This window comes from Rhodococcus sp. HNM0569, assembly GCF_012726205.1.
In the GTDB taxonomy this organism is placed as follows: Bacteria; Actinomycetota; Actinomycetes; order Mycobacteriales; family Mycobacteriaceae; genus Rhodococcus_F.
On record NZ_JAASAE010000018.1, the window covers coordinates 1 to 57,671 of the forward strand.

General features: G+C 69.3%; 32 protein-coding genes and 1 pseudogene (1 of these 33 running past the window's edge). 10 read left to right on the forward strand and 23 right to left on the reverse strand.

Annotated features, from left to right (window positions below; translation table 11 throughout):
* The 3 genes from HCA44_RS21300 to panD all read right to left on the reverse strand — a co-directional run.
* On the reverse strand, positions 1-2,367 hold a 2,367-nt coding region (locus HCA44_RS21300; protein ID WP_169650806.1), incomplete at its 3' end, for an AMP-binding protein.
* Positions 2,364-12,173, reverse strand: coding sequence for a non-ribosomal peptide synthetase (locus HCA44_RS21305; protein ID WP_169650807.1), 9,810 nt, complete (start codon positions 12,171-12,173; stop codon positions 2,364-2,366). The genes HCA44_RS21300 and HCA44_RS21305, both read right to left, overlap by 4 nt.
* A gap of 73 nt (positions 12,174-12,246) precedes the next feature.
* Positions 12,247-12,654, reverse strand: a complete 408-nt coding sequence (gene panD / locus HCA44_RS18545; protein ID WP_169650808.1) for an aspartate 1-decarboxylase — start codon at positions 12,652-12,654, stop codon at positions 12,247-12,249.
* Between the two features lie 478 nt (positions 12,655-13,132).
* On the opposite strand from panD, the gene HCA44_RS18550 reads away from it, so the two are divergent.
* Positions 13,133-14,344, forward strand: a complete 1,212-nt coding sequence (locus HCA44_RS18550; protein ID WP_346764790.1) for an isochorismate synthase — start codon at positions 13,133-13,135, stop codon at positions 14,342-14,344.
* A 28-nt stretch (positions 14,345-14,372) separates the two neighbouring features.
* Here HCA44_RS18550 and HCA44_RS18555 read toward each other — a convergent pair.
* The 3 genes and pseudogenes from HCA44_RS18555 to HCA44_RS21115 all read right to left on the reverse strand — a co-directional run.
* A pseudogene (locus HCA44_RS18555) lies at positions 14,373-14,636 on the reverse strand (oxygenase MpaB family protein); the annotation flags it as partial.
* Between the two features lie 150 nt (positions 14,637-14,786).
* Entirely contained in the window at positions 14,787-15,503 is a 717-nt protein-coding gene (locus HCA44_RS18560) for a polysaccharide deacetylase family protein (protein ID WP_169650809.1), read from the reverse strand.
* Position 15,504: 1 nt separating this feature from the next.
* Entirely contained in the window at positions 15,505-15,924 is a 420-nt protein-coding gene (locus tag HCA44_RS21115) for a GtrA family protein (RefSeq protein ID WP_346764793.1), read from the reverse strand.
* A 233-nt stretch (positions 15,925-16,157) separates the two neighbouring features.
* On the opposite strand from HCA44_RS21115, the gene HCA44_RS18570 reads away from it, so the two are divergent.
* The 7 genes from HCA44_RS18570 to HCA44_RS18600 all read left to right on the forward strand — a co-directional run bounded on the left by HCA44_RS18570 (position 16,158) and on the right by HCA44_RS18600 (position 29,319).
* The gene (locus HCA44_RS18570; RefSeq protein ID WP_169650810.1) at positions 16,158-17,594 is read left to right on the forward strand and encodes an FAD-binding oxidoreductase; all 1,437 of its coding nucleotides are present in this window, start codon (positions 16,158-16,160) and stop codon (positions 17,592-17,594) included.
* The gene (locus HCA44_RS18575; protein WP_169650811.1) at positions 17,591-18,352 is read left to right on the forward strand and encodes a decaprenylphospho-beta-D-erythro-pentofuranosid-2-ulose 2-reductase; all 762 of its coding nucleotides are present in this window, start codon (positions 17,591-17,593) and stop codon (positions 18,350-18,352) included. The genes HCA44_RS18570 and HCA44_RS18575 overlap by 4 nt, the downstream gene beginning before the upstream one ends.
* A 109-nt stretch (positions 18,353-18,461) precedes the next feature.
* Entirely contained in the window at positions 18,462-20,309 is a 1,848-nt protein-coding gene (locus HCA44_RS18580; RefSeq protein ID WP_346764794.1) for a galactan 5-O-arabinofuranosyltransferase, read from the forward strand.
* A gap of 240 nt (positions 20,310-20,549) precedes the next feature.
* Positions 20,550-20,852 carry a hypothetical protein gene (locus HCA44_RS18585; RefSeq protein WP_169650812.1) on the forward strand — a complete coding sequence of 101 codons (303 nt, stop codon included), beginning with the start codon at positions 20,550-20,552 and terminating at the stop codon, positions 20,850-20,852.
* 63 nt (positions 20,853-20,915) lie between these two features.
* Positions 20,916-22,760, forward strand: coding sequence for a glycosyl transferase (locus HCA44_RS18590; protein WP_206038352.1), 1,845 nt, complete (start codon positions 20,916-20,918; stop codon positions 22,758-22,760).
* A 50-nt stretch (positions 22,761-22,810) separates the two neighbouring features.
* A complete protein-coding gene (locus tag HCA44_RS18595; RefSeq protein ID WP_346764791.1) occupies positions 22,811-25,972 on the forward strand; it encodes an arabinosyltransferase domain-containing protein in 3,162 nt (1,053 codons plus the stop codon).
* Between the two features lie 44 nt (positions 25,973-26,016).
* The gene (locus tag HCA44_RS18600) at positions 26,017-29,319 is read left to right on the forward strand and encodes an arabinosyltransferase domain-containing protein (RefSeq protein WP_169650814.1); all 3,303 of its coding nucleotides are present in this window, start codon (positions 26,017-26,019) and stop codon (positions 29,317-29,319) included.
* A gap of 42 nt (positions 29,320-29,361) precedes the next feature.
* Here the strand turns inward: HCA44_RS18600 and HCA44_RS21120 are convergent, their stop codons facing one another.
* From HCA44_RS21120 to HCA44_RS18680, 16 genes are all read right to left on the reverse strand, one after another.
* Positions 29,362-29,958: a hypothetical protein gene (locus tag HCA44_RS21120; RefSeq protein WP_240945638.1), complete on the reverse strand. Its 597-nt coding sequence runs from the start codon at positions 29,956-29,958 to the stop codon at positions 29,362-29,364.
* Between the two features lie 562 nt (positions 29,959-30,520).
* Complete coding sequence (locus HCA44_RS18610; protein ID WP_169650816.1) at positions 30,521-32,068, reverse strand: acyl-CoA carboxylase subunit beta; 1,548 nt, start codon at positions 32,066-32,068, stop codon at positions 30,521-30,523.
* Positions 32,065-37,020, reverse strand: a complete 4,956-nt coding sequence (gene pks13, locus HCA44_RS18615) for a polyketide synthase Pks13 (protein WP_169650845.1) — start codon at positions 37,018-37,020, stop codon at positions 32,065-32,067. The genes HCA44_RS18610 and pks13 overlap by 4 nt, the downstream gene beginning before the upstream one ends.
* Positions 37,021-37,120: 100 nt before the next feature.
* Positions 37,121-39,016 carry a long-chain-fatty-acid--AMP ligase FadD32 gene (fadD32, locus tag HCA44_RS18620; RefSeq protein WP_169650817.1) on the reverse strand — a complete coding sequence of 632 codons (1,896 nt, stop codon included), beginning with the start codon at positions 39,014-39,016 and terminating at the stop codon, positions 37,121-37,123.
* A gap of 227 nt (positions 39,017-39,243) precedes the next feature.
* On the reverse strand, positions 39,244-40,236 hold the full coding sequence (locus HCA44_RS18625) for an LLM class F420-dependent oxidoreductase (protein WP_169650818.1): 993 nt from the start codon (positions 40,234-40,236) through the stop codon (positions 39,244-39,246).
* A 203-nt stretch (positions 40,237-40,439) separates the two neighbouring features.
* Entirely contained in the window at positions 40,440-41,423 is a 984-nt protein-coding gene (locus HCA44_RS18630; protein WP_169650819.1) for a cutinase family protein, read from the reverse strand.
* Between the two features lie 9 nt (positions 41,424-41,432).
* Positions 41,433-41,972, reverse strand: a complete 540-nt coding sequence (locus HCA44_RS18635) for a DUF732 domain-containing protein (RefSeq protein WP_169650820.1) — start codon at positions 41,970-41,972, stop codon at positions 41,433-41,435.
* Between the two features lie 121 nt (positions 41,973-42,093).
* Positions 42,094-43,977, reverse strand: coding sequence for an alpha/beta hydrolase-fold protein (locus HCA44_RS18640; RefSeq protein WP_169650821.1), 1,884 nt, complete (start codon positions 43,975-43,977; stop codon positions 42,094-42,096).
* Positions 43,978-44,138: 161 nt separating this feature from the next.
* Positions 44,139-45,134 carry an alpha/beta hydrolase family protein gene (locus tag HCA44_RS18645; RefSeq protein ID WP_169650822.1) on the reverse strand — a complete coding sequence of 332 codons (996 nt, stop codon included), beginning with the start codon at positions 45,132-45,134 and terminating at the stop codon, positions 44,139-44,141.
* Between the two features lie 248 nt (positions 45,135-45,382).
* Entirely contained in the window at positions 45,383-46,399 is a 1,017-nt protein-coding gene (locus tag HCA44_RS18650; RefSeq protein WP_169650823.1) for an alpha/beta hydrolase family protein, read from the reverse strand.
* Between the two features lie 187 nt (positions 46,400-46,586).
* The gene (zomB, locus tag HCA44_RS18655) at positions 46,587-48,443 is read right to left on the reverse strand and encodes a flagellar motor control protein ZomB (RefSeq protein WP_346764795.1); all 1,857 of its coding nucleotides are present in this window, start codon (positions 48,441-48,443) and stop codon (positions 46,587-46,589) included.
* A 73-nt stretch (positions 48,444-48,516) separates the two neighbouring features.
* Positions 48,517-49,422: a decaprenyl-phosphate phosphoribosyltransferase gene (locus HCA44_RS18660; RefSeq protein ID WP_169650824.1), complete on the reverse strand. Its 906-nt coding sequence runs from the start codon at positions 49,420-49,422 to the stop codon at positions 48,517-48,519.
* Positions 49,419-49,937, reverse strand: coding sequence for a phosphatase PAP2 family protein (locus HCA44_RS18665; RefSeq protein ID WP_169650847.1), 519 nt, complete (start codon positions 49,935-49,937; stop codon positions 49,419-49,421). Before HCA44_RS18665 ends, HCA44_RS18660 begins: the two co-directional genes overlap by 4 nt.
* A gap of 37 nt (positions 49,938-49,974) precedes the next feature.
* On the reverse strand, positions 49,975-51,888 hold the full coding sequence (locus HCA44_RS18670; protein WP_169650825.1) for a glycosyltransferase: 1,914 nt from the start codon (positions 51,886-51,888) through the stop codon (positions 49,975-49,977).
* Positions 51,885-53,102, reverse strand: coding sequence for a UDP-galactopyranose mutase (glf, locus tag HCA44_RS18675; RefSeq protein ID WP_169650848.1), 1,218 nt, complete (start codon positions 53,100-53,102; stop codon positions 51,885-51,887). The genes HCA44_RS18670 and glf overlap by 4 nt, the downstream gene beginning before the upstream one ends.
* Positions 53,103-53,178: 76 nt before the next feature.
* Positions 53,179-53,940: a TipAS antibiotic-recognition domain-containing protein gene (locus tag HCA44_RS18680; protein WP_169650826.1), complete on the reverse strand. Its 762-nt coding sequence runs from the start codon at positions 53,938-53,940 to the stop codon at positions 53,179-53,181.
* Positions 53,941-54,115: 175 nt separating this feature from the next.
* On the opposite strand from HCA44_RS18680, the gene HCA44_RS18685 reads away from it, so the two are divergent.
* A complete protein-coding gene (locus tag HCA44_RS18685; RefSeq protein WP_169650827.1) occupies positions 54,116-55,066 on the forward strand; it encodes a metal-dependent hydrolase in 951 nt (316 codons plus the stop codon).
* A complete protein-coding gene (locus HCA44_RS18690; protein WP_169650828.1) occupies positions 55,066-56,238 on the forward strand; it encodes a hypothetical protein in 1,173 nt (390 codons plus the stop codon). The genes HCA44_RS18685 and HCA44_RS18690 overlap by 1 nt, the downstream gene beginning before the upstream one ends.
* On the opposite strand, the gene HCA44_RS18695 is transcribed toward HCA44_RS18690, so the two are convergent.
* Positions 56,196-57,671, reverse strand: the 3' portion of a protein-coding gene (locus HCA44_RS18695; protein ID WP_169650829.1) for a SpoIID/LytB domain-containing protein. 174 nt of this gene lie beyond the right edge of the window; only the last 1,476 of its 1,650 coding nucleotides appear in the window; its start codon lies beyond the right edge, outside the window; its stop codon occupies positions 56,196-56,198. The genes HCA44_RS18690 and HCA44_RS18695 overlap by 43 nt on opposite strands.

Here is a 57,671-nt window from a genome sequence, read left to right on the forward strand (position 1 = left end):
ACCCGACACATACAACTCACCCACCACACCCGGCACCACCGGACGCAACCACGCATCCAGGACGTGAACGCGTGTTCCCGGAACCACGTATGTCATCCCGGTGGTGAGTGCGGCACCGTCGGCGCCCAGCACGTCGCCGGCGATTTCCGACGACCCGTACGAATCCACCAACTCCACACCCGGCACCGCAGCCCGGATCACCTCGGCCACCGCGGGATCGAGCCGCTCCCCACTCGACACCACCCGGAACAACCGCAACGCACCCAGCTCGCCGGCATCCCCGTCGAACACCGCCGACAACATCGACGGCACACCCGTCACCTGCGTCACCGACTCCCGCACCATCAACCCACGCAACGCAACCGGATCGACAGCCACGTCGTCCGACGCCAACACCACCCGCGCCCCCGAACACAACCCCGCCAACAACTCCGTCACACCATCGACGAACGTCACCGCACTCTTCGACACCCGCACATCCGCCACACCCGCAGGCACCGACCACCGATCCACCGCCCACGACACACGATTCGCCAACCCCGCCTGCGAACCCACCACACCCTTCGGCACACCCGTCGACCCCGACGTGAACAACACACACCCCACCGAGCCACCCCACACCCCACGCACCCGATCGGAGTCGGTGACCGGGCCGTGCGGAAGTCGTGCGAGTTCGGGAGCGGCGTCGTCGATCGACTCCGTCGTCAGAACCAGTGCAGGCGCGGAATCGGCCAGCATCCGCTCGCGGCGCTCCCGCGGGTGGGACGGATCCATCGGCACCACACCCGCACCCGACGCCAGCACACCCAGCAACGACACCACCGCATCGACGCCTCGAGGCATCGACACCGCAACCCGATCCTCGGTGCCGACACCACGACCGGCGAGCCACCGGGCCACGCGCGCTACGCGGGCACCCAGTTCCGTGTACGTGAGCTGTTCCGGGCCGGACGTGACCGCGACGTCGGTTCCGCGACGGGCAACGACGTCGAAGAACATGTCCGACACCGTTTCCCAGTGCGTTTCGGGCGCACCGTGTCGAACAGCGCCCTCCGCGGGACTCGCCGCAGGCAGATGTGCGGCACCCGTGTCCGGGTGCGCGAGCGAGGCCGACACATGCGCGCACAGGTCGGCGGCGCACTGCCCGAGCGCGGAGTCGTCGAACGACGCGGCGTCGCCGTCGACGCACAGTTCGAGCTCCCCGTGTACGCCGTCGTCGCTGCCCACGATCTGCGCGGTGACCGACAGGCCCGGTACCGGGCCGCGGGAGATCGACCGGATCGTGGCGGTCGCGTCGCCCAGTCTCAGTGTGTCGGAGAATGGTTTGATGTTGGCCCATACGCGGGGCCGGACGCCCCCGGTGCCGCGGGAGAGTTCCTCACCGCGCATGCGGGTGTGCGAACGGATCCGGGAGACGGCAGCGCCCGTCTCGGCGAGGGCGGTGCGGGCGGTGGCGTGCGGGCCGACACGCAACCGTAGCGGCGCGACGTTGACCGCCATGGCCGGCACCGTCGCGGCGACGGATCCGAAGCGATTCATCATCGGAAAGCCCAGCACTACTTCGCTTTCCGCCGTTCGTGACGACACGAACGTGCCGAGCAGCGCGGTGAACGCCTCGCCCCACGAGCGGCCGTCCGCAGCCGCGAAGTCGTGCAGAGCGGTGGTGGTGGCTCGGTCGAGCCGCACGACTGTGGTGCGTACCTCCCGTGCGACGTGGTGGCCTTCGGGCACGGTGGGCCACTCCGGCGCCGCGACCCCACGGAGTTCGTCCGCCCAGAAGTCGATGTCCTCGCTCCGTGCGTCCGATGCCCGGTATGCGGTTTCCTCGTCCACGAGGGCGGCAGCGGACACCGGCCGGCGCGAGCTCTGGTCGGTGCCTCCGGCTCGGTAGAGAGCGGCCACGCGGCGCGCCAGCAGTCCGAAGCCGAAGACGTCGAGGACGATGTGGTGCGCCCACAGCGCGATCGACGTCCGGTCCGGGCCGAGCACGAGAATCTCGGCGCCGAAGCACGGTTCGGACGCGGGGTCGATCGGTGTACGTGCGTGCCCACGGATCCGCGAGTCGGCTGCCGCCTCGGGATCTGCTTCGTGCGACAGGTCGACGACGCGGACGTCGGCGACGTCCCACGCGGCCGGCTCGGCGGTGACCCCGTCCTCGTCGTCGGGCGCGAAGCGCGTGCCGAGTCCGTCGGCGTCGCGGATCGCGCCGGTGAGCGCCTGACGGAGCACCGTGAGGTCGACGTGTCCGCGCACGTCCCACGCGTGCGCGATCACGAAGGCGGACGAGCCGGGCACCATCCGCTGCGCGAACCACATGCCCGCCTGGGCTGCTGTCGCCGGAATCCGCGTCGAGTCGCCCACGTTCACCGGTTGCTCTCCTCCACTCGTCGTGCACTCTCACCGTAGGATTCGTCGACGAACCGCATCACCGGCCCGGCCCATCCGTCGACGGCGTCGCGATCGAGCAGCCGGTAATGGTGGACGTCGGTCTCGACGACCTCGCGAAGGTCGGGGCAGTGCACGCGCCACCGATCGGCGAGACCGTCGCCGACGCGTGCGGGGGACGTCACGAGCGCCGTCGGCGCCGACACCGTGCCTGCGGTCGGCTCGAGCATCATCCGGTTGCAGCGCATGCACGCGTCGAGGGTCGCGGCGACACCGTCGCGGCCGAGTGCAGCGAGCGCACTCCCGGACTGCGTGATCGTCTCGGCAAGTTCCTCGGGAGTTCCAGGGGTATCCGCAGCGCTGTCGATACCCGCATACCGCAGCACCTGCCGGTAGGCGTCGGCCTCGAGTTGGTCCAGTGTCCAGTGCGCCGCTTCGCCTGCGGGGATCGGCAGCGCGTCGACGATCGTGAGCGACGCGACCTGCCGACCGGCACGCTCGAGATCGGCCGCGACCGCATACGCGAGGTGACCGCCGTACGACCAGCCGAGCAGCTCGATCGGGCCGTCGCCGCTCGCCGCGACGACCGCCGCCGTGTAGCGCTCGACGACCTCGCGGTAGCCGGCGGGATCGTGACTGTCGCCCGCGTGCACCGGATCCTGCACCCCGACGACGCCGGTGCCGTCCGCGACGAACGGTACGAGCGATGCGTAGACCGTGCCGAACCCGGAGCTGGCGTGGAAGCAGAACAGGGTGCGCTCGCGTGACGGCGCAAGTTCGATCAGTACCGGGTCGGCGGCGTTTCCGGACTGTCCGTCGTCGCCTGCACGGGCCGCGATGTCCCGCACGGTGGGGCCGGCGAACACGTCGCGCACCCGCAGATCGGGCACGATGCCGTCCTCGGCGACACGTGCGGCGAGACGCATCGCCATCAGCGAGTTCGCCCCCGCGTCGAACAGGTTCGCGGTCACGGAGATCTCGTCGAGGCCGAGCAGAGCGCACGCGACAGCCGCGACGGCGTGTTCGGCCTCTCCCACGGGGGCCACCGATTCCGTGTCGGCGGTGGCGATGTCGGGAAGTGCACGCGCGTCGGTCTTGCCGTTGACGGTCAGCGGAATGTCCTCGACGACCGCGATTCCCGACGGCACCATGTAGTCGGGCAGTGCGTCGGCGGCGCGCCGCGCGAGTGCCACGACGTCGGGTGCCGCTCCGTCTGCCGCGACGACATAGGACAGCAGACGGGCTTTCGCGCCGTCGCCGCGCACGATCGTGACCGCCCGTCCGACCGACGGGTCGCCCGCCAGGCAGTCCGAGATCTCGCCCGGCTCGACGCGGAAGCCGCGGATCTTGACCTGATCGTCGCTGCGGCCGAGATAGTCGAGGCTGCCATCGGCACTGTGCCGCACGAGATCACCTGTGCGATACATACGCTCGCCGACGCCCCACGGACACGCGACGAAGCGGTCGCACGTGAGCGCCGCGCGCCCGACATATCCGCGCGCGATGCCTGCGCCCGCGAGGTACAGCTCGCCCGGCACACCGGGCGGAACCGGCGTCATCGCATCGTCGAGAACGTACGCGCGTGTGTTGAAGATCGGGCGACCGACATTCGACGTCGCACGATCGGCGAGGTCGGCACCCAGCGCGTTGATCGTGTACTCGGTGGGGCCGTACAGGTTGTAGCCGAGCACACCGGGCGCGTCACGCAGCCCGGTCCACAGTTGCTCGGGCACGGCTTCGCCGCCGAGCGAGACGAACACGACCCCGGCGGCGTCGGACGACGTCGAACGGCCGCGTGGGCGGTCGCGTTCGAGCAGACCGTGTTCGACGAGGATCTGTCCGTACGACGGCGTGACGTCGAAACCGTCGATGCGTTCGGTGTCGTACCGTGCCAGCAGTTCGGTCGGTTCCTTGCGCAGAGTCTCGTCGACGACGTGCACCTCGTGCCCCGCGAGGAGCCAGAACAGCTGTTCCCACGACGCGTCGAACGAGAACGACGTCGTGTGCGCGATACGCATGCGCCTGCCGCCCTGATGCGCCACCACGGGGTCGAAGATCTCGGCGACGTGGTTGTAGTACATGTTGGTGAGTCCGCGATAGCCCACCGCGACGCCCTTCGGCTTACCCGTCGATCCGGACGTGAAGATGATGTAGGCGAGGTTGTCGAGGTGAGGCCGCGCCCGCGACGTGAACACCGCGCCGTCCGCCCGACGCGAACCCTGCTGTCGTGCACCGTTGCCCAGGTCCAGGTCCAGCACCTGCGCGCCGCGGCCGCCGGTGCGCACCGCGTCGTCGACCACGTCTCGATACGGCGCCGCCGTGAGCACCACCGTCGCGTCGGACGTCTCCAGCATGTACGCGACCCGCTCGGTCGGGTGCTCGCCGTCGATCGGCACGTAGGCCGCGCCACGTGCGAACACCGCGAACATCGCGACCACCATACGTTCGTCACGCGGAAGCATCAGGGCGACGCGACTTTCCGGACCGACGTCCATATCCGCGAGCGTGCCGGCGAGCGCGTCGACGTCGGCACCGAGCTCGGCGAACGTCATGCGCCGGTGTGCCGACACGAGAGCGATCTCGTCGGGCACCCGGGCGATGCGCGCTTCGAGAAGGTCGGCGACGGTCTCGCACGGGATGTCGTGCGCCGTCGCGTTCCACTCGCCGAGCACGAGCTCGCGTTCGTGCGTGGTCGTGATCGAGTGCCTGCCCGCCAGTGCCTCGGGCTGCTCGGCGAGGGCCCGCAGGGTCGCCACGAATCTGTCGGTGAGGGCCACGATGTCGTCCTCGCCGAACAGATCGCCGCGGTACGCGCACCGCACGTGCATGTCGCCGACCGGGTCGACCGCGAAGGACACCGGGTAGTGCGTCGAGTCGTCGAGCCGTCCGCGGCGCGCAGTGACCTCGCCGTCCGCGCCGTACGTCGCATCGGGCACCGAGACGGGATGGTTCTGGACGATGAACAGTGTGTCGAACAGCGCGGGGATCGCAATCCGGTTCTGAATCGCGCTCAGGCTCACGAACGGCGCGTCGAGCACGTCGATCTGGCGCTGCTGATGCGCGCGCAGGCCGTCGGCGAAGGTGTCCCGTGGCGAGACGGTGACCCGCACCGGCACCGTGTTGAACAGCAGACCCACGATCGCGTCGGACGTCTCGATCTCGGGCGGCCTGCCCGAGACCGTGGTGCCGAACACGACGTCTCCCCTGCCGGTGAGCTTCGCGAGCGTCGCACCCCATGCGTAGTGCAGCACCGTGCCGATCGTGACTCCCGCGGTGCGTGCGGTGGTACGTACGGCGTCGCTGAGTACGCTGTCCAGGTCGCGGCGATGGTCGCGCGCGAACTCGGGTCGCGGGCCGGCACCGGATGCATCGGGACGCAGGAAGGTCGGTTCGTCGATACCCGACAGATAGCGCACCCACGCGCCCTCGGCTGCGTCGCGGTCGCGCTCGAGCAACCATGCGCAGTAGTCGCGGAAGGTCGCGCGGCCCGACGGCGCGGCGGCGTCCGGGTCGGTGTAGAGCTCGAGCAACTCGCCGATCATGAGACTGTGCGACCAGCCGTCGACGAGGATGTGCTCGAATGTGACGGCGAGAGTCCACTCGTCGCGGGCACTTTCGACGAGCGCGAAGCGTACGAGCGGAGGCGACGCGGCCGAGAACGGCTGAGCACGCTGCTCGCGCAGCACCTCCGCGACAGCCACGTCCTCCTCGGCACGCACGACGGTGAGCGGAATGGGGCATCGTGCCGGCACGATCTGCAGCGACCGGTCGCCGACCGTCACGAATCCGGCGGTCAGGTTCGGGTGCCGCTCGAACAGCGCACCGATCGCACGCGAGAACCGGCGCGGGTCGACGGGTCCGCGCAGAGTGACGTGCGACTGCGACGCGTACAGGTCGGCGACACCCTGGTCCTCGGCGAGCTGGAGGTGGAACAGCAGACCTTCCTGAAGCGGTGTCGTCGGAAGGACGTCCCGTACGGCACCGAACCGCTGCTCGACGCGTCGCCGTTCGTGTGGCGCGAGCGGCACCAGCTCGTCGGCGTGGGCCGGTCGAAGCGCGGCCAGGTCGTATCCAGCTCCGTCGGCAACACGAATTCCGCTGTCGCGCAGCACCTCTGCAATGCGTCGCGCGGACGTACCGGCATCGACCACACCCGGTGCGCACGCGATCTGCACCGATATCCGGGCGTGCGCGGCGTCGAGAAGGGCGGTGACCACGATGTCGTACTCGCCGACCGGCACCGGCGACGCGAGTTGCGTCGTCGTGAGCGGCAGTGTGGTCGAGGACGGCAGGGCGGACGTGGCGAACCACCGCACGAGCACTCGCGCGTCGGGCACCTCGTCGAAGACGTCGCGGGTGTCGTCGCACTCGTAGCGCAGCCACGCGTATTCGTCGAGTGCGGCGTCGTCGGCTGCGCAGTACTCGGCCAGAGTTCCTGCAGTGCACGCATCCGGGTCGAGCACGTCGGCGGGCAAGAGGACCGGGAACCGCCGGAGCCGGCCGTGCCACATCGAATCCGGCTGCACAGCAGTCGCTGCCGGACTCTGTGCTTCTTCTACGTCGAGCAGTAGCGCGTCGCCACCGTCGGGATCGGCGACCCCGGCCTCGACCAACGTGCGCGCTACCGCCGCCACCACGCCCACGCGGGGAGCCGCGATGCCCGCGGCCCAGGCGACCGTCGCGAACGTCTCGGCCGAGTCACCTGCCCCGCGGCTGCCGGACTCGACCGGGCCGGCGGCGATCAGGGCGGTGTCGATCAGGGCGGTGTCGAGAAGGTTTTCGGCGAACTCCATCCATTCGGAGTCGTCGGGGTCGATGTCGTGGCTCGGCGCGGCAGGCCCCGCCTCGAGCGCCCCACCCCCCGTCTCGAATGCCACCGGACCGGGCGTGGCCTCCACGGTCGTCGCGGTGTGCGCGATTGCGGCCGCGAGCAGGTCGAGCGATGTGGGATCGGTGACGTCGGCACCGAGCATCGCCGAGGCGATACACCCGTCCGCGTCCTCGGTGTACTCGATCGCGAATCCCGATCCCTCGGTGAGGAGCAGCGTCGCCAACTCGACCGCGCGGACCGCGGCAGGGGCGGGGGCGGCTGTTGCGATCCCGCTCCCCGACAGCCCGAATGCGGCGCCCGCCGCGAGCGCCGCGGAGCGCGCCCACGACGCGGGCAGGCCCTCGAGTTCCGGAGCCTCACGGCGCATGCGCTGCGGATCTCGTACCGGACCCCTGCTCTCCGCGGCAGGCACCGCTGCAGACGCGGCCTGGGCACGCGCACCCGCGGCAGGCGTGACACACAGGGACACTTCGTGCGTCAGCTCGCCGACAGTCGCCGTCGCGCGTTGCGCGGCGAGGGTCATCGTGGCGGCGACATGCGCGAGGAGCAGATCGGCGGTGCCCGCGTCGAACACGTCGGTCGCGAAATCGACACCGACGGTCCACGATCCGTCGACGTGCTCGTGCAGGCCGAACACCAGATCGAACTTGGCCCACAGGGTGTGCTCGTCGAGAGCGTGCAGGTACTCGCGTTCCACCGACAACCGGTCGAGGACGGTGACGTCGCCGTCGCCGCCGAAATCGGCCACGGCGTCCCCGCGCTCGTGCCGATACGAGATCATCACCTGGAACAGCGGGCTGGTGCCGGGCACACGTTCGGGCGCGATCCGTTCGACCACGTGCTCGAATGGTGCGTAGCGGTGCGCCATCGCGTCGAGATCGGCGTCCCGGATACGCGCGAGGGTGTCCGCCACCGTCATGGCGCCGTCGAGTTCGGCGTCGAGCACGACGGTGTTGACGAAGAACCCGATCGTGTCCGACAGTTCGTCGTCGTCGCGAAGGCTGGCCGGGCTGCCGAGCGGGCTGCGATCCCCCGCACCCGCGGCACGCAATGCTGTCGCCACACCGAAATGCAGCATCATGAGCGGCGTGACGCGGTGGGCACTCGCCGCCGCGCGGACATCGGCGGCCACGGCTGCAGGCAGTTCGACCGTGCGGAAGTCGACCGGACTCGGTTCGGCCGACACGCGTGGCCGGTCGTACGGCAATGCGAGCGTGCGCGGGGCGTCGCGGAGCCGGTCGTGCCAGAAGTCGAGGGAGGCGTCGCCGTGTTCGGCCAGCATCGTGCGATACCACGCCGCGAACTGTGCGTACTGGATCGGCCGCGGACGCTCGGCCTGCGCCGTCCCGGCACTGCGGGCGCGGTACGCGTCGGCGAGATCGCGGACGAGGGTCGGGAAGGACGCCTCGTCCGTCGCGATGTGGTGGCCCGCGATCACGAGGAAGGATGCGGTGTCGGCGCGGACGAGCGTGAGCCGAATGGGCGGCTCTGCGTCGAGATCGAACACGTGACCGAGCGCGTGATCGAGCTCGGCAACCGATTCGGCATCGCCGCAGTCGATTTCGTGCACGGTGCCGCCGGTATTCGCGCCGTGGACGTCCTGCAGCAGCCGCTCGCCGTCCCAGCGGTAGGTCGTGCGCAATACGTCGTGCCTACCCAGGACGTCGCCGAACGCTCCGCGCAGCGCCGGCAGATCGGGCGCCGCGCCACCGAATCGGACGACGCCGCCGACGTTGTAGGCCGAGACGTCGGGGCTCATCCGGTCGATCAGCCACAGTGCCTGCTGGCCCGGGCTCGCGAGGACGTCTCCGGCGATGTCGACATCGCCCACTGCTGCGGTGTGCGCCGACGTACCGTCGTGGTTCTCACCCGTCTCGACGAGGGCGGCAAGCTCGCCGACGGTCGGGTGATCGAACACGTCCCGCACCGACACACCCGGAAGCCGCGCCACCAACCGCGTCGCCACGATCGAATGACCACCGAGCGCGAAGAAATCCGACTCCACCCCCAGACTCTCCACACCCCCGACCCCGAGCACCTCCGCGAACAACGCCGCCACCCGACACTCCGCCACCGACTCCGGCAACCGCGACGAACCCGACACCACCGGATCCGGCAACGCCGCCCGATCCACCTTCCCCGACGACGTCCGCGCAAAACCGTCCACCGGCACCACCACCGCAGGCACCACCGCCGACGGCAACCACCGCGCAGCCTCCCGACGCACCCCCACCACATCCACACTCGCCGGCGTCACATACCCGACCACATCCACCGAACCCTCAGCCGACCTACGCACCCGCGCCACCGCCGACTCCACACCCACACACCGAGCCAACACCGACTCGATCTCCCCCAACTCGACCCGCACACCACGCACCTTGATCTGGTCGTCGACGCGGCCGCGGAAGTACACGAGCCCGTCGTCCCCGAGACACGCGAGATCGCCGGTGCGGTACATACGTTCGCCCGTGCCGAACGGGCACGGCACGAAGCGGCCCGCCGACAGCAACGGGGACGTGTACCCGCGGGCGAGTTGCACTCCCGACACGTACAACTCGCCGACTGCGCCCGCAGGAACGGGCCGCAACCACGGGTCGAGGACGTGCAGATCGGTATTCCATACGGGCGAACCGATCGAGATGTCGCCGGCCGACCCGGCAGGCACCTCGGTCGCGGTGACGTCGACCGCGGCCTCGGTGGGCCCGTACAGGTTGTGCAATCTCGCGTCGATGCGGGAGTGGAAGGCGTCACGTACCGGCGCCGTGAGCGCCTCGCCACTGCACAGCACGCGACGCAACGGCAGCGGCTGCTCGTCGACCTCGCGGACGAACTCGCGCAACATCGTCGGGACGAAATGCATCGTCGTGACACCGAACTGCCGAACGGCGCCGACGAGGGCCCGCGGATCACGGTGGGCTCCGGGCGGCGCGACCGCGAGAGTCGCACCCTCGAGCAACGGCCAGAAGAACTCCCACACCGACACGTCGAAACCGAACGCGGTCTTCTGCAGCACCACGTCGTCGGGCGCGAGACCGTACTCGGCCTGCATCCAGCGCAACCGGTTGACGATTGCGCGATGGCTCACGACGACGCCCTTGGGCCGCCCCGTCGACCCGGACGTGTAGAGCACGTATGCGGACGAGTCCGGCGCGACCGCCACGGGTTCGGACAGTGCGCCTTCGGCGACCGCTTCGATCGTCGTTCCCCTGTCGTCCACCAGGATTCGGGCGACACCGGCAGGACACCAGTCGCCGTGCCCGGGGCCGACGATCGCGCACCGCATCGCGCTGTCGGAGGTCGTGTAGGCGATACGTTCGGCCGGATGGTCGGGATCGAGCGGCACGTAGGCGCCGCCGGCGCGATGCACCGCGAACAGCGCGACGACCATCGCTGTCGAGCGGTCGGCCAGCACACCGATGCGATCGTCGGGCCGCACGCCGCGTGCGACGAGCTCGGCAGCGAGTGCGCCGACGGCGTCGTCGAGTTCGCGGTACGTGAGCGCGGTGTCGCCGAAGCGGAGGGCACGGCTGCCCGCGTGACGGTGCGCGGATTCCGTGAACAGCGACGCCAAGGTGTCCGCAGGCGCAAGCGCGACCCGCTCGCCGTACACGGAGCTGTCGCGCGCGTCGACCGCGACATCGAGCACGCCACGCTCGGGCTCGGTGAGGGCCGTCTCGACGAATACGCGGACGCCGTCCGCGATGCCCGCGAGCCGCTCCGCGGAGTAGCGCTCGGCGTCCGCGTCGAACTGCAGCTCGAGCGCGTCTCCGGCGCGGCGGATCGTGAGTGTGAGGTCGCGCACCGGACCGCGGTCGAGCGACTCGACCGTCACGGTGGCTGAACCCAACTCGAATACGTCGTCGAAGGGTTTGACGTTGAGCGACAGGCCGGACGGGTCGTATCCGACACCCGTGCGGAGCTGATGCGTGACGTCTTCGCCCCGGTAACGGGTGTGCCGGCGCGTGCGCGCCCGCTCGTCCACCATCCGCGACGCGAGCTCGCCGAAGGAGGCCCCGGGATCGACGGCCATGCGCAGCGGCAACACGTTGACCGCGGTCGTCGGAATCGATGCACCGACCGATCCGATCCGGTTCATCATCGGAAAGCGCAGTGCGGCATCCGGTTCACCGGTCTCGCTGGACACGTAGCCGAAGACCGCCGCACCCACGAGGTCGATCCACGACGCGCCGAGCGGCGACGTCGCCGACAACGTGCCGGGAGCGAACGCTGCCGTCGTGACGCGGTGGTGCCGAACGTGCGGGGCCACGGCGCCGGCCGCTCCGGCCGTCCGTGCCAGTGACGACGGTGCGCGGCATCCGGTCAGGTACTCGCGCCAGAACGCACCGTCCTCGGCGAAGGCCTGCGACTCGCGGTATCGCTGCTCCTCGTGCACGAGGTCGGCGATCCGGCCGAACCAGGGCGCGCGGGGCTCGCCGCCCTCGACGCGCGCCGAGTACAGCTCCGCGACGCGGCGCCCGAGCAGCATGAGCCCGAACACGTCGAGTGCGATGTGGTGGGCGCGGATGAGCACATCGGTGCGGGCCTCTCCGGTGGTGAACACCGTGACCTCGAGGCAGGGGCCGATCGCGGGGTCGATCGCCCGCGCACGTGCCTGTTCGATCAGCTCGTCGACCTCCACCGGCTCGGTGCAGTCGACCAGCTCGACGTCGTGCGCGTCGTGCACGCCGAGCAGTTGCACGACACGCCCGGTGTCGTCGTCGGCGAATACCGCCGACAACGCGTCCGATTCGCGCGCCGCCCGGGTGAACGCGTCCGCGAGTGCTGCCCTGTCGACGGACCCGTCGATGTGCCACCGGTGCGCCACGGTGCAGACCGCAGACCCGGGAACGAGCTTCTGCCCGAACCAGATTCCGTGCTGCGCGGCAGTCGCGGGATGCGCGGCGGGATCTGCGGTTGTCGGCTGGTCTGCGAACGAGGACGGCGAGAGGGACACGACGTGCTGACTCCTTCGTCGAGCCCGCGCCGGGTGCGGCGTTGCTCGACACGCGTGGCGATGGGTGACGGGCTCAGCGAGGCGAGAGCTGGTCTATCGCTCCGGGCACCGGCTCGGCGGCGTCGTTGCCGAGCGCGACGATGCGGTTGTCGGCGTCCACGTGGACGACGCGCGGCGTGTGCCCACGCACGGCCGAGGGCTCGAACCCGCCGAACGACATGATGATCACGAGGTCGCCGGGATTGACGAGGTGCGCGGCGGCACCGTTGATGCAGATGCAGCCGGACCCCCGTGCTCCGGTGATCGCATAGGTCTCGAGTCGTGCACCATTGGTGATGTCGACGATGTGGACGAGTTCGCCTTCGACGATGTCGGCGGCCTCGAGGAGGTCCTGGTCGATCGTGACGGACCCGACGTAGTGCAGGTCGGCCGCGGTGACCGTCGCACGGTGAATCTTCCCGTTCACCAGGGTGCGGAGCATGCTGTCCTCTCCGAGCGTGCGGGAACGGGGGCGCACGGGAAACCGACAGCTCCCACGGCGCACAGCCGAAGGTATGCATGCGGCCCGAAAGCGCACACCACTCACCCCGACGCGCTCAATATTCGGTTACCCTAACCTAATCGTCAGACAACATAGCGCACCGAGGACGACCGCGGTCAAGCCCGTCGCGCAGCCGTCGACGATTTCGGAGGTGAGAGCGATTTCGCCGATATCCTCGAACGCTTTTCGGCCACGACCGGCGAAAACTGTTTTCCGAAACGGCTTTTGCCGCCACGACCTGCGGTTCTCCGATCGCCGCGGCCGGAAACCCCCGATCCGGGGCGACCACGTGGACCACCGGACACGCTAGGGTTCCGGTTCGCGCGGAACACGCACACGTCGCGCCGCGCCAGCAACTTTCAGCTTCAACCTGATTCGGCTCGATCGGCCGCCACCCGGCCGACCTCCGCCCGCCCAGGTGTCGACCCCCAGTGAGGCCGGTGTCATGCTCTCGTCGAGAATTGCCACGATCAACACGACCCTCGCGGACGCCGCGAGCAATCCGGCCGTGTCGGCCGTCGGGGGCGACACGGCCGGATCCTTCACGATGTCGCGGCCGGGCTACTGCCTCCGCGCGACGGGCAGTGCCGCGGGCTTCGACACGATCGCCGACGGCCGCGAAGCCCTGCGGTCGGGTGCACACGAATACATCGTGGGTGCACTGCCGTTCGACCTTCGCAGCCCCGCAGCGCTCACCGCGCCCGCATTCGTCGACCACTCCGCCGGGCCCTTCGACGCCGGCGAACCCGCGGCACCGCCTCGTGTTTCGGAGGTCCGTGCCGAGCCCGAACCCGAGACTCATCTCGCGCGGCTCGACCGTGCGCTCGGCGAATTACGCTCGCCCGAAACGGCTCTCGAGAAGGTCGTGATTGCCCGCACGCTCCGTGTCGACTTCGACGAGTCGCTCGACCCCGACGTGCTGCTGAGCCGGCTCGTCGCCGCGGACCACGCGGGCAACGGCTTCCGCGTCGATCTCTCCCCCGCAGGTGCCGACCACGCGGGATGCACACTCGTCGGCTCGAGTCCCGAAGTGCTCGTCGCACGCAAAGGCACTGTGGTGACCTGTCATCCGCTCGCCGGGTCGGCTCCTCGGTACACCGATCCCGATGCCGACCGCGCGAGCGCCGACGCACTCGCGGCGTCGGCGAAGGACCGCCGTGAGCACGCCCTGGTGATCGACTCGCTGCGCAGCGCGCTCGCCCCGCTGTGCTCGTCGGTCGACGCACCCGCGACGCCGACCCTCACGCACACCCCCGCGCTGTGGCATCTCGGCACCCCGATCCGTGCGACTCTGCGCGACAAGGACACCACCGCACTCGATCTCGCGGCCGCGCTGCATCCCACGCCCGCGGTATGCGGCACGCCCACCGACAGCGCGCGCGAGCTGATCACAGGGCTCGAAGGGGATCGCGGGTTCTACGCGGGCACCGTCGGCTGGTGCGACTCGGCAGGCGACGGCGAGTGGCTCGTCACGATCCGCTGCGCCGAGCTGTCGGCGGACGGCCGGTCCGCCCGCGCGTACGCGGGCGGCGGCATCGTGGCCGAGTCCGATCCGGCCGCCGAACTCGCCGAGACGTCGACCAAGTTCCGGACCGTGTTGCGCGCGCTGGGCGTCGCCGAAGGCGAGTGAGCGCACACTCGGACGACTTGCGTGAGTTGGCGCTGTAGGACGTCTCCGCTCCGGGTTTCGACACCACGCGGCGGTGGATCTGCCGCACCGCGTCGCGCACGTAGTCGCGGTCGTCGTCGGTGCCGAACACCGCGACGGCGAGATAGGTCGTGGTGGTGCGTGCCCGCTTGATCGGGTGCAGGTCGGCTCGGCCGGAATCGACCGTGCTCTCGACGACGCCGCGCCCCACCCCCGGTACCGCGAGCTGCATCACGACGTTCGCGACGTTGATCGTGCCGCCGAGCGGAGACACGAGGTCCTCGAGCTGCTGATCGAGCGTGTCTTCCGTGCCCCGTCCACGTACACCCTGACCCCTCCGATCCGACAACGACCGTTTTCTGACAACGGTCGTGTTCAGTTTGGAGTGTCCGCCTCGCAGGCGCAAGACCCGTTTTGTCGGCGTTCAGTCGCGCAGCGACAACAGTTCCGAGACCGTGACGAATCGATAGCCCTGCTCGCGGAGGCGAGCCACGATGTCGGGAATCGCGTCGAGCGACGACTGCCGCGACGACGCCATGACGTGCAGCAGCACGATCGACCCGGGCCGCACGTGCGCCACGGTGTTCTCGGCGATCTCGTACGCGCCGGGCTGCGACGCCGAATCCGGTTCGACGTCCCATGTGACCGACGTGCGGTCGTGCTCGGCGAGATAGTGCGGCAACGCGACCAGCTTCTTGCCGTACGGCGGGCGGAACGTGATGTCGCCGTCGTAGCCCGCCGCGCGGATCGCGTCGTCGGTGGTCTCGACCTCGTCGCGCACCGTCGACGGCGACACGAAGACCATCCGGCGGTGATGGGTCGTGTGGTTGCCGAGTTCGTGGCCCGCCTGGACGATCTGCCGCCCGTACTCGGGATGCGCCGCGAGGTCCTTGCCGTTGACGTAGAAGGTCGCGGGTACGTCGGCTCGTCCGAGTACGTCGAGCACCTCGGGTGTGCGAGCGGTCGGGCCGTCGTCGAGCGTGAGGGCGACGACCTTCTCGTCGGTGTCGACGCGGTCCACGAGCGTGCCGAAGGTCTGCACCGTCCGCGAGTTCATGAGCCCGTACAGGCCGTACGCGACGGCCGCGAGCACCAGCAGCACCGCCACCGCGGTGAACGCGGCGGCGCGTAACCGGCGCATCTCAGCGGATCCGGAAGATCACGGCCCGCTGCACCACGAAGTTGATGACGGTGGCCGTGCCCTGCGCGACCGCGAACGCGGCGATCAGGCGCCACCACTCGTCGGGCAGCGCGTGGTACATCACCCAGTTGAAGCCCACCTGCACCGCGAACGTGATCCCGTACAGCACCACGACGGCCGCGAAACGCGCCTTGCTCGGCGGCGCGTTGAAGGTCCAGCGCCGGTTGATGAGATAGGCGGTGGTGGTGCCGACGACGAAGCTGATCGACTTCGCGACGCTCACGTGCAGTCCGGCGACCGCGTACAGGAGCGTGTACAGGCCGAAGTCGACGACCGCGGACAGGCCACCGGTGACGATGAACCGCACGATCTGCGTCTTGAGGTCGATCGTGTCCTGCACCACGTCGTCGGTGACAGGGATCTCGACCGGGAGCGGCGCGGTGTGCTCGAGCGACCTCGGCTCGCCTGCCTGTTCTGTCGGCTCGCCTGCCTCTGGGGGCACGCCACGGTGGTCAGGGGTCACGCGACGAGGGTAGCGATCGACGCGCCGGGCGCGCGAACGCCCGCCCCGACCAGGCTGCGCGTCCCGTACCGACCTGCACCGACGGTTCTGGCACACGGCCACGTCTACTACTGCGGGTAATCTCTGTCGCGATGTCCACGCCAGCAGAGGAGACGCCCGTCGTGGCGCTCGATACCCAGCCCCGCAAGCTCGCAGGGTGGGGGCGCACAGCGGCCACCGAGGCCCACGTGCTCTCCACCCCCGACGTCGAGGTCATCGCCTCGGCGGTCGCGCAGGTCGCGGAGAACAACAGCTCCAAGCCGTCGCACCTGCGCCGCGGTGTCGTCGCACGCGGTCTCGGCCGCTCGTACGGCGACGTCGCGCAGAACGCGGGCGGCCTCGTGATCGACATGAACGCCCTGGACAAGATCCACCGCATCGACCGCGACACCGCGTTGGTCGAGGTGGACGCCGGCGTCAACCTCGACCAGCTCATGAAGGCCGCGCTGCCGTTCGGTCTGTGGGTGCCCGTGCTGCCCGGCACACGGCAGGTCACGGTGGGCGGCGCGATCGCGAACGACATCCACGGCAAGAACCATCACAGCGCGGGCAGCTTCGGCGACCACGTCGTGTCACTGGATCTGCTGACCGCCGACGGCAAGGTGCGCACCCTCACCCCCAAGGGCGGCCGCAACGACCCGAAGGGCGCGCTGTTCTGGGCCACGATCGGCGGCATCGGGCTCACCGGCATCATCCTCAAGGCCACGATCAAGATGACGCCGACCGAGACCGCGTACTTCATCGCCGACGGCGACGTCACCGCCACGCTCGACGAGACCATCGCGCTCCACAGCGACGGCTCCGACGACAAGTACGAGTACTCGAGCGCGTGGTTCGACGCGATCTCCGCGCCGCCGAAGACCGGGCGCGCCGCGATCTCGCGCGGCTCGCTCGCGAAGCTCGACCAGTTGCCGAAGAAGCTGCAGCGCGACCCGCTCAAGTTCGACGCGCCCACGCTGCTCGACCTCCCGGACGTCTTCCCGAACGGCCTCGCGAACAAGTACACCTTCGGGCCCATCGGCGAGCTGTGGTACCGCAAATCGGGCACCTACCGCGGCAAGGTTCAGAACCTGACGCAGTTCTATCACCCGCTCGACATGTTCGGCGACTGGAATCGGGCATACGGCTCGAAGGGCTTCCTGCAGTACCAGTTCGTCGTGCCCACCGAGGCCGTCGACGAGTTCAAGAACATCATCTACCGCATCCAGGGTTCGGGGCACTACTCGTTCCTCAACGTGTTCAAGCTGTTCGGTGAGGGCAACCGGGCCCCGCTCAGCTTCCCGATGCGCGGGTGGAACATCGCCGTCGACTTCCCGATCACGGGCGGCCTGAACGAGCTCGTCACCGAACTCGACAAGCGCGTGCTCGAGTTCGGCGGCAGGCTCTACACCGCGAAGGACTCGCGCACCACCGCCGAAACCTTCCACAAGATGTACCCACGCATCGACGAATGGCTCGCCACGCGCCGCAAGTACGACCCGCACGGCGTGTTCGCCTCGGACATGTCGCGACGATTGGAACTGAATTGATCAACGCTGTCGGCAACCCCCAGACCATCCTGCTGCTCGGGGGCACGTCCGAGATCGGCCTCGCGATCTGCACCGAGTACCTGAAGCGCTCGCCCGCCAAGATCATCCTCGCGGCGCTGCCCGGCGACCCTCTGCGCGACGAATCCGTCGCGCAGATGAAAGCCGCGGGCGCCACCGACGTCGAGCTGATCGACTTCGACGCGCTCGACACCGCATCGCACCGGGACGTCGTCGACAAGGCGTGGAGCGGCGGCGACGTCGACGTCGCGGTCGTCGCCTTCGCGCTCGACGCGGACGCCGAACAGCTGTGGCAGGACCAGGCCAAGGCCGTCAAGGTCGCCGAGGTCAACTACACCGCGTCCGTCTCGGTCGGCGTGCTGCTCGGCGAGAAGATGAAGGCACAGGGCTTCGGCCGCATCATCGTGATGTCGTCGGTCGCGGGCGAGCGCGTCAAGCGTGCCAACTTCGTGTACGGCTCGACGAAGGCAGGCACCGACGGCTTCTACCTCGGGCTCGGCGAGGCACTCGCGAACTTCGGCCCGCGCGTCACCGTCGTGCGGCCGGGCCAGGTGCGCACCAAGTTCAGCGCGCACGTCGACGAGGCACCGCTCACCGTGAACAAGGAGGACGTCGCGGCCCTCGCGGTGCGCGCGTCCGACAAGGGCAAGGAAATCGTGTGGGCACCCGCGGCATTCCGTTTCGTGATGATCGTGCTGCGGCACGTTCCGCGCGCGATCTTCCGCAAGCTGCCGGTCTAGGCTCCTCGTCGTGAGCGCCGCAGACCCCGCACCTGCCCGCACCGACGACCCGAACACCACCAGTCACCCGATCGACGGGTCACGAGGATCGCTCGTGACCCGGACGCTCGTGTCCGCCGTCGCCGCCGTCGTGGTGGCGGCGGCGGTGTCGGCGTGCGGCCTCGTCGTGTTCGGAGTCGTGTCGTGGCCCGCGTTCTCGTCGTCGAACGTGCTGCGCGCGGTCACGACGGTCGGCCAGGTGCTCACGCTCGCCGTGATCGCGGTGTCGGTGTGGTTGGTGCGACGCCGTCGCGCGGCGCGCACCGCGACGCTCCTGTCGTGGGCGGGCCTGTCCGGATTCGTCACGGTGTCGCTGGGTCTGCCGCTCGCCGCGACGAAGCTGTACCTGCACGGCGTCTCGGTCGACCAGGAATTCCGTACGCAGTACCTGACGCGTCTCACCGACTCGGCGGCGCTGCGCGACATGAACTACGCGGACATCCCACCGTTCTATCCGGCCGGCTGGTTCTGGCTCGGCGGCCGCGCCGCCGATCTCCTCGGGCTCGACGGCTGGGAAGCGTTCAAGCCGTATTCGATCTGTTCGCTCGCGGTCGCGGCGGTGCTCGCGCTCGTGCTGTGGACACAACTCGTACGTCGTGATCTCGCGATCGTCGCCGCGACGGTGACGGCCGTCGTGACCGTGACCTTCGCGTCGCCGGAGCCGTACAGCGCCGTCGTGATCCTGCTGACTCCGCCCGCGCTCGTCCTCGCGTGGGGCGCACTGCACCGGCGGGGCCACCGGGGTGGCTGGGCCGCGGTCGTCGGCACCGGCCTGTTCCTCGGCCTCGCGGCCACCTTCTACACCCTGTTCCTCGGCTGGACCGCGTTCACGGTCGTACTCATGGCGCTCGTCGCGGCGGCCTTCGCGATCCGCCGCGACGGCACGTGGCGCGCTGCCCTCGCACCCGCGGTGCGCCTCGTCGTGATCGCCGTGATCTCGGGCCTCGTCGCGCTGATCGTGTGGACGCCGTACCTGCTCGCGGCGTTGCGCGGCGAACCGGCCGACTCGGGCACCGCGATGCACTACCTGCCCGCGTCCGGCGCTGGCGTGCCGCTGCCGATGATCGACTTCTCGCTGACCGGCGCGATGTGCCTGCTCGGCACCGTGTGGCTGGTCGTGCGCGCCACGACGTCCCGCCGCGCCGCGGCGCTCGGCATCGGCGTCCTCGCCGTCTACGCGTGGTACCTGCTGTCGATGACGGCCACCGCCGCGGGCTCGACGCTGCTCGCGTTCCGGCTCGAGCCGATGCTCGTCGCACTGCTCGGTGTGGCCGCGGTGTTCGGGTTCGTCGAGTTCTCGCACTGGATCGTGCTCGCGACGAGCGACAACTCCCGCGTGCGCGTCGCGCTCGTCGTGGTCGCGTCGCTGTGTCTCGTGTCGTTCGCACAGAACATCCCGCAGTTCCTGGCAGGCGACATCGCCGTCGCGTACTCCGACACCGACGGCGACGGTGAGCGCGGCGACCGTAAGCCACCGGGCGCGGCGTCGTACTACCCGGACGTCGACGCGGCACTCACCGAACAGCTCGGGCGGCCGCGCGACGAGATCGTCGTGCTCACGACCGACACGACATTCCTCAGCTACTACCCGTACTTCGGCTTCCAGGCGCTCACGTCGCACTATGCGAACCCGCTCGCGCAGTTCCGCGAGCGTGCCGAGGTGATCGAGCAGTGGACCGAGCTCGACTCGCCCGACGCGCTCGTGGCTGCGCTCGACGACGCACCGTGGCGTGCGCCCGATGCATTCGTCCTCCGCGAGGACGCCGACGGGTACACACTGAGACTGACCGAGGACGTGTACCCGAACGATCCGAACGTGCGGCGCTACACGGTCACCTTCCCGAAGGAAGTGTTCGACGACCCGCGCTTCACCGTGTCGGACACCGGGCCGTTCGTCGTCGTGACGCGCAACAGCTGACGCACACCGGACCACCCGAACCGAGTTCCGTGCAACGCTTGCTGTCCAGCCGCCACACCGCGTGACCGTCGATTTGTGATCCATACCTCTACGAAACCGACTGTTCGGGAGTTTAATCGTTATCGGAGCCGGGAAACTTACCGGCAACGACAGGAAACAGGCCGGTCTCGACTGGTCGACACGGCCGCATCGCGACGAGCGTGCGATCGATTCCCCGACCCAGCGGCGGGAGGAGTTCCAGTGGTCAAGTCACTGCACACCCAGAACCGAACCGGCACCCGCGCCGACAGCAGCTATCTGCTCGGCAGCACATTCGGGCGCACGTCCGTCGATTTCGGTCTCGTTCTCACCCTCGGCATCCTGGTCGGCATCTACACCGGACTCTGGGCCGTACTCGGCATCGGATTCGCGATGTGCGCGGCATGGCACGGCATCCGCTTCGTCCGTGAAACGGCAGCTCAGCGGCGCATCGATCCCGCTCCCGCGCCCACCCTCGCGCGGCGCGCGCAGGTGGCGCACCCACACCTGCACCGTGCCGCCTAGTACCGGCGACCGTCCGTCGGCGGATTCCCGCCCGTCGCGCAGTCTCGGATAGCCTCGCGAGGCGTGACGGACACAATTGCACCCGCTCGTGGCGCGACCACCACCGTCCCGGCGGAGCGCGCCGACACGCGACGCACGGCCGACAGCTCGTCGTCGCGCCTCGTCCGCAGGCGCCCCGCACCGGCCGACGTCGCCGCCGCCCTCGGGTTCCTGGCGATCGCGACGAGCGTGCTGTGGCACCAGTGGCGGTCGCTCGGTACCGGCTACCTGGTGCGCAGCGCGAACGACCAGACGATGTGGGAGTGGTTCTTCACCGTCGCGGCGCACGCCGTCGCCGGGCTCGACAATCCGTTGTCGACCGACCTGCAGAACTATCCCGACGGCGTCAATCTGATGGGCAACACCGCGATGCTCGGGGTGAGCGTGCCGCTCGCACCGGTCACGCTCGTGTTCGGCGCCACCGTCACCTTCACGCTCGCGCTCACGCTCGGCCTCGCCGGTACCGCCTTCGCGTGGTACTTCCTCTTCTCGCGGCATGTGGTGTCGTCGCGCGTCGCCGCGGCGGTCGGCGGACTCGTGTGCGGTTTCGCGCCCGCGATGATCTCGCACACCAACGGTCATCCCAATTTCGTCGCGCTGTTCGTGCTGCCGCTGCTGATCGTCGCGCTGCTGCGCGTCGCGACCGGCCGCAGACCCGTGCGCGACGGTGTCGTACTCGGCCTGCTCGGCGCGTACCAGGTGTTCCTCGGCGAAGAGCCGCTGTTGATCTTCGCTGTCGCACTCACCGTCTTCGGCATCGTGTACGCGGCGTCCCGGCCACGCGCCGCACTCGCCGCGGCACGGCGCAGCGTTCGCGGTCTCGCGGTGGCGGCACCCGTCGCGGCGGTCGTCGTCGCGGTACCGCTGTGGTGGCAGTTCTTCGGCCCCGACAGCTACGACGCCCTCGAGCACGGGCCCCAGGGCAGCGAACTGGGTGCGCTCACGAACTTCCCGACGTCGTCGCTCGCGGGCGGCTCGGCGGACACGAACGCGCTGCGTATGAACCCGACCGAGGAGAATGCGTTCTTCGGATGGCCGCTGCTGATCGTGTTCGCGGCCGCGTCGCTCTGGCTCGTGCGGTCGACGCTCGCGCGCGCCGCGTCGGCCACCGCGCTCGCGATGATGGTGCTGTCGCTCGGCCACGAGCTGACGATCGGCGGCCGCGACACCGGCATCGCGCTGCCCTGGGCGCGCATGGCCGAATGGCCGCTGCTCGAATCGGTCTTCGAGTCGCGATTCGCGATGGGCGCGATCCCCGCGATCGCACTGGTCCTCGCCCTCGCCACCGAACGCGCGCTGCGCTGGCGGCGCGCCGCGGGATCCGTCGTCCCCGCGCTGTGGACGGTGGGCGTCGTCGGCGCACTCTTGCCGCTCGTGCCGACACCCCTACCGGTCGCCGACCGCGCGCCTGCCCCCGCATTCTTCGCGAACGGCACATGGCGCGAGTACGTCGACGACGGCGCGGTCGTCACGGTGCCGCTGCCGTCTCCCGACGATGCGACCGCGTTGCGATGGCAGACCGAACAGCATCTCGGCTTCCGGCTCGCCGGCGGCTACTTCGTCGGCCCCGGCCGCGACGGCGCCGGCAAGTACGGCCCCGTCGACCGGCCCACCGCGCTGCTTCTCGCCGACGTCGCGCGCACGGGAAAGGTGCCGCAACTGGATGCCGACGCGCGCGCTCGCGCCCGCGCCGACCTCGCGTTCTGGCACGCCGACGTGCTCGTGCTGCCACCGTCTCTGCACAGTGACGGACTGCGTCAGACGGTCACCGATCTCGTCGGAGCCGCACCCTCGTACGTCGACGACGTGTGGGTATGGGATACGCACGATCTGTGCTGGACATACGATGGTCGGCTGTGCGGCCTGTAACTCCAGTACCTCCCGTCTCGGCGTCCACCACCCCGCCCGGACGCCGAGACGTGCGCACCACGCGCGTACTGGCCACCGTGTGCGGTCTGCTCGGGTTCGTGCTCGCCCTCGCGATCCCGTTCCTGCCGGTGCAGCAGAGCGCGGCGTCGATCGACTGGGACGGCGCGTCGCAGGTCAACGCACCGCTCGTGTCCGACACTCCACTCGAGCTCACCGTCACCGTTCCGTGCGCGACCGGTGAGGTCGCGCCCGGCGGCACACTGTTCTCGACGCTTCCCGCCGGTGCACCGCACCGGGAGAAGAACGGTCTCGTCGTCCGCACGACGGCCGACGGCGGAGTCGAAGCCGTCCTGCGCGACGGCGTCCTCGCGTCCACCACGTCGTGCGACACCCTCACCGTCACGTCCGACTACGAGGTCACGACCGTCGAGATCGCGGGCGGGCCCGACGCGGGCACGTCGGACACCCCCGCCGACCACCGTCCGCAGACCGTCGGCCTCTACACCGATCTGCCCGCGTCGAACGCACCGACCGCGCATCTCGACCTCGACTCGCGGTTCTCGTCGTCGCCCACCGTGCTCAAGTTCGTCGCGATGATCGTGTGCGTTCTCGCGACCGTGCTCTCGCTCGTCGCGCTGCACCGGCTCGACGGCGTCGACCGCCGCCGCGCACGCCACTTCCTGCCGTCACGCTGGTGGAAGTTCACGTTCGTCGATCTCGTCGTCATCGGCACCCTGCTCGTGTGGCACGTGATCGGCGCCAACACGTCCGACGACGGCTACCTGCTGACGATGACCCGGGTGTCCGATCATTCGGGCTACATGGCCAACTACTACCGGTGGTTCGGCGTCCCCGAGGCGCCCTTCGGCTGGTACTACGACGTCCTCGCGACACTCGCGAAGGTCGGCACCGCGAGCATGTGGATGCGGCTGCCCGCGCTGATCGCCGGGATTCTGTGCTGGATGGTCATCAGCCGCGAGGTGGTGCCCCGCCTCGGCGTCGCGGTGCGGCGCAACCGCGTCGCGCTGTGGACCGGCGGCCTCGTCTTCCTCGCGTTCTGGCTGCCCTACGACAACGGCCTGCGCCCCGAACCGATCATCGCGCTCGGCGCGCTGCTCACGTGGTGCTCGATCGAACGCGCGATCGCGACGGGCAGGCTGCTGCCCGCCGCGGTGGCCGTGCTCATCGCCGCGTTCTCGCTCGCTGCGGGCCCCTCCGGCCTGATCTGTATCGCCGCGCTCATCGCGGGCTCGCGGCCACTGCTCAAGGCGCTCGTCGCGCGTCGCCGCGTCGCTGGCGTGCTGCCGCAGCTCGCCCCGATCCTCGCGGCGGGCACCGTCGTCCTCGTCGCCGTGTTCGCCGACCAGACCCTCGCGACCGTGCTCGAGTCGACGCGCGTGCGCACCGCACTCGGCCCCAACCAGTCGTGGTTCGAGGAACGGCTGCGCTGGGACGCGCTCCTGACGATCTCGCCCGACGGGTCGCTCGCGCGCCGGTTCGGCGTGTTCGCCATGCTGCTGTGCGTCGTCCTCTGCGTCATGTTGATCCTGCGCAAGGGACGCGTTCCGGGCACCGCGATCGGGCCGTCACGCCGCATTCTCGGGATCGTGTTCGCGTCGCTGCTGCTGATGATGCTCACGCCCACCAAGTGGACGCACCACTTCGGTGTGTACGCGGGCCTCGCGGGTTCGGTGGCGGTGCTCGCCGCGGTCGGAGTGGGCGCCGCGAGCATCCGGTCGGCGCGCAATCGCGCGCTGTTCGCGGCAGGTGTGCTGTTCGCGCTCGCACTGTCGTTCACCGGCTCGAACGGCTGGTGGTACGTCTCGAGTTACGGCATCCCCTGGTTCGACAAGGCGCCGTCGATCGCCGGGAAGGGCTTCTCCACCGGCTTCCTGGCGCTCACCGTGATCGCACTCCTCCTCGCGGCCTGGTTCCATGTGCGCGAACCGCACGTCGCCGACCGTCCGGCCCCCGACCGGGCACGCAACGGGCGTGCCCGGCTGCTCGCGGCCTCGCCGCTCACCGTCGCGGCCGTCGTGATGGTGGTGTTCGAGGTGGCGTCGTTCGCGAAGGGCGCCGTGTCCCAGTACCCCGCATACTCGATCGCGAAGGCCAACCTCGACTCGCTCGGCGGCACGTGCGCGCTCGCCGACGCCGTGCTCGTCGAAGAAGATCCCACCGGCGCCGTGCTGCCGCTGCGCACCCCGGTCGCCGACCCCGCGGGAACGGGAGCCTTCGGCACCCTCGACGCACCCGGATTCACCGCGAACGGCGTCGCCGAGGACCTCACCGCGGACTCCGAGAAGATCACGACCGGCGGCGCCAACAGCGTCGACGACAGCGAACAATCGAGCCGTGGCACGAGCTCCGGCACCGGTGGCGGCTCGCAGGCCGCCGCGGGCGTCAACGGCAGCACCGTCGCCCTGCCGTTCGATCTCGATCCCACACGGGTACCCGTGCTCGGCAGCTACGGCGCGAGCGGACCGGCCTCGCTCACGACCGGCTGGTACGCGCTGCCCGCGCGCAGCGACGCCGCCCCGCTGCTCACGATGTCCGCCGCGGGCCGCATCCATTCGGTCGACCCGGACGGCGTCGTCACCGCAGGCCAGACGCTCGAGATCGAGTACGGCACGACCCTGCCCGACGGCACCGTCGAGGCGCACGGCCGCGTCGCACCGCTCGACATCGGGCCGTCGCCGTCGTGGCGCAACCTGCGTGTCCCGATGGACGCGATCCCCGCCGACGCGGACAGCGTGCGACTCGTCGCCGACGACCCCGACCTTGCGGCCGACCAGTGGCTCGCCGTCACGCCGCCGCGCGTGCCTGCGATGGCGACCCTGCAGAACGTCGTCGGTTCCACGGCGCCGGTCCTGCTCGACTGGTCGGTGTCGCTCGCGTTCCCGTGCCAGCGGCCCTTCGACCACCGCTACGGCATCGCCGAGATCCCGCAGTTCCGCATCCTGCCGGACCGCACCGGCGCCGAGGCCACCAACTCGTGGCAGGACCACTTCGGCGGCGGGCCGCTGGGCTGGACGAACGAGCTGCTCGGGGCACGCACCGTCGCGACCTATCTCGACAAGGACTGGGCACGCGACTGGGGTTCGCTCGAGGTGTACTCGCCGCTCGTGCCCGACGCCGTCGCACCCGATGTGGCCGTCGACGAGCAGACCCGCTGGGGCACCTGGACACCCGGACCCGTCCGGTACCGCTGACGCCGGTCACCGGTTCGCCGGCCGCTGACATAACATCGTCAACCGTGCCAGATGCCGACACCGCTCCGGGTGAGCCTGTAGCCATTCGACCTGCGCCGAAGGACTTCCGCACGGAGTTGCGCCGGGCGCGCTGGATTGCGGTCGTCACGGGCTTGCTCGGATTCGTCCTCGCGGTCGCGACACCGTTCCTTCCGGTGCAGCAGACCGCGGCCACGGTGTCGTGGCCGCAGAGCGCGGGGCTCGACGACGTCGAAGTGCCGCTCGTGTCGCAGGCCCCGGTGCGGTTCGACGCGACGATCCCGTGTGCGACGGTCGCGCAACTGCCCGAGCAGGGCGGCATCCTGCTCGCGACCGCGCCGAGCGCAGGCGAAGGCGCCGCACTCAACGCGATGTTCGTACGCGTATCCGCCGAGACCGTCGACGTCCTCGACCGCAATGTCGTCGTCGCGTCCGCGCCGCGCGCCGAGGTGCAGTCGCCCGCATGCGGCGAGATCCGCGTCGTCTCCGACATCGACACCACCACAGCCGAGTTCACCGGGCTCACGAATGCCGACGGCGGCCCGCTGTCGGGCACGCTCACGGGCGACCTGCGCCCACAGGTCGTCGGCATCTTCACCGACCTGCCCGCGGGCGTCGACGCGTCCGGCCTGTCGGTGCAGATCGACGTCGACTCGCGGTTCTCGTCGAGCCCCACCCTGATCAAGCTCGTCGCGATGATCGGCGCGGCGCTCGCGACGATCGCGTCGCTCGTCGCCCTCGCACGACTCGACGGCACCGACGGCAGGCGGCACCGACGGTTCCTGCCGTCGAGCTGGTGGCGGCTGCGGCCGGTCGACGGCGTCGTCGTCGGCACGCTCGTGGTGTGGCATTTCCTCGGCGCCAACACGTCCGACGACGGCTACCTGCTGACGATGGCCCGGGTGTCCGATCATTCGGGATACATGGCGAACTACTTCCGCTGGTTCGGCGTTCCCGAGGCGCCCTTCGGCTGGTACTACGACGTGCTCGCGGCGTTCGCGAAGATCTCGACCGCGAGCCCGTTCATGAGACTGCCCGCGCTGATCGCCGGGATCCTGTGCTGGATGGTCATCAGCCGCGAGGTCGCACCGCGCCTCGGCCGCGCCGTCCGCAACAACCAGGTCGCGCTGTGGACCGGCGGCCTCGTGTTCCTCGCGTTCTGGCTCCCCTACAACAACGGTCTCCGACCGGAACCGATCGTCGCGCTCGGCGCGCTGCTCACGTGGTGCTCGATCGAACGCGCGATCGCGACCAGGCGACTGCTCCCCGCCGCGATCGCGGTGCTGGTCGGCGCGTTCACCCTGGCTGCCGCACCGACCGGTCTGATGTGTGTCGCGGCGCTGCTCGCAGGCGCGCGGCCGATGATCCGGATCGTCGTGCGCAGGCACCGCCTCGTCGGCACGCTGCCGCTCGTGGCACCGATCCTCGCGGCAGGCACCGTCGTCCTCGTCGTCGTGTTCGGTGACCAGACCCTCGCGACCGTCCTCGAAGCCACCCGGGTGCGCACGATCATCGGCCCGAACCTCGAGTGGTACAACGACTTCCTGCGGTACTACTACCTGTTCGTACCCACCGTCGACGGCTCGCTCGCGCGCCGGTTCGCGTTCCTCGCGATGCTGCTGTGCCTGTTCACGACGCTGTTCGTGTTGCTGCGTCGCAGGCGCATCCCCGGCGCCGCGACCGGCCCGTCGTGGCGCCTGCTCGGCGTCGTGTTCGGCACCGTCTTCTTCATGATGTTCAACCCCACGAAGTGGACCCACCACTTCGGGGCGTACGCGGGCATCGCGGGTTCGCTCGCCGCGCTCACCGCCGTCGCCATTTCGGCGTCGGCGCTGCGCTCCCGGCGCAATCGCACCATCTTCCTCGCCGGTCTGCTGCTCGTACTCGCATTCTCGTTCGCCGGCATCAACGGATACTGGTACGTGTCGAGCTACGGCGTTCCGTGGTTCGACAAGACCGTCTCGCTCGCGGGCCGCGAATCGAACCTGCTGTTCCTCGTCCTGTTCGGACTCGCGGTGCTACTCGCCGGCTGGCAGTACCTGCGTGAAGGCTATGCCGCGCCGCCCGCGCGCGCGAACACCCAGAAAGGCAGGCGCATCCGCAGATTCGCCGCTGCGCCGCTCACCGTCGTGGCCGCTGCGATGGTGCTCTTCGAGGTTCTCTCACTCGTGAAGGGTGCCGTCAGCCAGTACCCGGCGTACTCGCTCGCCCGCTCGAACATCGATGCCGTCACCGGGAAGACGTGCGGCCTCGCACGCGACGTCCTCGTCGAAACCGACACCAACGCAGGCAATCTGATGCCGGTCACCGAGCCAGGCGTGGAAGCGCCTGCGGACCCACTCGCCGGCAATGCGTCGACGGGCTTCTCGCCCAATGGCATTCCCGTCGACCTCACGGCCGACTACGTCGAGGTCAAGCAGGGCATGGGCAACACCGACAATCAGAGCGTCGGCCCGATGTTCGAAACCGGCGGCAATGCAGGCACCAGCGGCGGCACCGGCAACGTCGGCGTCAACGGCTCGAACGCCAAGCTGCCGTTCGGCCTCGACCCCGCCGTCACGCCCGTCATGGGCAGCTACCAGGGCGGCGTGCAGGAACCCGCGCACGTCACGTCCAGCTGGTACGCATTACCCGAACGCAGTGACACCGCGCCGCTCCTCGTGCTCTCCGCCGCGGGCCGCATCTGGTCGGTCGACGCCACCGGGGCCGTCACCTACGGGCAGTCGCTGCTCGTCGAGTACGGCAAGCGCCTGCCCGACGGCACCGTGCAGCCGCAAGGGACCTACCTGCCGAAGGACATCGGCCCCGCGCCGTCGTGGCGCAACCTGCGCGTGCCGATCGACGAACTCGCGCCCGACACCGACGTCGTCCGCGTCGTCGCGAACGACCCGAACCTCACGGGCGACCAGTGGTTCGCGTTCACCCCACCGCGCGTGCCGCAGCTCGAGACCCTCGACGACTACATCGGCCGCGAACAGCCCGTGCTCCTCGACTGGGCCGTCGGCCTGCAGTTCCCGTGCCAGCGTCCGTTCGACCACCGAGACGGCGTCGCGGAGATGCCGAACTACCGCATCCTGCCCGACCGCCCGCTCGCGGTCAGCTCGACCGACACCTGGCAGTCCGCGGAGAACGGCGGACCGCTCGGATTCACCGAGATGCTCGCGGGCGCAACCACACTGCCCACCTATCTGCGCGACGACTGGGGCCGCGACTGGGGCTCACTCGAACGCTACGACCGCTACTACCCGCAGGCCCGGCCCGCCGAGGTCGACACCGACACCGTCACCACGTGGGGCTGGAGCAAGGACGGCACCCTGCGGGTGTACTGAGCGGACTCACTTGCGCCGGTCGCGATGTCACATCGTGCGCGTTCACCGCACATGATGTGACATCGTGGCCGTGACGGCCGGGCGTGCACGCTCGCGGGCGCGGCGATATGCGGCTTCGAGGTCGGCGATCACGACGTCCGGCTCGAGGCGCAGCTGACGCGGCACATGCGATACCACGACGATGCCGAAGCGCTCCATTCGCGCGCGCCGCCGCTGTGTTCCCTCGTGAAGTGACGGCGACAGATGGAATTTCATCGAGTCGATCTCCCATGCGAGCGCGACCTCGTCGATCCAACCGTCGGGGCGCGCAATCCATCTGCCGTGGGCGTCGGCGATATCGATGTTGCGCATCATCGGCGGCAGCCCGGTGCCGGCATACAACCGCTGCGCATCCAGCTCGGCAACCGAATGTGCACCATCACCCAGTTCGCGAACGACGGAGTGCGGGATCGCAGTCCCCCGACGGGGCGCGCAGGCAAGCTCCTGCGCCAGGTCGGCGACCGTCGCATCTCCTCTCTGCACCACGGCGGCGAGTAGCGAACGGCACGCTCTCGGATCGGGCGTTCGACGTGCAGCGTCGAGCGCGCACCGCGCGACAGGCGCAAGCCGAAATCTACCGTGCTGCACGACTTCCGGCATGTACCACGTTCGTTCGACCCGGACGTACGAGAAGTCCTTGCGGTGTTGCGTGTGTGGGATGAGCAGTTGAACGTGATCGCGTCCGCGTGACTGTTCGTAGCCGTGCAGCGCCAGCGCGGTGTGCCCGGTCACGACACAATCGGGCCCACCGTAGACATGCGCTGCGATAGTGCGTTGCTGCGTCGTAGGTCGAGCGTTGTGCAACAGCACGATCCCCGGGAGAATCCGTTGCCACGGGCCGTTCGGCCCACACCGTCGGGTGACGGTGGTACGCGCGACGCCGAGGCGTGCGAGAGCATCGGCGCGGATGACGCCATCGTGCGAGGCGTCGAGCAGGAGGTGTGGGTCGTCGGCCCAGTTTCCACGTTTCATGTCCCGCACGATGCGCGCGGTCCACGACACTTCCCGACCTGCAGGCGGAGAGAAACCCGTTCATCCACAGGGCCGTTCGCCGATCCACAGCCCAACTTTCCGCGCGGTCACCCCTTGCCCTGCGGTCACAATGTCACACCATGCGCGTTGGATGCACACGATGTGACATTGTGACCAACCGGCGTGGTGGTTACAGCGGCAGCAGGTGATGCTTGCGCGGGTTGCGGGCGATCTTCTTGTCGCGCAGCAACGTGAGCGCCTTGCGGATCTCGAGACGCGTGTGCGACGGCTCGATCACGGCGTCGATGTAGCCGCGCTCGGCCGCGATGTACGGCGTCGCGATGTTCTCGTTGTAGAAGTTGATCAGCTGCTGGCGCACCCGCGGTGCGTCGTCGCCCGCGGCCTCGATCTGGTGCCTGCCGATGATGCTGACGGCGCTCTCGGCACCCATCACCGCGATGCGCGCGGTAGGCCACGCGAGGTTGACGTCGGCGCCGAGCTGCTTCGACCCCATGACCGCGTACCCGCCGCCGTAGGACTTGCGGATGACGACGGTGACCTTCGGAACGGTGGCCTCGACGAACGAGAAGATGAACCGCCCACCGCGCTTGATGACGCCGATCTTCTCCTGCTCGACACCCGGCAGGAAGCCCGGCGTGTCGACGACGAACACGAGCGGAATGTCGTACGCGTCGCAGATGCGAACGAAATGTGCCGCCTTGTCGGAGCTCGCGGCGTCGAGCGCGCCCGCGAGGAACATCGGCTGGTTCGCGACCACGCCGACCGACCGGCCGTCGACGCGCGAGAAGCCGGTGATGATGTTGGGCGCGACCTGGGCACCGAACTCGTGGAACGTGCCGTCGTCGAAGATGCGCAGCAGGACGTCGTGCATGTCGTAGCCGGCGTTGTCGGCGTCGGGCACGATGGTCTCGAGGCTGCGGTCGAACTCGGTGATCTCGGGCTCGAGGCCCGGGTTGATCACCGGCGGCTTCTCCATGCAGCTCGACGGCATGAAGCTCAGGTACTCGCGCACCCAGTCGAAGGCCGCCTTCTCGTTCGGCGCGACATGATGCACATTGCCGTACTCGGCCTGCTTGCGTGCGCTGCCGAGCTCCTCGAGGCTGATGTCCTCCCCCGTGACCGACTTGATGACGTCGGGGCCCGTGACGAACATATAGGCCTCTTCGGTGGCCACCACGACGTCGGTGTTGATGGGCGCGTACACGGCACCGCCGGCGCACTTGCCGAGGATGATCGAGATCTGCGGGCACATGCCGGACAGCGGCTCCTGCCGACGGCCCAGCTCGGCGTACCACGCGAGCGACGTGACGGCATCCTGCACCCGCGCTCCGCCCGAGTCGTTGATGCCGACGCACGGGCAGCCGATCTTCGCGGCGAACTCCATGATCTTCGCGACCTTGCGGCCGAACATCTCGCCGACCGTGCCACCGAACACCGTCTGGTCGTGCGCGAACACCGCGACGGGCCTGCCGTCGACCGTGCCGTGGCCGGTGACGACGCCGTCTCCGTACGGGTTGTTCGGATCGCCGGGCATCTTCACGAGCGCGCCGATCTCGATGAAACTGCCCGGGTCGAGCAACATGTCGATGCGCTCGCGCGGCGACGGCAGCCCCTTCGCCTTGCGCTTCTCGACGGCGCGCGGAGAACCGGGCTCCTTCGCCTTCTCGAGCTTGGCGTTGAGATCGGCAAGCTTGCCCGCGGTGGTGGTCGACGTCACTGCTGTGCTCCAGTCCTGGCCTCGATGTCGGCCAGTTTCTTCGTCAGGTCTGCTCCGACCTTTGCGATGTACGGCTCGTCGACGGCCTGGATGTGGTCGCCTCCGATGTGGATGATCTCGAGGTTCTGCACGGCCTCGCCCCAGCCGCCGTCCGGTTGACGGGTGCGGAACGCGGGCTCGAGCGCCATGACGTCGTCGTGGTACCGATCGGCCATGTACAGCACGACGTCGCCGTCGTACCGCTCGAGTTTCGCGGTCTGGATCGCGCGGTTGTCGAGCCAGCTGGTGCGCTGGTGCTCGATGATGCCGCCGGGGATCTTGGTGCCGCTGAGCTTGAGCAGGTCGGTGAGGATCTTGACCTGCTCGTCGTCGGACTCCGCGGCCGCCAGCTGGTCGTACGGCAGCGGGTAGTCGACGCCGTAGGTCTTCTTCGCGAACGCCGCGTACCGCTCCCAGCGCTTGCGGATCTCGTCGGGCGTGTCCTCGATCTTCTCGCCCGCCATGACCGTGTCGATGAGGCCCACGACACGAACGTCGCGGCCCTTGTCGCGCAACAGCTTTGCCACGGCATACGCGAGAACACCGCCGAGCGACCAGCCGTAGAGCACGTACGGGCCGTCGCCCTGGATCTCCTCGACGAGCGGCAGGTACTCCGCCGCGCGCTGCTCGATGGGGCCTTCGGTGCGCTCGAGCCCGAACATCGGGGTGTCCTTCGGAAGCCGCTTGAGCAGCGGCTCGTACGCGACCGTCGAGCCACCTGCGGGGTGGAACACGAAGACCGGCACTGCATTCGAGCCCTCGGCCCGCGGGCGCAGGGTGCGCACGAGGCCGTCGATCCTGCCCGCGTCCTCGAGGTAGCCGCGCACGACGCTCGCGAGTTCCTCGATCGTGGTGGCGTCGAGGACGTCGTCGAACGTGATCTCGCCGCCCGCGCGCTCGCTGAGCCGCTGCGCAAGCGCTTCGGCCTTGTCGTCGGTGAGGATCGGCAGGTTGTTGAAGATGCCCTTCGCCGATTCGCCCGTGACGACGGCCCACGTCGCGAACGTGAGCCGCTCGGCCGCGTCGCGCGGCGGGACGTCGGCCCCGGTGGCGGTGGCGAATGCCTCCTTGGTGGCGAGCATGCTCTGCTGCTCACCGACACCCGACGTCGAATTCTCCTGCGGTGCTTCCGCGTCGGAAACCTCGTCCGCCGCGGCGTCGACCGCGGGAGGTGCACCTCCGTCCGTCTGCGCGCCGTCCGCCTGCGCGGCCTCCGCGGCGTCGGCCGCGGCCTTCTCGGCCTGCTGCTGATCGGCGAGCTGCTGCACCTCTTCGCGGTTCTCGACGGCGTAGCGCAGGTACTTCGCGACCTCGAGCAGGTTCGCATCGCGCACAGCCTGCAACTGCAACTGCGGGATGTCGAACTCGTACTCGACGCGGTTCTTGATACGCACCGCCATGAGCGAGTCGAGACCGAGCTCCATGAGCGGAATCTCCGGCGGAAGATCCTCGGGCGCATAACCCATCGCCTCGGCGACGATCAGCGTCAGACGCTCCTCGAGCGTCTGCGCACCCTCGGGATCCCACTTGTCACCGATGTCGTCGACCACCTCGGGCAGCGCATCCGCGTCGGACACCGTCGAGGCGTCGACCACTGGAGCCACGACCGGTTCGGGCAGCGGCTCGCCGGACGTGACGACCGCGTCGAGAAGCAGCGTGAAGGTGCTGTCGCCCTTGGCGTGCACCTGAAGCGACGCGCCACCCGGATGCGGGTTGAGCGTGGTGGTGAGCGTGCCGGAGGTGGGCAGCTCCGCGTGCGGCACCGCCGCGACGAGCGTGACCTCCGAAAGGATCTGCGACGCGGCCGCAGTGGCGAGCGCCTCGAGCTTGCCCTGCGCGCCGAGCGCCGTCACGGCATCGGCCTGGACCTCCCACACGTGCCTGCCGTCCGGCAGCGACACGTGCGCTCCCGGCACGCGGCCGCTGCCGCCGCCGCTGACGCGCGTCTGCACCCAGTACGACTTGCGCGCGAACGCGGTGCGCGGAATCGGCGCGTAGGCCCCCTCGGGAAGGAGAGTCGTGAGATCGACCGGGTGACCGTGAACGTACAACTGCGCGAAGGCATTACGCATGCCCAGCGTGTCGTCTTCCTTGCGCTTGAGCGTCTGGATCAGCTGCATGTCGTGCTGGCCCGCAGCCCACGCACTGGCCGCGATCGACATGAGGGTGGCCGGATTGGGCGCGAGCTCGACGAAGGTGGTGTGCCCGCTGCCGACCGCGAGCCGCACCGCGTTGTCGAAGTACACGCTGTGCCGCATGCCCTTGACCCAGTACGGCTCGGCGTGGATCGGGTCGTGGCCGCCGCGGTAGAAGGTGTCCTTGTCGACCGACGAGTACACCCCATGAGTCAGCGTGCCCGGTTCGAGACCCGCGAGTTCGGCAGCGAACTCGCCCAGGATCGGATCGACCTGCGACGTGTGGCTCGCGCCCTTCGTCTTGAGGATGCGCGCGAACTTCCCGGTCTCCTCGGCGTGCGCGACGATGGCCTCGACGTCGGGCTGCGGGCCACCGATGACCGTGTGGGTGGGCGCCGCGTACACGCACACCTCGAGCTTCGGGTACGTCGGCAGCAGCGCTTCGATCTCGTCGGCGCTGTACTCGAGCAGCGCCATGAGCCGGATGTCGTCGCCCTGCAGGGTCGCCTCGCCCTCGCCCATGAGCCGCGAGCGCGAGCAGATGACGCGCACCGCGTCCTCGAGCGACAGTCCGCCCGAAACGTAGGCTGCCGCAGCCTCACCCATCGAGTGGCCGACGACGGCCTCGGCGTCGGCGCCGTGATGACGCAGCAACGCCGCGAGACCGATCTGGATCGCGAAGATCCCGACCTGCGACGTCTCGACGTCGTAGTCGATCGCGTCGTCGAGGAACTTCTCCTTCATCGAGTAGCCGGCCTCGAACTCGATGAGCTCGTCGACCTCGTCGATGGCCTTCGCGAACACGGGGTTCTCGAGGTACAGCTGCTTGCCCATCTTGCGGTGCTGCGAGCCGAAGCCCGAGAACACCCACACCGGGCCCTTCGCGGCGGGCGAATCCGACGAGAACACACCGGGTCCGGGCTTGCCCGCCTCGATCGCACGCAGGCCGGCGATGGCGTCGGCACGCGTGGACGCGACGACGACGGCGCGCGAGCGGCCGTGGTTGCGACGCGCAAGCGAGCGGGCGACGTCGGCGAGCGGCGTGGTGCTGCCCTGCTCGGTCTCGAGCCAGTCGGCGAGCTCGCCCGCGGCGCGACGACGACGCGACGGCATCGACGCCGACACCGGCAACAGCACGGTGTCCTCGCGCACGTCCGACACCGTGTCCTCGACCGGCGCGACGGATTCGGCAGCCTCGGCCGGCACGTACTCGCGCACGACGACGTGCGCGTTGGTGCCACCGAAGCCGAAACCGGACACGCCTGCGACGGCGGTGCCCGTGTAGCGCGGCCACTGCCCGCCCTCGGGGATGACCTGCAGACGTGCCTGCTCGAACGGGATGTACGGATTGGGGCCCGAGTAGTTGAGGGTGGGCGGCAGCTCGTCGGCCTGCATCGCGAGCACGACCTTGATGAGGCCCGCGGCGCCCGCGGCGGCCTCGAGGTGCCCGAAGTTGGTCTTCGCCGAACCGAGCAGGGCCGGCTTGTCGGCGTCGCGGCCACGGCCGACGACGCGGCCGAGCGCATCGGCCTCGATCGGGTCGCCGAGGATCGTGCCGGTGCCGTGTGCCTCGATGTAGTCGACGCCCGACGGGTTGATGCCCGCATCGCGGTAGGCCGAGCGGAGGACCGCGACCTGAGCCTCCGGATTGGGGGCGGCGAGGCCGTTGGAGCGGCCGTCCTGGTTGACCGCGCTGCCCGCGACGACCGCGAGGATCGTGTCGCCGTCGCGTTCGGCGTCCTCGACGCGCTTGAGCACGACGAGCCCGCCGCCCTCGGCGCGGATCATGCCGTCGGCGTCCGACGAGAACGCCTTGATGCGGCCGTCGGGGGCCATGACGCCGAGCTCGTCGAATCCGAGCGTGGCGGGCGGTGCGAGCAGCATGTTGACGCCGCCCGCGAGCGCGACGTCCGATTCGCCCGAGCGCAGCGACCGCACTGCCTGGTGCACCGCGACGAGCGACGACGAGCACGCCGTGTCGAGCGCGACCGACGGCCCGTGGAAGTCGTAGAAGTAGGACACGCGATTGGCGACGATCGCCGTGGACGTGCCGGTGAGCGCGTACGGGTGCGCGCCGGACGGGTCGCTGACGGCGAGCAACTGGTAGTCGTTGGCCGAGCTGCCGAGGAACACGCCGACCTGGCCGCCCTTGAGGCTGCTCGCCGGTATGCGCGCGTGTTCGAGCGCCTCCCACGTGAGTTCCATCGCGAGACGCTGCTGCGGGTCGACATTGGCGACCTCGAGCGGCGACATCGCGAAGAACTCGGCGTCGAAGCCGTCGAGCCCGTCGAGATAGCCACCCTTCGTGTTGGCCTTCTCGATCGCGGCGGCGATCGCCGGGTCGGACGCGAACTCGGCCCAGCGACCGTCCGGCAGGTCGCGGATGCCGTCGCGGCCCTCGGCGAGCATGGTCCACATCGACTCGGGCGTGTCGCCCGCGCCGGGGAAGCGCGTCGCGAGACCCACGATCGCGATGTCGTGCGCGTCGGCGGACGGGCCCGACGCGTAGAACGCGGCGTCGACGTCGTCGGCGGGCGCCTCGGGTTCGCCCTCGATGATGCGCGTGGCGAGCGACGCGATCGTCGGGTGCTGGTACGCGACCGTTGCGGTGAGCGTGACACCCACGAGTTCCTCGATTTCGCCGCTCAGCGCGACGGCATCGCGCGACGAGAGCCCGAACTCTTCCATCGGGCGGTCGTCGGAGATCGCCGACGCCGGCTGCCCGGTGGCTTCCGCAACCCAGTTCCGCAGCCAGTCGCGCAGTTGGGCGACGGTCATGTCCCCGGTGTACTCGCGCTCGTCATTCGTGTCAGACATCAACTCACCAAGCTACCCGTCGGGACAGAACTGTTCTGCAGCGCCACGGTCGTGCGCGTCGCTACTCGGAAACCGCGTCGGGGAACGCCTGCTGCTGGTGGCCGCCACGCAGGGTGCCCTCGATGTACGCGGCCTTGCACGCGCGGCGGGCGATCTTGCCGCTCGACGTGCGGGGAATGGACCCGGCGGGCACGAGCAGGATGTCGCGTGCCGTGACGCCGTGGCGCTGCGAGAGGGCGGCGCGCACGGTATCGGCGATGGGCTGAGGGTCGGCCTTGCCTGCACCCGGTGCGCGTTCTGCGACGACGACCAACTGCTCCGACGAATCGTCGGGATCGAACTGCAGGCCCGACGCACCCGCCTCGAACACGACCTGCGGGAGCTGGTTCGCGGGCACCGCGAACGCCGCGACGAAGCCCGGCCGCAGCGCCTTCGACGCCTCCTGCGCCGAGTACTCGAGATCCTGCGGGTAGTGATTGCGGCCGTCGACGATCACGAGGTCCTTGACGCGGCCCGTGATGAACAGCTCGCCGTCGATGTAGACGCCGTAGTCGCCGGTGCGCATCCAGTTGCCGTCGGCGGGGACGCCGTCGGCGTGACTGCCGGACCCCAGCCGGTTCGGCAGCCGGTTGTGGAAGGTCTCGTCGGTCTCGTCCTTGCGGCCCCAGTAGCCTGCGCCGATGTTGTCGCCGTGCAACCAGATCTCGCCGACCTGCTCGTCGAGCATCTCGCTGCCGGTCTCGGGGTCGACGATCGCGGCCCACTGGCTGCGGGCGACGTAACCGCACGACACCTGCGGGATGGCACCGGGTGTGTCGGCGTCGACGCGGACGACGCGGCCCGCGCTCAGTTCGTCGCGATCGACGTAGAGGACGCGCGCCTCGTCGGTGTTCCTGGTGGACGACACGAACAGCGTGGCCTCGGCCATGCCGTAGGACGGCTTGATCGCGGTCTTCGGCAGCCCGTAGGGCGCGAACGCGTCGTTGAACTTGCGCATCGACGACGTGGTGACCGGCTCGGAACCGTTGATCAGGCCGATGACGTTCGACAGGTCGAGGCTCTCGCCCGCCTTCGGCAGTCCGCGCGCGGCGGCGTGCTCGAACGCGAAGTTCGGCGCCGCCGCGAACGTGCCCGCGCCGTCGGAGACGGCCGCGAGTTCCTTGATCCAGCGGTACGGGCGCTGCACGAACGCGCGCGGGCTCATGATCGTGATGTACTTGCCGCCCAGCGCGGGCAGGATGACCGTGAGCAGGCCCATGTCGTGGAACAGCGGCAGCCACGTGACACCGCGCGACGTCTCGTCGAGCTGGATCGAGTCGGCCATCTGGACGGCATTGGTGCCGACGGCGCGGAAGGTGATCTCGACGCCGGCCGGAACACGCGTCGAACCGGACGTGTACTGCAGATAGGCGATGTCGTCGAGCTGGACGTCGGGGCGCGCCCACGACTCGCCGACCGTGTCGGGGATGGCGTCGACGGCGATCACGCGGGGGCGTTCGGCGGCGGGCAGCGCGCGGAAGAACTGGCGCACGCCCGCGGCGGAGGACGTGGCGGTGAGGATCGCAGCGGGCTTGCAGTCGCCCAGAACGGCGTGCAGACGATCGGTGTGGCCGGGCTCGTCGGGGTCGAACAGCGGCACGGCGATGGCGCCCGCGTGGATCGCGGCGAAGAAGGAGACGACGTAGTCGAGGCCCTGCGGCGCGAGGATCGCGACGCGATCGCCGCGCTGGGTGACCTGCTGGAGACGGGCCGCGACGGCACGCGTACGTGCACCGAACTGCTCCCACGTGAGCTCGTGGACTTCGCCGTCGCGTTCGCGCGAGTAATCGATGTAGCGGTACGCCAGCTCGTCGCCGTTGTCGTGCGCGTGTCCCTGGACGTAGTCGATCAGGGTGTCGTCCGGCCGCAACCGGATGCTGCCCTGCTCATCGATGAATTCATCGATCTGCGCGTTCATTCCTTCTCCTCCGAAGCGATCACACACCCGTGCATACACGGATGCGCCCCAGACTTCCTTCGCCGAATCGGATCTTCACTGCCCCGGGTAGCGGCCACCGGGGGGCGTCGTACACCCCAAGGCAGCCACGTGCCCGGATTACTACATCGACATGAGACCGATCTGATGTTACAGATTGGCATCGTCATGCCGCTCACCTGCGGCTTCGAGCCACCGGACGCGCCGAACTACTCGCCTTTGAGTTGCTCGAGCACGGGCGCGAACGCCTCCATCTGCGTCGGGAACACGCCGACGTACGACATCGACGTCTTCTCACGCACCATGCGGATCTGGTCGGCGATCTCGTCGAACGAGCCGATCGCGATGTACGGCGACGACAGGATGTCCTCGACGCTCAGCTTGGCGTCGACCTCGATGTTGGGCGGGAAACCCTGGTCGAGGGCCCCGAGCGCCATCTCCGCCGTCTGCTCCCGATCATCGGTGATCAGGATCATCGTGATGGTCCAGTTGAGCTCGATGTCGTCGAACCGCTCGCCCGCGGCTTCGCGGATGCGCTCGACGCGTTCGATCGTCTTGTCGAGCGTGATGCCCGACAGCAGCAGCTTGCCGTCCTTCGACGTGGGCGTCGCGACCGAGATGATGTCGGCGTACTTCGCCGCGAGCGCGAGCATCTTGGGACCGCCGCCGCCGACCGCGAGCGGTGGCCGCGGGCCCTGCCGTGGACGCGGGCTGCCCGTCAGTCCCTTGATCGAGTAGAACTCGCCGTCGAAGTTGCACTCGCGGCCACGCAGCAGCGTGTCGAGGATCTGCAGCGACTCCTCGAGCTTGCGGATGCGCACCCCCGGGCTCTCGTACGCGATGCCGCCCTTGTCGAACTCTTCCTTCATCCACCCGGCGCCGATGCCGAGTTCGAGACGACCACCCGACAGGACGTCGATGGTGGCGGCGTCCTTCGCGAGGACCGCGGGATGCCGGAAGCCGTTGGCCAGCACCGCGGTGCCGAGCCGGATCTTGTCGGTCGCGACCGCGAGCGCACCGAGCGCCGCGATGGGGCCCACCTGGTTGCCCAGGTGGTCGGGAATCATGAAGCTGTCGTAGCCCAGTTCCTCGGCCTTCTGCGCGAGCTTGACGAAACGCCGCGCGCCGCCTTCCTCGGCGTTGCCCTCGCCACCCGCCGCGAAACGGAACTTACGCAGCGCACGGCCCTCGGACACACTCATCGATCGCCTTCCTGTGGTGGACACGCCGTCGGGGGCGCGGCACGAACTCGCCTGCGCGCCGACGCCGGGGAACTCGCAGCACTCTACCGCCCGACGAAATCAGCAGACTACCGTCGACCGCGCCGCGCACGAGGCTCGCCGTCGAGCTTCGCCGACACGTCACAAATCCGGCTGCGCGCCCGCTGTGAATCCGGTGCGAACTCCTACGAGTGCGGCGGGGTCGGCGCGTTCTCGATCTTCTCGGCGGCCCAGCTCGCGATCCACTGCGTTGCGGTGGTGCCCGAATCGTCGACGACGTAGCTGTTGTACGTCGCGTGCACCGGGTTGTTGTAGTACTCGGTGAGCCGCGTTGCGCTCGACAGCCAGTTGGCCGGGCTGAACGCGTCGGGCGGAGCATCGCAGATGCCGTCGGACGGCGCGCAGATCTGCACGGTGCGGTCGTCGAGTTCGCCGAAACCGTTCTCGCGTGCCCCGGTCATCGTGATGCCGGGCACCCTCAGGCCTGCCATCGACAGCTCGGCGCCGACTCCGCCCACGGGCGCCCCGATGTCCGTGCCGTGCGCGGGATCTCGACGTCCGTCGGCGATCAGGCCGACCCCGAGCACCTGGTCCGCCGCCACCGGCCCGTCGCCGTTGCCGATGCTCGACGCGATGTCGCCGACGATGACCGCACCCTGCGAGAAGCCCGTCAGCACGTACGACGTGAGCGGGCACTCGGCGTGCCGCGCCGCAAGGAAGTCGGTGGCGGCGGCCGTGCCGGCACCGCGGCTGTCGTTGTACGACTCCTGGCCGTCGGGCGGCAGCGCGATCGGGTTCGAGAACTGCGCGACATACGGCACGGTGTAGACGTCGGCCCGCGACGGATCGAACTGCTGCTGTAGCGGACGCGTGACGTTCAGCATCAGCGATGCCGGATTCGCCGTCGGGTCGTACGGGTCGTCGGTCGCGCTCGACTCCCACGTGCCGGGGACGGCGACGACCTGGACGTCGGGGCAGCTCGCCGGCTGCGACGACGGCCGATCCGCGCCCGGTGGCTGCGGCACCTGCTCGGGCAGCCTCCCGGCCAGCAGGTACCACAGGGCCACCAGCGCCGCCACGAGAACGACGACGAACAGCACCACGAGCGAGAGCGCACGACGAATGCCCCCGCGCTTACGGCGAGTCCGACTGCCACCTGTCCACGACACGGCGAATCCTTATCCGCAGTACGACGCGCGGGCGACGTCCACGTAGGTCTTGGCCGTCATGCCTGCCTGGTCCGCGGACAGCTCCGTGCCCGCCGCACTCGCCTCGCTGCCGACCGCAGCGGTGACGAACACCAGGATCGTCGCGTCGTCCTGGCCCGCAGCCTGCGCCTGGCAGATGTAGTCGCCCGTCGCGACGGCGATCGAGCCGTCGCCCGCGGGCTGGACGCCCTTCGCCTCGAGCGCGTCGAGGTATTCGCGGCCCTTGTCGCTGATCGGGACCTCGGTGGGACCGGGGAAATCGCTCGGCACCGATTCGGGCTCCTCGGCGGGCGCCGTCGCGGCCTCGCTCGGCGTCGCGGCGGGCGCGTCCTCCGACTTCGACGCCTCGGCCGACGTCGCAGGAGCGCTCGACGCGCTCGCGGACGTGGTGGGCGTGGACGTGGCCGTCGAGTCGTCGCTGCCGCAACCCACGAGCAAGGCGCCGCCTGCGGCTGCCAGGGTTCCGGCCGTGACGGCCCGCACGGCAAGGGAACGAATCATGTGCGACATCGAATTCCGTCCTTTTCGGGCAATCGGCAAAGTCGCAAGACAGCCTACAGACGCACCGTGGGCGCGGTCCGGGGCTGGTCCCCGGTCCGCGCCCACGCGATGCGATGGCGCTGCCGCCGCGTCAGTGAATCTCTGCGCGGTCCCCGACCAGCGTGATGTAGCCGAACTGGAAGTTCTGCTGCACGCCGCCCGGGATCGCGAACTTGTCGGAGATCGGGAAGCCGAGCCGCCCGTTCTCGTAGCCCTCCGTCTTCCACGCCTCGAAGATGGGGCCGTTCTCGACCGACCACGCACCCGACAGCGGGCTCCAGTAGATGTTGCCGGCCTCGAACTCGTTGAACCGGCCACCGTCCTTGACCGGGATCTCGCTCGTCTTCGGGAAGCCGAGCCAGCCGCCTTCCCAGCCGAGTTCGGCGTACTTGCCGAGGATCATGCCCTGCACCGCGTTCGTGCCGTGTGTGGGACTCGAGTACATCGCGCCGATCTCGAAGCCCTGCACCGCGCCGTCCTTGCCGGGCGTGGCCACCTGCTCTGCGACGGGATAGCCGAGCGGCCCGCCTTCCCAGCCCTGGCGTGCCCATTCGTCGCGGATCGCACCGGTGACCGAGTGCGCGCCCGCCTCGGGTGTCCAGTAGATCGAGCCGGAGTCGAAGTGGTTGAACCGGCCACGGCCGTCGGGGGCGCCGAGCTCGGGCGTCGCGGGGAAGCCGAGCGGGCCCGCGGGGCCGCCCGTCGCCTGGTACACGCCGCCGATGCGGCCCGCGACGGGCTGCGCGCCGTTCTTGTCGAAGATGCGCCCGAACCGGAAGTCCTGGACCGTGCCGCCTGCCTGCGAGTACGCGGGCGTGAGACAGTCGCCGATCCACGGATTGGCAGCGGCTGCGCCGCCGATCGCGCCGCTCGCCTCGCAGGCGGGCTTGTCGGCAGGCACCCCGAGCGCCGACGCGAGCTGGGGCCACAGCTGGTGCAGCTCGAACTGCCAGTACGGCCAGGAGTGCGTGCCGGACGGCCGGTAGACGACCTGCGCCGGGATGCCGAGCTTGTTGAGCTTGGTCGCGAACGTCTGCGACGTGAGGCGGGACAGGATCTCGAGGCCCATGCCCGCGTAGTTGGTGCTCACGCCGGGTATGTCGGACGGCTGGTCGTACGCACCGGTGGTGCCGCTGCCGCTCGAGACGTACAGGCTCACGCCCTTCAGGTGATCGGCCAGCAGGTACGGATCGTGTTCGGCCCATGCGGGCGACGACGGCGGCCCCCACATCGCGCGCGAGTCGAACCCGCCCGCGTCGATCATCGCGTACTGGATGGCCTGCGGCATCCCGAGCGAGGTGGTGGTGAGCATGCCCGAGAGCGAGCCCGCGAACTTGAAGAAGCCCTGGTTGCGTGCCGCGAGGAACATCGCGGCGGTGCCACCCATCGACAGGCCGACCACGCCGCGCTCCTGCGTGGTGCGCCAGTCGCCTTCGAGGATGGGCGGCAGTTCCTTCGTCAGGAACGTCTCCCACTGGTAGTTCTGACCGTTGTCCTGGTCGGCCCAGTCCGAGTAGAAGCTGGACTGCCCGCCCACCGGCAGCACGACGTTGACGTTCTTGTCGGCGAAGAACGACTCGGCGTCGGTCTCGAGGGTCCAGCCGTTCTCCTGGTCGGTGGCGCGCAGGCCGTCGAGCATGAAGACCGCGGGGAACCGCTGCTCCGGCTTCAGGTTCCAATCGCGCGCCAGCAGCATCTGCACCTGGATGGGCGTGCCCATCGACGGCGAGTTGATCCACAACGCGACGCGACGGTCGGACAGCCACTCGACGTGGTCGAGGGTGGCGCCCGCGGGAGCCTGGGTCGCGGCGGGCGCCGACTGTGCGGCGGGGAGGGACTGTGCAGCGGGTACGGCCGTGGCCGTGGTCGTGGTGAAACCCACCGCGAGCACTCCCGCGAGCCCTGCTGCGGCCGCGCCGTATCCGACGCGCCGCGACGCCCACCCTCGAATGGGCCGCTGCCGAGTCAACCGCATGGGCCTGCCCTCATTTCTGCCACCGTCCGCATCTGCTGCCGAGGCGCCGGAGAAACACGACCGGGCCCCGTTTCGCGTCAGTTGTACACGGAAACGGGGCCCGGATGTGGGTGCCACGCAGGGCGGCTGCGCGAAATGATGCGCGCCGCGGTGCGGGAAGATCAGCCGATCGTGGCCGACAGATCGGGGGTCAGCTGATGAACCTGGTCCTCCCAGTAACGCCACGTGTGGATGCCGCGCGGCTGGAAGTTGTAGGTCACATTGTCCGCACCGATCGTGGCCATCTTGACCTGGAAGGCACGCGAGTTGGCGACCGCGAGAACCTCGAGCGCGGAGCCGGTGCCGGTGTTGAAGACCTCGATCGGGCTGTGCTGGCTGGGCCCACCGGGTGCGGGGATACCGCTACCTGCCGAGACCCAGACGCGGGTGTTGTTGTCGCGCAGACGGTCGGCGAAGACGAACGGGTCGTTGCGCAGCCACGCGGGGTTCCACGGCGGGCCCCACATCGCGTCGACGTTGTAGCGGCCCGCGTCGAGCATCGCGATGCGGATGGCCTCGCGCATGCCCGGCGCCGAGATGTTCAGGTAGCCCGAGAGCGAACCCGCGTAGCCGAACTGCTCGGGGTGGTAGGCCGCGAGCGTGAGCGCCGCGCTGCCACCCATCGAGATGCCGACGATGCCGTTGTTGGTGGACTTGAAACCGTAGGTGTTCGCGAGCGCGTTGGGCAGCTGGCTCGTGAGGAACGTTTCCCACGTGTACGGCGTGTCCTGGCCGTTGAAGTTGGACGTGCTGATCCAGTCGGAGTAGAAGCTGGACTCGCCGCCGACCGGCATCACGACGTTGATGTTCTGCGACGCGAGGTAGCCGCCGACGCCGGTCTCGATCTCCCAGCCGTTCAGGTCGTCGCGCGCGCGAAGACCGTCGAGCAGGTAGACCACCCGGTTGGTGTTGCCGTCGGCTGCACGCCAGATGCGGCTCTTGATCGGCCCCATCTCGGAGTCGACCGTGAAATCCTGTGCCGCGGGGTCGAAGGCCGCCGACGCGGTCGCTCCGCCGCCGACGACGGTGACGCCGAGAGGCAGGGCGACCGCGAGCGCGATGGCACCCGCAGTCCGCCTCATCCAGCCGCGTTTCCTACTCGAAGCGCCTGCTCGCATGTACCCGGTATTCCCTCCGCTCGAGGCCCGCTCGCTCGCTGGTGCGAGCCTCGCGAACCGCCTGTCGAACTGCGCGCCGGAAACCGCAGCCCAGCGCGCCGAGTGCTTGTCACAGACCCCGCCCGCGCGGCGTGTGCCGCGCGGGCGGGGTCTGTTGCCGGGAACACCATATAGACAACAGGGGGCCCAGGCATATCCGGAGTCCGGTTTGTGTGACTACACAGCAGGAAACCCCAGGTCGCTGTGACTCAGTGGGCGCCGAGAGCGTCCAGAATCTGGGTGCGCGCGTTCCACAATTCGGCTTCCCAGTACTTCCACGAGTGCGTGCCCGTGGCCGGGAAGCTGTAGTTCGCGTCGATGCCGAGCGCCGCCAGTCGCACCTGGAACGCCCGGGTGTTCGCGAGCGCGAGCGCCTCGAGGCCCATGCCCATCGCGGTGTTGTAGTAGTCGATCGGTGCGACCGGATTGTCGTGCGCACCGGGAACGCCACTCGACGCCGAGATGTACATCGGCAGCCCACGCAGTCGCTCGGCGAACACGAAGGGGTCGTTGCGCAGCCACGCCTGATCCCACGGCGGGCCCCACATCGCGTCGACGTTGTATCCGCCGGCGTCGAGCATCGCGACACGGATCGCCTCGCGCATGCCCGGTGCCGAGATGTTCAGGTAGCCCGACAGCGAGCCCGCGAACGTGAACTGGTCCCGGTGATAGGCCGCGAGGGTGAGCGACGCGCTGCCGCCCATCGAGAGGCCGAGTGCCGCATTGTTCGTCCGGGACACCCCGTAGTTCGCCAGGAAGGCAGGCAGCTCCTGCGTCAGGAAGGTCTCCCACTTGTAGGTGACGTCCTGACCGTTGAAATTGCTGGGTGCGTACCAGTCCGAGTAGAAGCTCGACTCGCCGCCCACCGGCATCACGAGTGTCACGTCGTCGTTCGCGAACTGCGCGAGCGCGTTCGTCTCGAAAGTCCACGCGTTCGCGTCGCCGCGGGCCCGCATCCCGTCGAGCAGGTACAGCGCGGCATCGCCGCCCCGGGCCGCCCACTGCACCTGGACCTTGATCGGGCCCATCGACGACGGCACCCACAGTTCCTCGAATCCGCCCGCGGGCGCGGTGCGGGCAGGCGCCGAGTGCGTGGGCGCGGCCGACGCGACGGCCGTCCCCGCAACTCCCGCGGCGAGCGGAACGACGAGGGCCGCGGCGACGGCTGCGGCGACGCGCCGCCGAAGACTCGGCGCGGACGGGTGTCTCCGAACGGGCAAACGCATGGAACTGCTCTCTTTCGTGTTCTCCGGTCGACGTCGTGCGACGCCGACGTGGCGGAGCGGCACGTTACCGAATCGAGATAATCGGTCGGACGACGGGCCGACACGAAGAGACGCTGGTCACGCACATGTTTCGGTGGAGTTCACCACCGCCGGTGAACCACAACCGTGATATTCACGTGATAGGTGCTCAGTTGACGGGCGTAGGGAACGGATCCGGAAGATCACACCGCTGCAGCTCGTACTTCGGAACCCGGTCGAAGCGGTACTTCGAGAAGTGCAGCGCATCCTTGAAGTTCTGCTTGAACCGCGCGAACGTGAGGTCCGACCGGTACGACGTCAGCAGCTTCTGCGTCTCGGGACACGTGATCGCCACCTGCGCCTGCTCGACCCACTTCTCGTCGAGGAACATCGGCATCCACGGATGCTTGTTCACCATGCCGGTGTCGACGACGACCCAGTCGGGGAACAGATTCTTGTCGTGCCCGATACGACCGTCGTCGAGACGCTCGGTGTGCGCCGCGAGCGGGTACGCGAGCCCCATCTGGTCGAGCACGCGCACGTCGAGACCCACGTTCATGCTCGTCATTCCCAGGTTGAGGAAGTACACCGTGTGCCCGGCGCCGTCCTCCGGGATCGGAGCGGGCGGGGGAACGACGAACCAGAACGTGTAGTCGCCGGACGGCAGCAGCAGGCCACCGTCGGGGGTGTCGTCGATGGTCTCGACCATCGCGCGCATGCGCGGGTAGTCGAGATAGTCGGACGCGCGGATCGGGTGGTCGTGGCCGGTGTTGAGGACGTAGAACGCGCGTTCGTCGACGATGCCGGACTTGCCCACGACCGCACCCTCCGGCATGCCCGTCGTGTTGGCGGCGAATGCGGCCCACACGACCGTGCCGAGCCACAGCACCGACATGCCGCCCATCAGGGTGTAATCGCGCCGCGAGCGCGTCTCGCCGCGTGCGGGCAGGCGCACCGGGAGCACCGCGACCGGCGCGAGCAGGCAGAACAGCACGGGCAACAGGACGCGACCGTGCATGAAGTCGCCGCCGACGCGGACCGAGTACAGACCGAGGATCACGCCGCTCGCGAGCACGAACGCGACGACCGCGGTGGGTGTGCGCAGCAACGCCCGCGCGCGCACCCACAGCGGCTCGCGCGCGGTGCGCACGGCGACCGGGTCGGCGTGGTGCTCGCGCAGCAGCCAGGCCGCGCCGACACCGACGAGCAGGAACACGAGCGGCAGCCACAACAGGTAGGGACCGACGAGATTCCACAGGTACGCGAAGCCCTGGTCCCACTTCGCACCACCTGCGTCCTTCGACACCGCGGTGTTGGGATACGGCAGCGCGTAGTAGCCCATCCGCCAGATCTGGTAGCCGAGCGGCACCAGCGCGGCTGCCGCGACCATGCCGACGCGCAGCTTCCACGTGCTGCCGGTCGCGAGGAAGACCATCGCGAGTGCGAGCACCGCGGGGATCGCCAGCTCCGGCCGCACGAGCGGACCGAGACCCGCGACGAACGACAGGGACAGCACGAACACCGCCGACGGGCGGGTCGCGAGGCTCCAGCGCACCATGAGCAGCCACAGCAGCGCGAGCCAGAAGATCACGAGGCAGGTCTCGAGGCCCGAGGTCGCGAAGTCGCGCGCGGGCGGCACTGCGATGTAGACGAGCACACCCGCCGGGAGCAGCAGCAGCGTGCCGCCCGGACGGAAGGGACGCGCCCGGTAGAGAATGCCCGTGCCCACCATGACCAGCACGACCGCGGCCGTCGACAGCAGGAGCGCGAGTGCGAGCACGACGTACTCGAGGCGCACCTGCGTGAGCCAGCCGAAGGCGTACACCACATACGTCCACACGGTCGACGTGTTGGCCTCGACGCGTTCGCCCTCGTTGAACACCGGCCCGTTGCCCGCGAGCAGGTTGCGCACCGTGCGCAGGACGATCAGGCCGTCGTCGGCGATCCAGCGGCGTTCCCACGCGCCCCAGAACATGAGCGCGGCCGCGACCGCGACACCGACGGCGAACACCACCCGCGAGGCGATGCCCCTGCGGGTGGTGTCGGTGGTGGCCGACTGTTCGTCGGCTCGGGAAGCCTGCCCGACTCGGGAAGCGTCCTCAGACGACGTAGACAGCGACACCCACGACTCCGACCCAGACGACCGCGAGAAGTTGGAGCACGCGGTCCTTGAACGCGATCTCCTCCGGTTCGCCCGCCTCGCCGCCGTCGACGTCGACGGCGTAGCGCAGGATCGCGATGGTGAACGGCACCATCGACAGGGCGTACCAGTTGGTGTTCTTCAAGTCGTCCTGCTCGAACGCCCACAGGCCGTAGCAGAGCACGACCGCGGTGGCCGCGAGCGTCCACACGAACCGCAGATAGGTCACCGTGTACTGCGCCAGGGCCTTGCGGATCTTCGCGCCGGTACGTTCGGACAACTGCAGTTCGGCATAGCGCTTGCCTGCTGCCATGAACAACGACCCGAATGCCATCACCAGCAGGAACCACTGGGACAGGTCGATCTCGGCGGCCACGCCGCCCGCGATCGCGCGGATCAGGAAGCCCGACGACACGATGCAGATGTCGAGAACGGCTTGATGCTTGAGGCCGAAGCAGTAGGCCAGCTGGATCGCGATGTACACGGCCATGACGACCGCGAGGTTCCAGTTCGCGAGGAACGACAGCGCGATCGAGGCGACCATCAGGCAGGCAGCGACGATGTACGCGAGGCGCGGCGGCACGATGCCCGCCGCGATCGGGCGGAACCTCTTCGTCGGATGCGCGCGGTCGGCTTCGACGTCCATCGCGTCGTTGACGAAGTAGATGCCGGACGCCGCGAGGCAGAACACGACGAATGCGAGCGCGACCCGCCACAGGACGTCACCGTCGGTGGCGCTGCCCGCGGCGATGGGCGCGGCCAGGACCAGGACGTTCTTGATCCACTGGCGCGGCCGAGCCTCCTTGATCAGCCCACCCACGAGCGTCTTGGGCGGTCCGGCGACCTCGGGGGCTTCCTCGCTCATTTGTCTCCACACTTCCGCTCGGCCTTCAGCACGACGGCCGCGGATGCGGCCCCCAGCGCCGAGCCCGCGAGCACGTCGGTCGGGTAGTGCACCCCCAGCACGAGCCGGGAAAGCAACATGGGCGGCACCAGCAACGCTGGCAAGGGTAGCCCGGTGAGCCTACCCATCAGCACCGCGGCGGCCGTCGTGGAGGTCGCGTGCGACGACGGGAAGCTCAGCCGGCTCGGCGTACCCACGTTGACCTGCACCGACGGGTGGCTCGGGCGGCGACGGCGCACGACGCGCTTGATCGCGATCGACGCCGCGTGGGCACCCACGGCGCCCACCCCGACCCCGATCCACTCGCGTCGCCGTGGCTTGTCGACGGCGGCACCGAGCGCCGAGATCGCCATCCAGCCGAGCGCATGCTCGCCGAAGTGCGACATGCCACGAGCCGCAGCGATCACGCCGGGCTTCGAGCCGATCGTCGACTGCACGGCTGCCAGCGCGCGCACCTCGGCACCGGGGACGGGCACGTCGAGCGCGTGCAGATCCGGACCGGGCACCGATTCGTCAGCGGACACCGAAGACACGTTCCCACCTCTCCTTGCTGGTCAGGTCGGGAGCCGCGTCCCGGTAGTGCTGCGCGACCTCGGGGAACCGCGCGAGCAGTTCGCGGCGCAGTTCGAGTGCGCGCTTGCCCAGCTCGAAGGCCTGCTTCGGGTTGCGCTTGCGGTAGACCACGCCGCGGCCGTCGGCGGTCGTGACGGTGACGCCGTCGATCTGCGACAGCAGGAACCACCGCGCATCGAGCGTCGGCACGTTGAGCTGCGGCTGCTCGAGATGCTGCGGCTTGGCCGGTCGCACCGCGTGCACCGCGGCCTTCGCGAGCCGTGCGATCTTTCCGATCGGGCCGCTCGGTTGGCCCACCGCGCCCACGTCGGCGCCCGACGGCAACGGCAGCTCGGTGGCCGACTTCAGCACGACGGCGTCCGGGAACTGCTTGCGCAGCGCGTGCACGTCGCCGAGCGCGGTGCCGAGTTGTTCAGCGATGTGCTCGGGGCCCGCAAGGTAGTCCTCGATCGCCTTGTTCTGGATCGCGACCGTCGAGTACTCGAGGCACAGCAGGTGCTTGAGTGTCGCCTTGACGCTGCTGACGACGACGCCTCGGATGCTCGACGGGAAGTGCAGCGACGCGACGACGAGGCGGTTGCGCAGGTGGAAGTACGCCTGCCAGTCGATCGCGTCGTCCTTGTCGGTCCACGCCATGTGCCAGATCGCGATGCCCGGCACCGTGACGGTCGGGTACCCCGCGGCCTTCGCGCGCAGCGCGAACTCCCAGTCGTCCCACTTGATGAACAGCGGCATCGGCAGGCCGATCTGTTCCGCGGCCTCGCGCGGGATCATGCACATCCACCAGCCGTTGCCGTCGACGTCGATGCGCCGGTGCAGGCCCTTCGAGTTGTCGCGGTCGCTGAGCGGGTACTTCGCGAAGTCGTGGTCGTACTCGGTGTTGGGCGCACCCGTCCACATGACGGCGCCGCGGTCGATGACCTCGCCCATCGTGTGCAGGTGACTGCGCTCCTGCAGGTTGAGCATCTGCCCGCCGACCAGCATCGGCGTCTTCGCGAATCGCGACATCGCGAGCGCGCGCAGGATCGCGTCCGGCTCGATCTCGATGTCGTCGTCCATGTACAGCACGTACGGGCTGTCGGTGGTCTTCAGCGCCTCGTACATGATGCGGCTGTAGCCGCCCGATCCGCCGAGATTCGGCTGGTCGTGGATCGCGAGACGGTCGCCGAGCGCCGCGGCGGCCTCCGCGTACCCGGGTTCGTCGACGACCTTGCGGTTGCCCTGGTCGGGCATGATCACCGCATCGATCACGTCCAGCACCAGCGGGTCCGACGCGAGCGCGGTGAGTGCCTTCACCGCGTCGGTCGGCCGGTTGAAGGTGGGGATGCCGACCGCGACGGAGCCGCGGCCCGGTGCCTCGCTCGGCGCGTACCAGCCGGCGGCCTCGAGCACGACCTCGGTGTCGGACGTGACGTCGAACCAGATCCAGCCGCCGTCCTCGAACGGGCCGAGGTCGACGACGAACTCGAGGTCCGCGTCGCCGTCCTCGAACTCGCGGCCGTCGACGTGGATGCGCGAGCCGTCGGCCTTCGAGCGGTACACGTCGACGCGGCAGTGCCCCGACATCGACAGTCGCAGCACGACCGAGTCGAGCGTGGTCCACCGGCGCCAGTAGCTCGCCGGGAAGGCATTGAAGTAGGTGCAGAACGACGCCTCGGACTCGGCGCCGATCGCGACCGACGTGCGCGACAGCGAGTGCGCACGGGTGCTGTTCGTCGACGATTCCTCGAGGTAGAGGCTGCGGACGTCGAGCGGCTCGCCCGGACGCGGCAGCAGCACGCGCTGCAGCAGCGCCTTGCCCACGAATTCGGGGGCGTCGGTCTCGTCGTCCTGCAACAGATGTCGGCCGCTCACTCGTCTCCTCCCGTCAGCGCGGCACCCGAGTCCAGGTGCGGCGCGAGGGTGTTGTCGAACATCGACAGCGCGCTCGCGATCGCCATGTGCATGTCCAGGTACTGGTACGTGCCGAGACGGCCGCCGAACAGGACCCGGTTCTCCGTGGTCTCGGCCTTCGCGCGGGCCCGGTAGGCCTGCAGCATCTCCCGGTCCTCGGGGGTGTTGATCGGGTAGTACGGCTCGTCGCCGCTCTCCGCGAATCGTGAGAACTCGCGCATGATCACGGTCTTGTCGGCCGGGTACTCGCGCTCGGGGTGGAAGTGACGGAACTCGTGGATGCGCGTGAACGGCACGTCGGCGTCGTTGTAGTTCATGACCGGGGTGCCCTGGAAGTCCCCGGTGCCCAGCACCTCGGTCTCGAAGTCGAGCGTGCGCCACCCGAGCTCGCCCTCCGAGTAGTCGAAGTAGCGGTCGAGCGGGCCCGTGTAGACGACGGGCGCGTCCGGGCTCTCGGCGCGCAGGTCGCCGCGGACCTCGAACCAGTCCGTGTTCAACCGGACCTCGATCTTCGGGTCCTTCGCCATGTTCTCGAGCCACGCCGTGTAGCCGTCGACCGGCAGACCCTCGTAGGTGTCGTTGAAGTATCGGTTGTCGAAGGTGTAGCGCACCGGCAGCCGCGTGATGTTGCCTGCAGGCAGGTTCTTCGGATCGGTCTGCCACTGCTTGGCCGTGTACCCCTTGAAGAACGCCTCGTAGAGCGGGCGACCGATCAAGCTGATCGCCTTCTCCTCGAAGTTCGACGCGTCCTTCGTGTCGAACTCGGCGGCCTGCTCGGCGATCAGCGCACGAGCCTCGTCGGGTGAGTGGGAGCGTCCGAAGAACTGGTTGATCAACCCCAGCCCCATCGGCAGCGGGTAGGCCTGCCCGTCGTAGAGCCCGAACACACGATGCTGGTAGCCGGTGAAGTCGGTGAACTGGTTCACGTAGTCCCACACACGCTTGTTCGACGTGTGGAACAGGTGCGCCCCGTACTTGTGGATCTCGATACCCGTCTGCGGCTCGGGCTCCGAGTACGCGTTGCCACCCAGGTGGTGACGGCGCTCGACCACCAGCACACGCTTGCCCGACTGCGTCGCAGCGCGCTCGGCGATGGTCAATCCGAAGAATCCCGATCCGACCACGATGAGGTCGTATCGGCCCGGGGCTGTGGTCTCAGGGGATGCGGTCACGATGAACCAGGGTAAGCGACTGTCGTCGGCGCGCGCTGTTCCGGTGGCCGTAGCGGACACGTCCGCGCTGGTCAACCCACTACGAGAGGTAGTTGAGGAGCGCGTCACGGACGAACCGCGCGCCGTCCCGACCGCCGTAGTTGGCGGCGAAGCGCTCGTCGTCGACGTACAGCTGGGCGAGACCGCGTACGTAGCCGGGATCGAGGCTCCCGTCGTCGGTGCGTGGGGTGCCGGGCACGCCGCCGAGCCACGCGAGGTGCCGCCCTGCGAGGGCGCGCGCCCGCTCGCCGTCGGCCGCGGCGCCGTCCGCGGCCGCCGCCGCCCAGTCCGCGGCCAGCGCGGCGGAGGCACGACGGAAGTCCGCCTGCTCACCCTCCCCCTTCGCGCTCCACCAGTCGTCGCCCGCGCGCCACGCGTCGGCGCCCCAGCGCTCGGTCACCTCGTCCTTGTACCTGCGATGGTCGAAGCCGTCGAAGCTCTGCTCGGCCATGAGCCGCTCACCTGACTTTCTCTTGCCGATCGTGGTGCGCACCGACTCGATCCGGCGAGCCAGTCGCCGCTGCTCGTGCTCGAGCAGCTCCAGGTGAGTGCCGAGTGCGTCGAGCTCGTCGCGTTCGCCCGCGAGCACCTCGCCGATCGCGTCGAGACGCAGACCCAGCTCGCGCAGAAGCAGGATGCGCTGCAATCGCACCAGCGCCGACGCGTCGTACCAGCGGTATCCGTTCGCGCCGAGCCTGCTCGGCTCCAGCAGCCCGACCTCGCCGTAGTACCGGAGCGTGCGGCTCGTGACACCCGACGCGGCGGCCAGCTCGGAGATCGACCATTCCTGTTCGCCACTCACGACGTCCAGCCTGCAACTTGACGTTGCGTCAATGTCAACCCGTCGCGCGCGTATCGGGCATTGCCATTCCGTGTGGCGCAGCTAACATACGGATCAGCAAACATACGTCCATACGGGCTCGCGTATGTTCGTCGCGCTCCGATGGACGAGACAGTCACCGACAGACGAGGTAGCCATGACCGAGCTTCACCCACGAAAGATGGACTTCGGCTTCGAGGACGCCGACGTCCCCTTCCTGTGGAATCCCGACAATCCCGCGTGGTCGAGCATGTCCAACGCCGTGTCGTTCCTCGCGATCGGCTTCGAGAAGATGATCGTCAAGGCGATCATGCAGGCCAAGCCGCAACTCGCCGCGTCGGGCGTCGCCGACGAGGCGATGGCGTTCATGCGGCAGGAAGGCCACCACTCGACCGCGCACCGCCAGCACGTCAAGGGCCTCATCAGGAGCTACCCCGGTCTGCAGAACACCCTCGACGCCGTGATCGGCGAATTCGACCTGCTCACCGAGGCGACGTCCCTGAACTACCGGCTCGCCTACACCGCCGACCTCGAGGCGACCTTCACCCCCGTCTTCAAACTCATGCTCGACCACGACGCGACCCTGTTCCGCCCGGGCGACGACCGCGTCGCGTCACTGTTCCTGTGGCACTTCGTCGAAGAGGTCGAGCACCGCAGCTCGGCGCTGATCATCTTCGACGCCCTCGTCGGCAATGAGCTGTACCGGATGCGCATGGCGCCCTCGATCTTCGCGCACGTCATGAAGGTCATCCGCATCGCGTGCGCCGGATTCAACCAGCACGTGCCGCTGAAGGAACGCAAGGTCGACTCGCTGTCGATGTTCGCGACACACCGCACGAAACAGCGCATCGTGACGGCCTTCGCGCCCTACCTGACGAAGGGGACGATGCCGCGGGCGTTCGACGGCCTGCCGCTCGGTGAGCAGTTGACGGCGCTGGCAGGCGTCGTCCGCAGCCAGATGCCGAGACACAAGCCCGCGCACGAAAAGCTGCCCGCCCTCGCAGGCGAGTGGTTCGCGAAGTACGACGAGGGCTACGACTGCACCCGCTGGTACACGGCAGGCACGAACGGCCGGGCTCGCGACGCCGTCGCGGCGGGAGGCAAGTGATGGCCGACCTCTGCACACCTACCTTCGACGAGCTGTCGACGGCGATGGGCTTCGCGTGCGACGAGGTCGGCGGCCTTGTCGCGGTCCGCAGCCCGTTCGGACTCGAGAACTGGACGCTGCCGGTGCTCGAGCTGACCATCGTGCTCGGGTCGCTGCTCGCGCTGGTCTACGCGATCGTGCGGGTGCGCAGGCACGGTGATCCCACCAACATCGTGCTGTGGTTCGGCGCCACCGCATTCCTGTTCGTCATCGAGCCGCCGCTGTACTTCCCGGATGCGTTCGGCATCGAGCAGCACGTCGACACGATGTTCGCGCACAACCTCTTCACCGTCGAGTTCCTGTGGGGACGGCTGCCGCTCTACATCGTCGCGATCTATCCGCTGATGGCGACGATCGCCTTCGAGATCGTCCGCATGCTCGGCGTGTTCCGCCGCTACGGAGTGATCCTCGGTGCGGTGTGCGTCGGCTTCGTGCATCACGCGTTCTACGAGATCTTCGACCACCTCGGACCCCAGTTGCGTTGGTGGGAATGGTCTCTCGACAACCCGATCAACCTGCCGTTCTTCGACGCGGTCCCGCTCCCGAGCGTCGTGGTGTTCGCCGCACTGTGGCCGATGTCGCTCGCGCTGTGCGTGCAGTTCTTCGTCGGCCGCCACGTCGACGCCGGAAGGCAGTTCTCCGCGGGCACGCTCGTGTGGCGGACCGTCGTGATCGGCCTGGCCGCGTCGGTCGGCGTGTTCGTCCTGCCCCTGCCCGCCACGGTGTTCGGCGCGGGCAGCGACACGGTCCGCGGCGTCCTGTACGCCGCCGAGCTGGCCGTGCTGTGTGTGGTCGCGGTCGTGATCCTCGCGCGGCAGTGGTCGCGGGCCCGGCGGGACACGCAGTCGCCCTACTCGAACGACTTCGTCCGCTGGTATGCCGTCGCCTATCTCGTCGTCATGGCAGGACTGTGGCTCAGTGCCCTTCCCGACTACTTCGGGGCGGTCGACGGAGTCACCGACAACGGCGATCCGATCGGCAGCCTCTGGTACACGATCGGCTGTTTCGCGATCGCGATCGCCTGCGTGGCGGCCACCTTCACGATCCCCCGGCGACCCGCCGCACCGGCGGACGGCCACACCGAGGCCGGTCAGCCGCCCGCAGGCACCTCGACCGCGTCGGCCACGGCCTGAGCGGTCTCGGCCACCCCGGCGCCCGCGGCGCCGTCGGACCCTGCGGCGGACGCGTCGGCCCCCTCGGCCGGCGCGTTCGCCGCTGCCGCACTGTCCGGGAGCCACTCGCGCAGCACACTCGCGTCGACCACCTGGGTGCCGAGAGCCTCGGTCCACACGATCACGCCACCGGTGTACAGCCGGAACACGCCCGCCTCGTTCGGCAGCATCATCTGCGGCCCGAGCGGCGCACCGAGCACGCTGTCGCGACCGCCGAGTTCGCGGTACTTCGCGTCGATCGGCGACGCGTCGACCTCGTTGCCCGGCGAGTTCAGGTCGGGCTCGGCGGGCGCCTCGGGCGGTGCGTCGGCCACGAGTCCCTCGGTGACGGAGAACCAGTCGGACTTCAGCTTCAGCTTCGAGCGCGCCTCGGTACCCGAGACGTCGGCGGTGCCGTCCGACCCGACGACGCGCAGGCCGGTGACGCGGCCGCCGTCGGCACCGAAGTTGTTGCGCGCGGTCACCTCCACCGTCTGCAGTTCGCCGACGCCGAATGCCGACGCGATGTCGCCCGCGGTGACGACGACGGACCAGTTGTGGGTCGGTGAGATCGCGTCCCCGAGGTCCTCGACGGGTGGGAACTCGCCGCCCGCGGTGTGCCCACCCGTCGACGCCGAGAACTCGGCGCGCACGGGCTTGCCGTCCTTCGCGAGGATCGCGCCGTGCGTCGAGCGCACCGCCTCGGTGGTGCGCGGGTCTTCCTTCGCGGTGCCGCTGTAGACCTGGCAGTCCTGCGTGTCGCACGTGCGCGCATACGCTTCGCGGTTCTCCGACGCGGCGTACGAGCGCGCCGCGATCGCCTGCGCACGCAGCGCTTCCGCGCCCCCGCTGTCGGCCCACTCGGCCTTCGACTCGGCGGGCACGACGCCGTACAGGTAGTCGTCGACGGCGAGCGCGTTGACGGTGCGCGCCGCGTCGCCGTCGAGTGCCACACCGAGCGACCCTCGGTACGCGGCGTCCGACCCGCACATCTTCAGGTGCTCGTTCGCGGGCCGATCGGGGCCGAGATCGATCGGATCGACCCACGGGTGGTCCGCCGCGCCCTGCCACAGCACCTCGCCGCCACAGCCCCTCGTCACGACGACGGCCGCTCCCCCGCCGGGCGTCGGAGTCAGCGTGACCGCCTCGCCCGGCCCGACCGGCTTGCCCGCGACGCCCGCGCCCGCGTCGGAGTAGACGGACAGCGGGCGGTCGTCGTTGCCGGTGAGTCGCACGCTCATCTGCGCGTCCTCGAGCGTCGCGAGCGTCGCGCCGCCGTAGTAGTGCGCGACGATGCGCTCGGCGGCCCAGCCGTCGTTCTTGGCGTAGCCGTACGCGCCCCACTGCCCCATGCCGCGTCCGTGACCGTTGCCGTGGCCGGTGATCGTGAACGGCGTGTCGGCCGCGACGGCCTG

What these genes read in the sequence shown, in the direction of transcription:
- panD (WP_169650808.1), bottom strand. Translation starts at nt 12,654, where the DNA reads ATGCTCCGCACCCTGGTGAACGGGAAGATTCACCGTGCGACGGTCACC.
- HCA44_RS18560 (WP_169650809.1), bottom strand. Translation starts at nt 15,503, where the DNA reads ATGCGCCGGTTACGCGCCGCCGCGTTCACCGCGGTGGCGGTGCTGCTG.
- HCA44_RS18570 (WP_169650810.1), top strand. Translation starts at nt 16,158, where the DNA reads ATGTCCACGCCAGCAGAGGAGACGCCCGTCGTGGCGCTCGATACCCAG.
- HCA44_RS21120 (WP_240945638.1), bottom strand. Translation starts at nt 29,958, where the DNA reads ATGCCGGAAGTCGTGCAGCACGGTAGATTTCGGCTTGCGCCTGTCGCG.
- pks13 (WP_169650845.1), bottom strand. Translation starts at nt 37,020, where the DNA reads ATGACCGTCGCCCAACTGCGCGACTGGCTGCGGAACTGGGTTGCGGAA.
- fadD32 (WP_169650817.1), bottom strand. Translation starts at nt 39,016, where the DNA reads ATGAACGCGCAGATCGATGAATTCATCGATGAGCAGGGCAGCATCCGG.
- HCA44_RS18625 (WP_169650818.1), bottom strand. Translation starts at nt 40,236, where the DNA reads ATGAGTGTGTCCGAGGGCCGTGCGCTGCGTAAGTTCCGTTTCGCGGCG.
- HCA44_RS18635 (WP_169650820.1), bottom strand. Translation starts at nt 41,972, where the DNA reads ATGTCGCACATGATTCGTTCCCTTGCCGTGCGGGCCGTCACGGCCGGA.
- HCA44_RS18640 (WP_169650821.1), bottom strand. Translation starts at nt 43,977, where the DNA reads ATGCGGTTGACTCGGCAGCGGCCCATTCGAGGGTGGGCGTCGCGGCGC.
- HCA44_RS18645 (WP_169650822.1), bottom strand. Translation starts at nt 45,134, where the DNA reads ATGCGAGCAGGCGCTTCGAGTAGGAAACGCGGCTGGATGAGGCGGACT.
- HCA44_RS18650 (WP_169650823.1), bottom strand. Translation starts at nt 46,399, where the DNA reads ATGCGTTTGCCCGTTCGGAGACACCCGTCCGCGCCGAGTCTTCGGCGG.
- HCA44_RS18660 (WP_169650824.1), bottom strand. Translation starts at nt 49,422, where the DNA reads ATGAGCGAGGAAGCCCCCGAGGTCGCCGGACCGCCCAAGACGCTCGTG.
- HCA44_RS18685 (WP_169650827.1), top strand. Translation starts at nt 54,116, where the DNA reads ATGACCGAGCTTCACCCACGAAAGATGGACTTCGGCTTCGAGGACGCC.
- HCA44_RS18690 (WP_169650828.1), top strand. Translation starts at nt 55,066, where the DNA reads ATGGCCGACCTCTGCACACCTACCTTCGACGAGCTGTCGACGGCGATG.